Below are 57,671 nucleotides of genomic sequence, written 5' to 3'. Positions count from 1 at the left end.
TGAGAGATCTGAACGGGAATACCCGCCTCGCGCCCGATCTGAATGGCCTCCTGAATGGCGGTTTGTACATCCTGCCCCTCGTTCCGAATGTGTGATGCATAGATGCCGCCATATTTTGCCGCCATTTTGGCCAAATTAACGATTTCGGGTGTGCGGGCGTACGTACCTGGCGTGTAAATCAGCCCCGTTGACAACCCAACAGCTCCGTCTTTCATGGCCTGTTCAACCAGAGCTTCCATGTCGGTCTGCTCGCGGGCGGTAGGTTCTCGGAAAGCAGCTTTCATTACCTTCAACCGTACCGAGTTGTGCCCTACCAACGAGGCCAGATTTGGCGCAAATCCTTTTAGCCGAAGTGTATCAAACATTTGCCGCAGACTAGTGCTCGAGCCGCCACAGTTTCCGGTGACCATTGTGGTGACCCCATCGTATGTAAAGTTCTCGGCACCCGGCCGACTTTCGAGGTCACCCTCAACATGCGTATGCACATCGATAAACCCCGGTGCAATAATCTGCCGCCGGGCATCGATCACCTGCCTGCCCTCGCTGGCTGGGATGGTACCAATTTTAGCGATACGTCCGTTATGAATAGCCACGTCGGCGTAATACCAGGGGTTGCCTGTACCATCAACGACCCGTCCATGCTGGATCACCAAATCATAAGTCTGGGCAGATGCAGCGGTTGACAGTAAGGTGATTAAACCAAGCAACGGTATTTTCATATAGGTGAAGCAGTCAGAAACCTCGAGAAACTACGGAAGCGATGTAAACGGCCAGTGCAACCAGGTAAGCAGGCGGCAACAGGGTAATCAGAAAAACGTTGCGTTGAAAGAAGCCCCGTTGCTGTGAATCTGTGGCGTAATACGCCATGTAAGCTACTCCGAACAGCGCAACCAGAAGCAAAGACACAGCAAGCAGAGGCTATACAGACGGCATTCGATTTCGGACCAGGAGGGTCACTACCGTGAGTAAGACCTCTACCAGAAGGAGGAGTCCGGCGGTTCGCAGGGGGTGATTTAACAAATGAGTTTTCATCATTTGGAAGGTCCTATGCCAGCACGCCCTTCACCACTTTTCCGGCAACGTCGGTGAGGCGGAATGGGCGTCCCTGAAAATTGTAGGTCAGTTTGGTATGATCGAAGCCCATCTGGTGCAGGATCGTGGCCTGCAGGTCGTGAACATGTACTTTGTCTTTCACGGCATAATAGCCAATCGGGTCAGTTTCGCCATAGGTAAAGCCTCGTTTCACACCGCCGCCCGCCATGAAGACGGTAAAGGCGTCGAGGTGGTGATCACGACCGTGGAAAGCCTGCGTTTGTCCGTCGCGGTTCTCCTGCATGGGCGTACGGCCAAATTCGCCACCCCACACAATCAGCGTATCATCGAGCATGCCGCGCTGCTTCAGGTCATTGATCAGCGCCGTCACCGCTTTGTCAGACTCTTTACATTTATCCTGTAACCCACTATCAACCGAGGTGTCTTTACTGGTGCCGTGCGTATCCCACCCCCAGTCGAAGAGCTGGATAAAGCGAACGCCCCGTTCGGCCAGGCGGCGGGCCAGCAGGCAGTTACGGGCAAAAGAGCCCTGGTCGGGGTTGACGCCATACGCATCGAGGATGTATTGCGGTTCGCCGCTAATGGCCATGGCATCGGGCACCGACGCCTGCATCTTGAACGCCATCTCGTACTGCGAAATCCGGGTCAGAATTTCCGGGTCCTTGGCTTCCTGGTATTCCTGCTCGTTGATCTGATTAATTGCCTCGATGGTCTGCTTCCTGATATCGCGCGACATGCCGGTGGGGTCCGACACGTACAGCACGGGGTCGCCATCGGTCCGGCATTGCACGCCCTGATACACCGTCGGCAGGAAACCGCTACCCCAGATCGACTTGCCCGCGTCGGGCTGTTTGCCGCCCGATGCCAGCACGATGAAACCGGGCAGGTTATCGTTCTCTGAACCCAGTCCGTAGGTCACCCAAGAGCCCATGCTCGGCCGGCCAAGCCGCGCTGACCCGGTGTGCATGAGCAGTTGGGCCGGAGCGTGATTGAACTGGTCGGTATGCATGGATTTGATGAACGTCAGCTCGTCGGCTACAGTCTGCAAATGCGGCATGTAGTCGCTGATCCACGCGCCCGACTGCCCATGCTGCCTGAAGTTGGCCGTTGAGCCCAGCATCTTCGGCACGCCCCGAATAAACGCGAACTTCTTCCCCGTCAGCAATTCCTGCGGACAGTCTTTGCCATTGTATTTCTGCAGTTCAGGCTTGTAATCGAACAGCTCCAACTGACTCGGTGAGCCGGCCATGTGAATGTAAATGACCCGTTTCGCTTTCGGCGCAAACTGCGACAGGCGCGGATCCATGGAAGCCGCCATCGCTTCGGAGCCCGCTGGCGTAGCACCAGCGGTTTTGTCGGCTCCTCCAAACGGATTGCAGCCGCCTATGAACGAGCTAAGCGCCATAGCCCCCAGCCCCGTTGAACAGGTTTGCAGAAAATGCCGCCGCGTTTCGCGACGAAGGGCGGCTTGCTGAAGTTCTTTGGCTAGGTTTTGCATGATTACCATCGATTACCCTCACCCCCGGCCCCTCTCCCACGTTGGGAGAGGGGGGAGCGCTGCTGTTTATTTGTGGTACTTCGTAGGGCTTACGACCTACTTGCATTAGTCTTGTCAACTCCTGTCTGCCGATATAAAAGTGGCAATTTGAGATTAAGGTGTTCAGCTATTTGTTCAAGCACATACGGTAACCGTCGCTCGACATCATCGTTTCGGAATCGCATCATCGATAAGCCTAAGTCACAGATAACTGCTTCCCGCTCACGGTCATACGCCTGTGCCTCCGATGAGTCATGAACCGAGCCATCTAACTCAACCACCAAAGCAGCTTCGGCACAGTAAAAATCAACGACATAACCGCCAATACTATGCCGCCGCCGAGCCTTCATTCCGTTCAGTTGTCGATTACGCAACTCGTTCCAAAGTAGTACTTCCGCTAGCGTTTGTCGCTGCCGCAATTCACGACGAAGCTCCTTGACACTGGTTCGGTTGAATAAGTCGTTGCTCATTTGTAATGGTTTTACCCTCACCCTCAGCCCCTCTCCCGTAGGGGGAGAGGGGAGCAATGCGCTGCTGATTAGCGAAGCTATTGTATTTTTTTTCTAACCGCCTCATATTGAGTAAGAAGAAAGAAGTAACGCTGCCAGTTAACGAAGCTACTGTAAAGTGTACTCCCCTCTCCCGTAGGGGGAGAGGGGCCGGGGGTGAGGGCTCACTCCTTCACAATCACTTCATCCAGATTCATCATCGTATTCGCCACCACCATCAACGCGGCTCGCTTTGGCAACGTACCTGCGTTCGCTACAGCATCCTGCCCCAGCAACGTACCTGCTTCGGTGGGGTGTTGGGCGTAATAGGCTTCTGTATCGTGGTACAGTTTGGTTAGAACAGCCTGTTTTTTCGGGGATAACCCGTGGAACGTCAGGCGGCGGAAACCGGCCTGGATCTGCTGACCGGGCGATGAGCCGCGCCGCAGCATGTACTCGGACAGGCGCTGGGCAGCTTCCACGTAGACCGGGTCGTTGAGCGTCACCAGCGCCTGTAAGGGCGTGTTGGTCCGTAGACGGCGAATCTGACAGAATTCGCGGCTGGGGCTGTCGAACGTAATCATCGACGGGTAAGGCGCCGTGCGTTTCCAGTACGTGTACAGAGCACGACGGTACTGCTCACCGTCTTTCCCCTCTATCCACTTCGCCCCATCGTAGGGCGACTGCCAGATACCGTCGGGTTGCGGCGGCATCACACTGGGGCCATACATTTTGCTGTTCAGTAACCCACTCACGGCCAGCGCCTGATCACGTACCTGCTCGGCCGACAAACGTACCCGGGGCCCATGCGCCAGATAGCGGTTGTAGGGATCGGCAGCCAGCATGGTGGGTGTGGCTGTCGACTGTTGGCGGTAGGTGCTCGACAGAACCATGCGTTTTAGCAGCTTCTTCATGCTCCACTGATCGTCGGTGGCAAAGGTGACGGCCAGCCAGTCGAGTAGTTCGCGGTGGGTGGGCTGAATACCCTGTGTGCCCATGTCTTCGATGGTTTCCACGATGCCTGTGCCGAAAAGCTGCTCCCAGAACCGGTTTACGGCCACGCGGGCGGTTAGCGGATGGTCGGGTCGGGTCATCCACTGCGCCAGGCCGAAGCGGTTGCGGGGCAGTGTTTGCTCATCGGTATCCATCGGCGGCAACGTACCCGGCACGTCGGGGCGCACTTCAGCGCCGGGCGACAGCCAGCTTCCACGCACGAACACGTGGGTTTTGCGAGCCAGTTCACCCGTACCGTCGAGCATGATCGGCGTTTGGTCGGGGTTTTTATTGAGCAGGCTCAGCAGAGTCGTTTCGGCCTGTGGGGCAAGTGGCGGCTGAAATGACACCCATTTCAGCATCACCCATTCCGTTGGCTTGGTCGGGCTGGTCAGCGAGAAATAAACGGCGTGCTTGCCCGATACAGCGGGTAACGTGATAGCCTGAACGGAATCGCTCCAGGCACCGCCTGTATTCGGAACGGGTACGGTGGTCAGCACGCGACCCGCGGGCCTGTCGAGCCGAAAGGTCATCTGCGCATCGGGAGCCGACGTACCCCAGGCCACGTAAAGGCGGGTACGTCCCGTCAAGGTCATCGGCTTGATGCGGGCCGACCCGTTGTGCTGCACGCCGAAAAATTTGGCATCGAGCAGCGACGCATTCACGTATTGGTCAAAATCGTGCGAATTGATCTTCGGCTCCACTGTCCGGGCCATCATCTCGACTCGACGTACCTCGGCATCGGCTTCGTTCGGGTTGCGCACTGCCCTACGAACGAACTGCTTTAGCTGTATCAACTGCGTTGAATCGTCGCCTTTGTAAAAACGTAGTGTGGGCGTTTCGGTGGTCACATCCTCGTCGCGGGCGTTGTTGAAGAACGCCATGTACTTGTAGTAATCCTCGTGCCGAAAGGGGTCATACGGGTGGCTGTGGCACTGCACACAGGCAAAGGTGGTGCCCTGAAACACATCCCAGGTGGTGTTGACCCGATCAATGACCGCCGCTACCCGAAACTCTTCATCCTGCGTACCGCCCTCGTCGTTGTTCATCGTGTTGCGGTGAAAACCCGTTGCAATCAGTTGCTCGTCGGTAGCCTGGGGCAGCAGATCGCCGGCCAATTGCTCGGTCAGAAACTGGTTGTAGGGTTTATCGGCATTGAAGGCTTTAATGAGATAATCGCGGTAACGCCAGATCGTACGGGCAGGGTCGCGTTCGTAGCCTTTCGTATCGGCATACCGCGCCAGATCAAGCCACATACCGGCCCATTTTTCACCAAAAGCAGGCGAGGCTAGCAGCCGGTCTACCTGTCGGACATAGGCTTCAGGCGACGAGTCAGCCATAAACGTGGCCACATCTGCTTCGGTGGGGGGCAGGCCCGTTAGGTCGAGGCTCAGGCGGCTCAGCAGCGTGGCTTTGTCGGCAATGGGCGACGGAGTCAATCCCTTTTCGCGCAGTGTCGAAAGCACGAAATGATCTACTTCGTTTGTGGCCCAATTTGTTTCGGCATGTGAACTCAGCCCCATCCGGCTCCAGATGGTGCCAATGCTGGGTACGTCGGGTTTTTCGGGTGTCTGGAATGCCCAGTGATCGCCCCATTCGGCCCCCTGATCGATCCACTTTTTGAGTAGCTCAATCTCGTCGGGTTTGAGGGGAGGGGCATCCAGCGGCATGCGCTCGTCGGGGTCGGTCAGGCTCAGGCGCCGAATCAGTTCACTGCCGTCGGCATCGCCGGGAATGATAGCGGGATGGCCTGATTTGGCGGGAGCAAACGCTTCCTGCTTGAACAACAGCGAGAAGTCAGATGCCTTTTTAACGCCCCCGTGGCAGGCGATGCAGTTCTTGTTGAGAATGGGCTTAATCTGCGTATTGAAGTCGACCGAGTCCTCAAATGGCTGCCAAAACGCAAACGACACGATGACCGCCATTGCTCCTACCGCGCCAACTAGTAATCCGTTCGTTCTCATAGTAGTAGAAAGACACGGGAGGCTTCTACATACCATTCCGCACCGTCGGTATTACTTCGCGAGCTATATGGCAGCGCAAACCGCCTGCCTGACATTTCGGCCATAAAATTTACAAAAAATACCTTACCTCACTTCAGATACCATCCACAGCCGCTCAATCGTTTATCTTTGGAATTGCAATACACGCGTTCATCACCTTACGTATACTTTATGCATTCACTTCGCGCTGGTCGGCTGACCGGCCTTCTTATGCTGACCGGCCAGTTTGTGCTGGCTCAGGCCCCAACGGCATCTGGCCCCACATCGGCGGCGGCTGTCACTTACGCCCAGACCGTTACGGCGGCTGACCTCGAAAAGAACCTGCGTATTCTGGCCGCCGACGATATGGAAGGCCGCGAAACCGGCACGCGGGGCCAGAAAAAAGCCGCTGCCTTTATTGCCAGCCAATTCGCTTCCTATGGGCTAAAACCCGTAGCGAAACAGGCCGACGGCACCATGGGCTTTTTGCAGCCGTTTACTCTCTACAAAAAGAACTGGGGCGACCTGTATGTCAAAGCGGGTGGTAAGCAGTTTACGTACCTGACCGATTTTCTGCTTAACGGTCTGTTCTCGGTGCCCACCGAAACCAACTACGAAACGGTTTTCGTGAACTATGGCATCGTCGACGATAAGTTTGACGACTATGTGAACCTCGACGTGAAAGGCAAAGCCGTGGTGATGCTCGACGGCGAACCAAAGGCCGCTGACGGAACATCGGCAGTCAACAATAGCAAAGAAGGCTCGAAGTGGGGCAAGCCCGAAAGTATGCGGGCCAAAGTGACGATCGCTAAAGACAAAGGTGCCGCTCAGATCTTTGTGATCTCAACAGCCGACGCCGCCGGATTCAAGCAACTACTCCGTGAGCGTGGTGCCCTGCAACAGCGTTTCAACCGCCTGTCGCTAAAGGCAGGTACCGAAAACACGGGGAGCGTAGGTACGTTCATGGTATCGACCGATATGGGTGCCGCTCTGCTGGGGCAAACGCCCGACAAATTCCGGAAAGCGCTGGATCAGATGGCCAAAATGGGCACAAGCACGATCGGCAAGCTGGCGGGTAAAATAGCGCTGAAAGGTGAGCGCAAAGACGAAAACGTACAAACCGAAAACGTAGCGGGTTATCTGGAAGGCACCGACAAGAAAGACGAAGTACTCGTTGTGTCGGGCCACTACGATCACATCGGCATCAGCCCCGACGGACAGATTAACAACGGAGCCAACGACGATGGCTCGGGTACGGTATCGGTAATGGAACTGGCTCAGGGTTTCGCTAAAGCCAAAGCTGAAGGAAAAGGTCCACGTCGCTCAATCCTATTCCTGACCGTGGTAGGCGAAGAGAAAGGCCTGCTGGGTTCTGAATACTACGCCGATTACGGCCCGATCTTCCCACTCGAAAACACTGTCGCCGATCTCAACATCGACATGGTAGGCCGGGTTGATGACCTGCACAAAGACAAATCGCCTAAGGATAACTACATCTACGTGATTGGTTCAGACAAGCTGTCGAGCGATCTGCACAAGATCAGCGAAGAGCAGAACAACGCCAACACGAAGATGGATCTGGATTACAAATACAACGATCCGAACGATCCTGAGCGCATCTATTACCGCTCGGATCACTACAACTTCGCCAAGCACAAAATACCCATCATCTTCTACTTCAACGGCCTCCACGCCGACTACCACCGGCCAACCGACGATGTAGAGAAGATCGACTTCAAGCTGGCTGAAAAAACGGCTCGTCTGGTATTCTTCACCGCCTGGGAAATCGCTAACCGCGAAGACCGGCTGAAAGTAGACAGCAATAAAAAGTAAACCGAAGCGGTTTCTGATAGACGGGGAATTGGTGGCAGCATCAGTTCCCCGTTTTGTTTTAACGGCCCGGATGCAAACGCTGCCTTTCGCAGGGCCTTACAGGTTTCACAAAAGCGTACCTTTGCCCGTTCATTTAGTCGCAATCAATCATTCACAAGTATATCATGTCGCTGAAACAACAAATCGACGCTGACGTTAAAGAGGCTATGAAGGCCAGAGATCAGGACCGCCTCCGGGCACTACGGGCCGTGAAGTCAATGATCTTACTGGAAGAAACTAAAGAAGGAGCCACTGGTGGTGACCTGAAGCCAGAAGAAGAAATCAAGCTGTTATCAAAAGCAGTAAAACAGCGAAAAGACTCGGCAGACATTTACCGACAGCAGGGCCGGGCCGACTTGCTGGCTACTGAAGAAGCTGAAATCGCGATCATTGAAAAGTACTTGCCCAAGCAACTGTCGGAAGAGGAACTGCGGGCACAGGTGCAGGCCGTCATTGCTCAGGTGGGCGCCACCGGCCCCGGCGATCTGGGCAAAGTAATGGGTGCAGCCAACAAAGCCCTGGCAGGTCAGGCCGATGGCAAATCGATCGCCGCCATGGTGAAAAGCCTATTGTAAATTAAAGGGTGAACGAGTGGCTCCGCTACAAACGAATCTTGACGAAGCAGGGCGACTTATTCACTCTTCCACTCTCTACACTATGGCTACCCTAGATATTCTTATTCTGATTCCGCTGCTTTGGGGAGCGTATAACGGGTACCGGAAAGGGTTGCTGGTCGAGATTGTAGCGATCATCGCGTTTGTAGTAGCCCTCATTGTGGGGTTCAAGTTTTTGCAGTTCGGCATCGATCTGCTGGCTCCGTACATCAGCCGCGAACTGGCCCGAAAATTTCTGCCGTGGCTGGGCTTCTCCGTCATTTTCTTCCCTGTTGTATTCATGATCAACCGCATGGGTTTCGCCCTGCGCCGGTCACTCCGATACACGTTGCTGGGTACGTTCGACAGCCTGGCCGGAGCAGCGGTTGGTATATTCACCTGGATTTTTGGAATTAGTGTGATTCTCTGGCTGTTCAGCTTTATGAACGTCCGAATGCCACCCAATCAGACCCGCGACAGTTTCATGTATCCGTTGCTGCGCCCCGTTGCGCCAAAGGTGATGAACGTGGCTACGGTCTGGATGCCCAAAGGTCTGGAAGCAGGGAGACGTTTTAAGAGCGAACGATTAAAAGAGTGAAACAGGATATTCGAAAATATAGCCCGGCTCAACTAACCGACTGGTTCAAGGCTAACGGTGAGCAGGCATTCAGGGCCAAACAGGTGCATGAGTGGCTGTGGAAGAAATCGGCGCGGTCGTTTACCGAGATGAGTAACCTCGGCTTGGCCCTGCGCGAAAAGCTCGACACCCATTTTGCCATCAACTCGCTATCGGTCGCTACCGAGCAGCGCAGCAACGACGGCACCATCAAGTCGTCGTTCAAGCTGTATGATGGCAATCTGGTTGAAGGCGTGCTCATTCCTGCCCTGCGTACCGATGACCAGGACCGAATGACGGCCTGCGTATCGAGTCAGGTGGGGTGCTCGCTGACTTGCAAGTTTTGCGCTACGGGCTATATGGAACGGAAACGGAACCTAGACGCTGCCGAAATCTACGATCAGGTAGTAGCGATTGACCGGCAGGCGAAAACCACGTTCAACGCCCCCCTGACTAATATTGTGTATATGGGCATGGGTGAGCCGCTGCTGAACTACAAAAACGTGATCGAGTCGGTTGACCGGATTACCTCGCCAGACGGGCTGGGCATGTCGCCCAAACGCCTGACGATCTCAACGGCGGGTATTGCCAAAATGATCAAGCAACTGGGCGACGATCAGGTGAAGACGAATCTGGCGCTGTCGCTGCATGCGGCTAACGATTTGAAACGCGATCAGATTATGCCGATCAATGAAAGTAATTCGCTGAACAACCTGGCCGACGCGCTTCAGTATTTCTATCGGAAAACCGGTACGCGGGTCACGTTTGAATACATTGTCTTCTATAATTTCAACGACACGCTGCAAGACGCCAAAGAACTCTATGAGTTCACAAAGCGCGTTCCGGCCAAGATTAATATCATCGAATACAACCCTATTGCCGAGGCAAACTTCAAGAATACCGATTCGCAAACGCTCGACAAGTTTGCCGGTTTTCTCGACAGCCGGGGTATCACGGTCAATATCCGGCGTAGCCGGGGTAAAGACATCGACGCCGCCTGCGGTCAACTGGCAGGTAAAGAAAAGGCAAAAGATGAAGCTACGTTATAGGCCCCTTACCGGCTACCGGTGCATATGGCCCTAAGCCTCTTCTAAACTGTTCATAAAGATAGCTCCTAGTTAGACTACGGGGCTTTTTTTAGGCCTCACCCATATTATCTACTATTTCTGTAGATTTTATATAACAATGATAGTGTATACCGGTTAGGCAGGTAGTAGTACCAACAAACCCCTATACGTTATGATCCTGAAAATGGACCGGCTGCCGATTGAGCTGCCAACACCAACCAATCCCTCGGCTAATGATGCGGCCGCCGTACAGGAATTACTGGGCGGTAAGTTCGGCGAAATGTCGACGCTGATGAACTACACCTATCAGTCGTTCAACTTTAGAGGTCGGAAAAAGCTACGACCTTTCTACGATCTTATTTGCAGCATTGCCGGTGAAGAGTATGGGCATATCGAAGTGGTTTCGTACACGATTAATCTGTTGCTGACAGGCGTATCCAAGCGCGGCATCGACCCAACCATTGCGCCACTCGCCGATGGTGTCAACGCCCGGAACACGTATCACTTCAATAGCAGTGGTCAAACAGCTCTGCCTATGGATTCGATGGGCAAATTCTGGTCGGGCGATAACGTGTTCAGTAGTGGTAACCTGAAGCTCGACTTGCTTCACAACTTCTTTCTGGAATGTGGGGCCCGCGCTGGCAAGATGCGTACCTACGAAATGGTCTCTGACCCAACCGCCCGCGAAATGGTGGGTTATTTGTTGGTTCGTGGCGGTCTGCACGTAGTTGCTTACGCCAAGGCGCTGGAGTTACTAACTGGTGTAGAGGTCACCAAGCTGCTGCCGATTCCAGACCTGAGCAACGATAAGTTTCCGGAGGCGAAGAAGCATATGGAGAATAAGTTGCACCTAAAACTGTATACGTTTAGCCAGGAAGATTATACGCAAGTAGGGCAAATCTGGCACGGGAATCACCCGGAAGATGGGCAGCCACTCGAAGTAATTCAAGGTGCAATTCCAGGCCACCCAGTACCAGACCTCGACGAAGAGCCGCAGCTCAACGCGCCCGGTTCCGACGAGTACGCCTATGATCCACAAATGTTTGCGGACATGGCCAAGAAAATGGGCATTAAACCATAAAATGGTGATCTCCGTAGCGTGGCAATGCGCTACAGGACAATTCAACAAAAAAGCGGCCTGTTGATGAAACAGGCCGCTTTTTTGCGTGTCAGCAGCTGTAAATACAGCGCACTATTTATTTATTTGATCGAATCCTTACGAGCTTCCTGAGCAGCATCGCGGTATTCTTTGTTAGCCGAATCAAGTTCCATTTTCTCGTCACGCATCTCGCTGGTATCACCTTCAGCGCGAGCTTCGTTCAGATCTTCACGGGCATCTTGCACCTCTTCAGCTTTGTTTTCCTTTTTTGAGTCACAAGCAACAAACATGGTTGCTGCCATAAAAGCCATGGCTAAGCCGAGTACATACTGTTTGGTTTTCATAAATTGGTTTTTTGTAAAACGAACTACCCTAACCAACCAATAGGTATAGTACGCAGTTGAAAAACCTGAGCCAACGGCCCTTGCTCAGTACGTAACAGGCAGGCGCTTTTCGTAACACAAAAATCGGAGCGATGGCCGAAAATCAAGGCCAATCTCACCGGCATATACGTACCCAAGCACGGGGAAAAGCTGCTGTGTTACCTTATTCTGTGTGTTTGTGTCAATCCGCAGTACGGAAATACCGCGCTCCCTGGCCACCTCATCAGCCTGCGCTAACAGCGCTTTGGCTACTCCCTTTCCCCGAAAAGCCGGGTCAACCGCCAGGCGGTGGGTTACGATGGCTGGCTCGGTAATATCCCAGCCAACATCGGCATAGGTTGGCTCCTGATCAGTCGTAATGGCTGATACGCCCGCCAGCTGACCGTCAATTTCGGCCACCCAAAGTTGCTGTTTCGTAATATCATCACTAAAGACAGCGGCATTTGGGTACGTATCGTCCCACTGAAAATTGCCTGCCTCCTGCATCAGCGGAATAATACGTCGCAGCAGTGCGAGCAAGGCTGGCAGGTCATGTAGAGTAGCTAATCGAATAGACATTGACTTACAATTGACGAATTACACAGTATTGCGGCTAAAAGTAACGGATGCAGCGATGATACCGTGTAATTCGTCAACTGTGTAGTTCAGTCAGTCCAGCCCTGGCCGTTGAAAGCGGCGGGCATTAGGGAATAAAGCTTCCATCTGCCGGGTAAGTTGGCTCAGTAGCGACAGCACCTCCAGCAGGTTATCGGTTGTGTCGGGGAAATAGCTCATGACCGTTTGCCAGGCTGCCAGCGACCGATCAATGCTAACAAGAACAAGTTTGGCTTTCCCGTTGTAGTAAGACAGCAGGTATTCGTCGTTGGTCTGCTCGTCTATTGCCCGGAGTGCGGCTTTTGTTTTTACCGGAATCAGCGTGCGGTACCAGCGAATCTGTTCATACGCATCTCGCAAGTCAGTCAGTTTGTCCATGGCCTCGTCTTCAGTCCGAATGCCCAGTTGCACTTCTTTCAACTCCTGTTTACCGGCCTGCTCAAGCAGCCCTTTTTCGGTTAGCAGCCATGAGCCCGTCTGCTTCAGATAGGCAGTAGCCAGCGTAGCAGCGTGATGGTCTTTCGTCTGCTGGCGACGACTCAGGGCGGCTTCCTCCAGGGTCAACTGCTCGTCTGGCGAGAGTGTAGCAACCTGAAGTGTAGATGTGCTCTTATTCAACTTGTCAATGTACTGCTTCGTAAGGTTAAGCGCTTCGGTTAACTGTTCAACTAAAGAGGCGTTGGGGTCGGGGTCGGTCAGACCACTTTCCTGTTGAAGCTGGTAACTACGGCAGCGGTTTGTGAGAGTGCAGCGCTCGCACCAGGAGTCGCAGTAATTGTAGATGCCGGGAATCAATTCCGGGCGTGTTGTAGGCTCAGAGTTGGCAATCATCTCGAAAATAGGTTTGTGTTACGGTAGTGTTAATCTACCGTAAATATAGACAGTTGTTCAGCGTAGAGGTTTATCTTATACCAATATAATTTAGTCTTAATTTTAGCAGGAAAAGTACCTGCTTATAAATCCAGTACATAAAACGTACCAACATGTCATCATTTGAAAAACAAGTTGTTCTTATAACTGGCGCAGGCTCAGGTATTGGTCGGGCTACTGCATTAGCATTTGCCCAGGCAGGTGGCCAGCTGGTGGTTTCTGATGTTAATGAGGCGGGCGGTCAGCAAACGGTCGATATGATTCGGCAGGCAGGAGGCGAAGCCGCTTATATAACCTGCAACGTGGCTGATCCAGAACAGCAGAGTGCAGCCGTAAGCTTTGCCGTAGGTACGTTCGGAAAGCTCGATGTAGCCGTTAATAATGCAGGAATTGGAGGTCGGTTTGCCCGGCTGATCGATCAGTCAATAGCCGATTGGGAGCATATGATGGCCGTAAATTTAGGCGGTGTTTTTTACGGAATGCAGGCCCAGATTCGCCAAATGCTCCACCAGCCATCGGGGGGGCGGATCGTCAATGTATCGAGCATTGCGGGGGTGAAGGGAATGCCCATGGGAGCTCCCTATAGCGCTGCCAAACACGGCGTTATTGGGCTCACGAAAACAGCCGCGCTGGAATACGTAAAAAAGAGTATTCGGGTTAATGCCATTTGCCCGGTATATACTCATTCGGCAATGGTACAGGAGTTGATGGATACCAGCCCGGAAATGGAAGAGCGGATGCGCCGCGTCATTCCGATAGGGCGTTTTGGTCAGCCCGAAGAGATTGCCCAGGCTATACTATGGCTCTGCTCCCCTGAAAACGATTTCTGTACCGGTCAGGCCATTCAACTGGACGGCGGCATGACGGCGGGATAAAAGCAGTTCGGGGTTTATAATTTATCGGTTGATAAGCAAAGCAACATCAACCGATAAACTACAAACCCCAACCTATTTTTTAATAGCGTTTCTTCCGATCGCCGTTGTTGCCAGACTCGCGCGGCTTATCAAAGCGGTCGGGCGACGTAGACAATGATGCTGTCCACGGTTTCCAGCGGGCGTCTTCGGCGCTGTTTGAGTTGCTTTGTGTATTCCGGTTATCGCGGCGTGGGTTCCGATTACCACCAGCAGGGCGATTTTCTGGCCGTGGACTGTTGGTTCGGTTCGGCGTAGCCGGTTGACCAGCCGGACGGGCAGGTTGCTCAGCGCGAGGTGCATCCGAACGGGGCTGACCCTGTGCCGGACGCGCTCCGTCTCTGCGGCCATCGTTGCCACGTCCCTGTGATTGTCCGTTACGACCGCCACCATTCTGGCCACCTTCACGTGGGCCACGTCCACCGCGCCCTTGCTTAGGCTCTGGTTTTGGTGGTTTCGCCCATTCAATCGGGTCGAGGTTATCTGACTTGTACGGATTATCCTGTGCCACCGGAACGGTTTTTCCGATCAACTTCTGAATATCTTTCAGGTACGCCCGCTCATCGGTTTCGCAGAACGAAATAGCAATGCCACTAGCGCCGGCACGACCTGTACGACCAATCCGGTGTACATAGCTCTCCGGAATATTTGGCAGTTCGTAGTTGAATACGTGCGACAGGCTATCAATATCGATGCCACGTGCTGCAATATCAGTAGCTACCAATACGCGGGTGGTGTGGTCTTTAAAGTTGCTCAACGCACGCTGACGGGCATTTTGCGCTTTGTTGCCGTGAATTGCTTCGGTTTTTACACCATGCTTGTTCAGGAACTCGGCCACCTTATCGGCTCCGTGTTTGGTACGGCTGAATACCAGCGCCGAAGCAATAGTTTTATCCTCCAGCAGGTGAAGCAACAGGCTACGCTTGTCGTCTTTCTCCACCATGTAAACCACCTGCGCTACCGTATCGGCCGTCGACGAAGCGGGCGTAACCTCCACCTTGGCGGGATTCGTCAGGATCGTGTCAGCCAGCTTTACAATTTCGGGGGGCATAGTAGCCGAGAAAAACAGCGATTGCCGTTGGGCCGGCAACTGCGCCAGTACCTTCCGAACGTCATGGATGAAACCCATGTCGAGCATGCGGTCTGCTTCATCTAGCACGAAAAACTCGATACTTTTCAGGTTCACAAATCCCTGGTTCATCAGGTCGAGCAGGCGGCCCGGCGTGGCGGTCAGGATGTCGATACCGTTGCGAAGGGCGTCTGTCTGCGATTTCTGACCAACACCACCGAAAATAACGGCGTGGCGAAGGTCCAGGTGGCGACCATACGCAGCAAGGCTCTCATCGATCTGGATGGCGAGTTCGCGCGTTGGCGTAAGAATCAGGGCTTTGATCTTGTTCGACCACTGACCTGACTGCTTTTTTGTATAAAGCCGTTGAAGGGTCGGAATCGAAAAGGCGGCGGTTTTTCCGGTGCCTGTCTGGGCGCATCCGAGCAGGTCGCGGCCTGCATTTACTAACGGGATGGCTTGTTCCTGAATCGGGGTTGGGGTAGTGTATCCTTCTTCGGCGAGGGCCTCAAGGATAGGCGAAATAATCGCTAATTCGTTGAAATTCATTAAGTTGGGGTGATGCTGAAAAGGAGGCCGCAAAAGCCATGCCTAAACCCCACCACAGAGTGTATAACCCCTTTACTACGAAGGGAGTAAGCCGTTTAGTTCCATTGGCCGCTTTACGCCCTGAATCAACCCCAGCCACACCAACTGGTGTTTCATCGCGTGATGACCTATCAACGCTCTTTCGTGCACAGGTACGTTCCTGACAAACCAACTAACGTACCTGTGCACGAAAAAGCCTATCCCAAGCTAACCAGCTCTTTCAAATCCTCGTCACTGAGGTCGCCGAGCCAGGTTTCGCCTGTTTTTACGCTGAGGTCGGCCAGTTCTTTCTTCGAGCGGATCATGGCGTCGATCTTTTCTTCCAGCGTACCCTGATTCATGAGGCGGTACACCAGTACGTTTTTGGTCTGGCCAATCCGGAAGGCCCGGTCGGTGGCCTGATTCTCAACGGCGGGGTTCCACCACAAATCGAAGTGCACTACATGGTTGGCCTGAGTGAGGTTAAGGCCCGTTCCGCCCGCTTTCAGCGAAAGAATGAACGTATGGTCTGACCGGTTTTTCTGAAACTGCTCCACCATCTCGTCGCGGTCGGCGCGCGACGTACCCCCGTGCAGGAAGAGCGGCTCCTGACCGAATGCCTGCTGAATGAACTGCTGTAGCAACTCGCCCATTTCGCGGTACTGTGTGAAAATCAGCACCTTTTCGTGGCTGGCGTAGATCGTCTCCAGCAGGTTGAGCAACAACGTCACCTTGCCCGACAGCGCCGGGTTCTGGTTCCCTTTTTTCAGGTACTGATGCGGGTGATTACCAATCTGTTTCAGGGCGGTCATCAGCTTTAGAACCAATCCGCGACGGGCCATACCGTCTTTTTCTTCAATAGCCCGCATACTCTCGGCCACCACACTTTGGTAAAGCGCCGCCTGTTCGGGCGTGAGGGCGCAAAACTGGTTATTCTCGATCTTGTCGGGCAGGTCGCTGATAATGCTCTTGTCGGTCTTGACACGGCGGAGCAAAAACGGACTAGTCACGCGGCGGAACAGATCAAGTTTATGCTGGTCGCGCTCTTGCTGAATAGGCTTGCCAAACTCTTCGTTGAACTTGCTGGCCCCGCCCAGGTAGCCTTTGTTCACAAAGTCCATGATGCTCCAGAATTCCGACAGCCGGTTCTCTACCGGCGTACCACTCAACGCAATACGTACCTGACTCTTCAGCGTTTTCACCGCCTTTGTCTGCTCGGTATCGTTGTTTTTGATGTTCTGTGCCTCATCAATGATCAGCACCGACCAGGTCGTTTTCCGGAGCGTCTCCAGGTCAGAGCGCACTACGCCATAGGTTGTCAGAATCAAATCATTCGCGGCAGCGGCTTTCCCCTCGGGCATCTTACGGTTGGGACCGTGGTACACGTGCGCTTTCAGATCAGGAGCGAATTTAGCAATCTCTTTCTGCCAGTTGGTTAGTAGCGTAGTGGGCAGCACAACCAGCCCTTTCTGTTTTGCGAAACGCCCCTCCTGTTTGAATTTCAGTAGGACCGAAATAACCTGAAGCGTTTTACCAAGGCCCATGTCGTCGGCCAGCAGGCTACCCATACCCAGGGTTGTGTTCTTCAGCAGCCAGTCGTAGCCACGCTGCTGATACGGGCGTAACTGTGCGTGCAGACGGTCGGGCAAGGGCTGGGTTTCGGCGTCGGTAAACTGGCGTAGAATAGCCTGTACGTCGGCGCTGATACCAATGCGATTGCCTTGGTACTCTTCAGCCATAGCGGCACGTAGCAAATCGGTACCAGTCAGTTCGGCCGGGCGGGTCAGTTGCTTTTGCAGGCGGCCCAGATCAGTAGGGTCAATCAGCACGTACTGATCTTTGATCTTCACCAGGCCCGTCCGGTTATTCACCAGCGATTCAAACTCCTTGTAATCCACCATCTGATCGCCAATCGCTACCTGCCAGTCGAACGTCAGCATCTCGTCGAGCTTCATGAACGCGTTACCAGCCGTGGCTTTTTTGGCCTTCAACCGGCCACCCACCTGCGGACGTACCCAGTGTTGCAGTGACTTCGGCAGCAGCAGCGAAATGCCCAACAGTTGCATGCGGGGAAGCTTTTCGAGCAAAATTTTCACAAAATCGTCGGGCGCATAACTCAGGTACGACGGGCTGTTCTTCTTCGTCAGCTTGGCCAAATCGGGAAAATGCCGCGACAGCACCAGCAAATCCTGCAAAACCGCCATCCGGATATTCTGGTGCGGCTTCTCGTCCAGAATTTCGGTCAACGGAATCGGCGTCGACAATCCTTCGCCGGCTTCACGGTCACGAATGAGTAAACTAAGCTTGAACACCTCACCAAATTCGGCTTCTTCAATAGCCAGAATCGGCACAAAGCGTTTTTGGGTCAGGAAAAAGTCATTGAGCCAGAGTTGCATGGCCAGCGGTTTTTCGCGCTTGCCGAAGCCTTCCAGCTTCAGGATTTCTTGTCCGAAAAACAGCCGATCGGCGTCTTCGAGCGGCCAGCGCTCCCAAAGCTCAACCGTAGGCTGCTTCACGGGCTGGCGCAGCAGCAGCGAACAGAGCATCAACACGTGTTCGGCTGGCGAGGCCGGCGACATGATATCTTTCTGCCAGCGAATAGTGAGCAGTTCGGGAGGTAGTTGGGTAGCCAGCGCATCGGTAAGGCGGCGAATGGTTTCGTTGAGCGTAGCCGGTAGCCAACGTACCCGGTACTGATTGCCGTCTGTTCCGACGCGCAGAATCTGGGGCACTACGGCTCCCCTCCGCAGCAAAGCCGCCGTAAACTGGCGCGTCAGGTAGAGCGCCCGTACCGAGTCGCTCATGTCGGGCCAATCAGTTTCGGTAAGGTCACCGAGCCAGCCCATCAGATCAGCAATGGCAAAATGGGGCAGTGGCCGCGCTTCGCCATGCTCACTAAAAATATTAATCTTTCTAAGGTCGAGCAGCTCATCGAGCTGTAGTTCAATGCTATCGCTGGGTTCCGGGTGGTTCACCACCACCTTGTCTGTAGCCCCCTTACTGAATAGCTTATACGCTTTGCCGAGGTCTTTGTGGAAATTACTCTTCGTGAATGTCACTTCCGGCTCCAGCAAGCCCAACAACGACTCACTTAACATAGGGATGGTGGCGAAGTCCAGCCCAGTGCGCGCTTCCTCATTGGGTGTCCAGTCTTCGTCGTCTGGCAGGTCGTCGGTGCATAGATCAGGAACGGCCAATACCGTTTCCATACCGCCAGCCCCAAAATTCTCTGTCGAAAGGTCAGCTAACAGGTCAAGGCCCTTGAGCAGAAAGACCAGGAATGGGTTCTGATCAATCTCATTGGCAATGAGGTAGATAACAGCCGCCAAATGCTTGCAGGGCATAGCATAGTCGGGGCATGAGCAACCAGCCTGCAATTCGGTAAACGAACGCGGGAACAACCGGATACCCCGGCTGTCGGCAAATTGAATAAGGTCAGGGGGTAATTGCCGGTTCAGCAGTTGCGCCAGCAAACTGGGGTTCTGCCGAATCTCGGCCAGCAGCGCGTCTTTTTCAGCTTTTTCAAAAAGCCGAACCGTCAGTTTTGTTTTATAGGGTCGGGGTTTGCTGCCCTGCACCTGCGCACTGATCTGGTTCGTTTCAATCTTCAGGGCCCTGACGGCCCCTTTATTGGCGTATGTTTTACCCCGTGGCAACCGGTTTCCTTCGTCAATACTGGTTAATGCCTGAAGCCATTGCTGACCCCACCAGGTTTTACCATACGTTATTCGTTCGGCCATGTGTTACCATTCTTGGTGTTTTGCGGCTGCAAAAGTAATCACTTCTCAACCAGCGGTCCGCTTTGTATAACGCTGGCAGCACGTAGTCTGTTGACTCTACTGGTGCCTAAACGGCCAATTTATCTCGTATAAGGGGGCAGCAACGTACCTAGTCGTTACACATTCCAGCTATAGAAATTATGATTGCTGTCGAGTGTGAAGCCAGCCCGGGGATATAAGCAATTACCAATCAGGTTCGTTTTATCGGTTTCAAGCATAAGCCCGCAGGCACCAGTTTCGTAACAAAGCGTTTTCGCGGCGTCGATCAAAGCAAGTGAATGGCCCTGCCCACGGCGATCGGCCTGTACAAACAAGTCGTTGAGGAGCCACAGGCGTTTCATGCGGGTTGAAGAAAACAGCGGATACACTTGTACAAAACCGACCAACGTACCAGAATCTGGCTCCTCGGCCACAAAAATTCTTGATTCGTTACCAGCCATTCGGTCGGCCAGAAACTGTCGTCCTTCAGTCAGTGCCGACGGCTTTTTATAAAATACACGATATGCATCAAACAGCAGAGCCAACGAGTCAAGGTCGGCTAACGTGGCGGGACGGATCATCAGAAATGAACTTATTACTATTGGAAATGGAACTGGCTAACAGGCTAGCTATTGAACACCATTGCAAATTGGGTCCCTTTCGGCAAATAGTCTACAACCGATAGGTGCCAGCCAAACGAAACGGTATTTGTTTTATATGCCTGTCTGCCTACATTTGGGTTGGTTTAAGGTGGAATAATTACTTAGGCCTCCTGCCCTGTCGGACCCGCCAGTCCGCAGGGCTTTTTTGCTGGTAGCTACCTCTGCTCTAGTGCCACAGAAGCTATCGATGTATAAACAGTGTACCGCAGGGTAACAATCGACCTACTATTTATTCTTTTAAAAGTTATATAAACAATTGTATTCACTTTAGGGAAAAGTGTCTAAAGAGCAGCAGAATGATTGGTAGATTTACTTAATCCGTCCCCATTCTGAACGGCAATTAGTGCTACATTGCTACCGTATAAAAATAGGCTTATTCTCAATAATGCCAAAATTTATATGCTTAATTTAGCTTTACACTGTCAAGTCATTGGCCTAATAGTGTAATTTCAGTTATTTTATCAGGGTGCTCACTTTTCATTACCGGTTGAGTTATCCTGTCACGTTTTAATGCAATTTCCACTTGTTATGACTACCGCCGAATCAATTGACGTGTTACCAGGAGAAACACCCCTGGGGCGGGCTATAAAACTGATCGGGATTGGTAAATATGGCAGTAAGCCCATGCCGCCTGAGATGATTGCCGAGTGCCGGGATAGCCTCTTGTCGGGTACGGCCCATCCCTTGCAGGTAGGTGCTTTTATTGGCGCGCTACTAACCAAAGGACCAACCGATGAAGAGCGAACTCTCGAAACCTGTTTCGGTCGCGACGCCTTTTCACACCCTACATTTCTGGTCAACAAGTTATGCCCTGAATTACCGGTCAACTTGTTGCCTATCGCTACTAAACTGTTGCGCGGACAGCACTTACAGATAAGCGAAGCCCGGCAACTGGGTGATTACCTGTTCGGTGATTTTGAGGACGACCAGGACTGCGAGACCTTTCGGGGTATGGCAGCTAGCATTATGCGGGTACGTCACGAAACAAACGATGAGTATCAGGGGCTCTACCAGGCCGTTATGCAAACGCTGGCCCCCCGTTTTCACGACGATGAGCTTATGGGCCCAACCCGGCCGATTGTGCAGTTGGCCGAACCTTTCGATGGAGTCGAACATTCCTATCTGATTACACCGATCCTCGCCCATTTTTTTCAGCAGCGCGGGTATGGCGCCTTGTCAATGGTAGGTCGCACACCGGGGCCTAAATACGCACTCAATGCGCATGACCTGTACATACACCTGAACTGTGAGTTTGTGCTAAGCCAACCCGAATTTCTGAAAGAACCACCTGGCGTTTACGGCTGGGTGCTCGATCAAAAAGCTCTCTCACCAGCGCTTAACCGGTGGGTAGATCGGCGTAGGGTACTCTTGAAACGTCCTTTTCTATCAACCCTCGAAAAGGTACTGAATCCCGCTCGTGCCCGTATTCTGGTCACGTCAGTGTTCCATATCACCTACCAGATGAAAATGGCCGAGTTGGCCCTAATGGCCGGTTTCGATGCTGCAATCGTGCTAAAGCGCGGTCTGGAAGGCTCGCTTGCTCCGTCTACGGCCCGGGCTACCGGCGTGCTATGTGCGGTACGTACACCAGAGAATCACCTGTTCTATCAGCATTTTGACGCTGATCGACCTGCCTTTTCATCGTTTAAAACAGAAGCAGATAGCGAAGTGTCGGATCCGCAGGCTGCCGAGAATGCCCGATTGGTGAAGACGTACCTAGCGCAACAGGAAACCGACAATGATGAATTTGACAACCAAGTTCGATTTGCCCTGGCCCTGTATGGCCGCGGTCTCGACTGGATCGAAGGGCAGTTGAAATAATAATTCTGTTTATTTCCTGATCAGTATTCGCTGCCCTATCTCAATGGTGTAATTGGTCAGGTTATTCCAGCGCATCACGTTCTGAACGCTCACTTTGTTGATCAGCGCCACCCGATACACCGTTTGACCGCGCTGGACAACGTGGTAATACGACCGCCCGTTTGTCTTGGGCGTTTCTACGCGTATGCTGTTAACCAGCCGCTCGGGCCGGGGCGGAATCGGAGCCTTGACGGGTGCCTTTACTGGATAGTCAATATCGACAGGTGACTCAGAATTTTCGCGAACACCGCCAGCTGGCACCGTTCCCACTGGTGGTCGGGTCGCCACTGACGTCGATGATGTACCCGAAGCTCCCGTCACAGTGGGTTTTGTAGTCGTTATGGCCTGATTCACAGCAGGATCGGCATCGAGCAGTGTGGGTTGATTAGGAACGGGGCGGGCTGTTTCAATAGGTACTGGCGGCGCAGGTTTGCGTACCACTAATCGCTGACCAGCCACCAGTGGCTTACGATACGACAGGTTATTCCACGTCATCAGATCGGCAAGCGACAAATTGAACTGCTGGGCGACACCTGAATGCGTATCTCCATCTTTAACCGTATACATGCTCACCTGCGTAGCGGCAGTGGGACGGGATACACCAGGCGTGGTCTGCTCTGGACCATTGGTAGGCAAACTGGTTTCAGACTCACGACGAAGAGATGCCGCATTAGCCGAATCCACGGGCTGAACGCGCCAGTTTGGTGGACTAGGGCTATCGATGAGTGATTCTTCGTTTTCGCGGGTTAGGTTACGCTGCGCAACAGTCGGTTCAGACTGAAGCACCGGATTAGGGAGCACCTGGTATTCGGCCGGTACTTTCTTGGGGCGTTTCTCGCGCAGCCAAAGTATACGGCCGGGCTGCAGGCGTTGGTTCGCTTCAATGTGGTTGTATTTCAACAGCGAGTTCATCCTGACGCCGTATATCGTTGACACCTCACGCAATGTTTGGCCGGCCTGCATCACATGAAACGGAATCATGGCTTTTTTGGCTTTCGGCTCCAGGTAATAAATTTCGCCGGGTCGAACCAGGTCACGATCACTCATGTCATTGATCTCCATGAACTTCGCCACCGACAAGCGACCATAATAAGCCAGCGTAATCAGATTATCGCATGTTTGTGCCTGAATACCCTTTCGGTCATTGATCTCGTAAAATTGAGCCGCCGCCCGGGTAAGTGGGTCGTTTGAGGTCGTTGCGGTAAGTTTACGAAGCACCGGAAAACCCATATCGCGACGAACGACTGGCTGACCTTGCTGCGCCGGCTGACTGAACTGAATGGTGGAATTTACCTGCCCCCTAACTGCCAGGAATTCGCTGGGAGTAAGACGAATTAATACCGGGTATGGCTTGTCGGATGGAATGACGCGCACACGCAACCATTCATTAAACGGCATAAAGCGGGGTTGCTCAATCTGTAATTCACGGGCAATAGCTGCCAACGTTTTGCCTTGACTCTGACGGTAATCATAGAGTAAGTATGGGCTGGCGTTGGGACGTATCAAAGGAGCTTCGCGTTCAAAAACGATCTTTCGAGCCAGCAATAACCATATGAGGGCTGGGGCATCGCCATCCAATGACACCTGATCATTAGGCAATGAACCTACACCCGATTGCGCCGAGCCGGCCAGGTCATCGGGGCGTTGGCCCGCAGCAAAACTTAACAGTACCCGCATCCAGTTTGGACTTTTCGTGTGCAGGGCCGCCAGTTCATTTAGCACCGCCTCCGTTGATGAAACGACATTGAGGCGTTCATCAACACTATTGTCGATACGCAGATTAAGGCGCGTGGCCTTGCGGGCATCGAGTCCCCAATAAGCGCCGTTCGAGAGCGTGCTTGGCAGACAAACGTACCTGAAATCGGCAGGAATGGCATGTTCTTCCAGCAACGGCCCAAGCACCGATTCAATGTACTGCATTTGCTCGATGGTATTGCGGAGGACCGACCGATCAGCGTACAGACCGTTTATTTCATCCTGTAAACGTTGCTGGCTTTGCGCATTCAGGTACACAGTCGCCCCACCAACGTTTAACTCTGTTGGCACAGTTGGTAAACGTTGAGAAGATGCCAGCGTTGACAGCAGGCAGAGAAAAACCAAGAGTATATGGCGGGCAATAATTAACAACACGAATTTTTTTGTTGAAACGGAATTGGACCCTGGCCTGTAATAAATCGATAAGCCCGTATAAAATTAGGCAATTTACACAAGCTTATCCACGCAGCTGATTAAGGGGTCTTCATCCGGGCGGGAGACAAACAGCTCCTGCGCCCTTAAAACGAACATTACTTATACTAGATAGATAAACTGGGGGAAATGTTTTTTCCTCATTAAATTAAACATCTGGGCTAAATCGTAAACCGTACATAATCAACTTGCTCAAGTTGAACCGGTTTATAGCCAAACATGAATATCAGCGAATAAACAGGTTAATGATTGGTAGGCCGTTAACCGGTCTGTATTCTTGTAGCACGAACAATACCGCACATATGCATTTAGATCAATATAATCCGGAAGGGTTACAATCTTATCTCGCCCGAAAAGGATGGATTTGTGACGACGAAGCATTGCTCAGCCTGAGTAAGCCGGGCGAAGGCAACATGAATTATACCCTGCGGGTGAGTACAGTCACCCGATCATTGATTGTAAAACAGGCACGTGGGTACGTAGAAAAATACCCATCTATTGCCGCTCCAACCGAGCGGGCGCTGATGGAGGGCCTATTTTATCGAGAGGTTGCCCAGAACCCCGAACTGCGTAGCTATATGCCCGAATTGTTGGGTATCGATAAAGACGAAAACCTGCTTGTGCTCGAAGATCTTGGCGAGGCGACTGATTTTCTAAACTGCTATCAACCCGGCGAGGTGCTCGATCAGGGCCATATTGAGGCGTTAAGCACGTACCTGTCAGTGCTGCATAATCAGTTTAGCACCGCCCAGCCCAACCCGGCTTTTGCCAATCACGGGATGCGCGCGCTCAATCATGAGCACATCTTCGTCTACCCGTTTCTGGTCGACAATAGCTTCGACCTCGACAGCGTACAGCCGGGTCTACAGGCGCTGGCCATGCCGTTTAAACAACATACGACCCTTGTTGAAGCCGCCCGACAGGTAGGGCAACGCTACCTGTCAGATCGGGAAGGAGCACCAGTCACACTGTTGCATGGCGATTACTACCCAGGTAGCTGGCTCCAGACCAGTTCAGGGGTGAAGGTGATTGATCCCGAATTTTGTTTCTACGGCCCCGCCGAGTTCGATCTGGGTGTTATGCTGGCGCATTTGCACATGGCGCGTCAGCCCGAAGCCATTCATGAGCAGGTACAGGGCGGGTACGTCCGACCCGCAGGTTTCGACGATCACTTACTGCGACAGTTCACTGGCATCGAACTACTACGGCGTTTAATTGGCCTGGCCCAGTTGCCGCTGAGCCTCTCGCTCGACGAGAAGGCGCAGCTAATGAAACTGGCCGAAGCCCTTGTACTGAGCTGATCGAATGAGAATTACTGCACAACACCTGGCCCTGCTGACAGCCGCCATCGCGGGTACGTTGCTGGCCCTCCCCTTGCAGAGCCTGGCACAAAGCACTCTGGGCACCAGCCAGAAACCGACCCAGCCAATAAGCCAAACCCTGGCCCAGCCCCGGCGCATCTGGCTCGACACCGATATTATGGTTGGTATGCCCGACAAACGGGGTGCCCGCGAAGTCGACGATGCTATTACGATCATGATGGCCTTGCGCCATGCCGATAAGGTGCAGCTGGTGGGCATCAGCACGGTTACCTACGCTGATTACGGCTACAACGTGACGCAGAAACTGTTGGGCTGGTACAACAAAACCGGCCGGAAAATCCCCGTGTACCGCGGTTCTGACACGCTCCACGACATCGGCCGCGAGACAGATGCCAGCCGGGCCATGGCGGCCGCACTTCGCCGGGAACGGATGCCGATACTAGCCATCGGGCCGATGACCAACGTGGCAACCGTACTGAAAAACCATCCCGAACTGGCCAAGCAGATCGAAGAAGTAGTTGTTTGCGCGGGCCGGACGCCCGGTTTACCTTTCCGGCCTGGTCTGGAACTGGTGACGGTAGGCGATTACAATTTCGAGATGGACCCGGAAGCCTTTCGGGTGTTGTTCAATTCGGGCGTGAAGGTGGTGCTTTCGGGCTACGAGTGCAGCGTGTACACGTTCCTGGGCCGTACTGATCTGGATTTTCTGGCCCGTGGTTCCGAAGGCGACAAGTGGCTTAGCAAAACGCTGCGTCCGTGGCAGCTCTTGAATAAGAATGTGTTTGGCGTCGATGGCTTCGTTCCCTGGGACACTACTCCGCTAGGCTACCTCACCCACCCTACCTATTTCAAGTACCACGAGGCTATTCCGGTACGAATCAACACACGCGGCGATGATACAGGCGGCACCGGCCAAAAGCCCTTTCTGGAAGTGTCATTCGACTACAAAGACACGCCCTGGCGGGCTACATACGCCTACAAAACATTACCCGGCTTCGAAGAAATCGTGATTGAAAGCTTAAAGAAAAAAGAGCTTTAACATGGATGACCACTGAGTTACCCAGAGACGTTACCGTGCTGACGAGCCTGTGGTAACTCCGTGGTACCTCCGGGCAATTCCGTGTCAAAACTCCTTTTTACTCTGTTTGCTTAATTCACCACCTCACTCCACGTAGTTTGCCGATACGACCGGAATAGCAGGAAGGCGACGCCGATCATAACTGGCAGCGCAACCCATTGGCCGTAGTCTATGTATGTCAGTCCCCAGTGAGCCGCTCCTATCAGGCCCATGACAAACAGGCTCAGGAAGCTGCGGGTGGTGGCACTGCTTCGAACGACATCCTGCGCAACCGAGAAAGGCAGGTGGCGCTTGCTGATCAGGGCCGTTACCAGCAGCATCACCAGCGAGTTGACAAATGCCAGTAGCACGTCGGGCAATACAGCTGGTCCTTTCAGGTACAGCACGTACCCAGCCAGCAGGCAGTAATAAGGCAACATTAGTTTCGTAATCAGCGCCTTTACCCCGCCAGCCAACAACGGCCCCGGCTGGGTCATAGGCGACGACTCATAAATCCAGGCGGCCTTGTAGTTGTCTGAGATGGCAATCTGCATAAGGGCGGTCATGATATAAATACCGCCGAAATACAGAATAAACAGATAGAACGTCTCTCCCTGCGCCATACTCGACTGGTGGTTCAGACTCATCATGATGGCGTAGGCCAGGCCAAAACCCAAACCCGGATAGGTACGTAGCTTGAACTTACGGTCGCGACCCGTGATGTACCAGACAAACGTAAAGCCAGCATGTTCGAGCGGGCTGCTCGTCAACCAGTTGGCCATTCGTTCTGCCAATGACAAGCTCGGTTTACCGGCTCCGGAAAAGCCTGTGGTCTGAGCAGTCGGTTCCGTTTTTTCTTCCTGATCAAGGCTCGCTAGTTTAGCGCTAAAAGTTGACGCCAGCACGTTGGTCATGATGTAGATACCAACGAAAGGTGCCGTCAGGGCCAGCCCGAATAAAAGCAGGTGTTGGGCATCAATCTGGCGGTTGACAACCATATCAATGCTGCCGGCACTCCATAAAGGCGGGATTGCGTAATGCCAGCTTTTCCAGACAAACGGCGCGGTCCCCATCATGGTATCGGTACCAACCAGCCTCGGCAGCAGTTGGTAACCGCCATAAAACACGATACCCATACCAATCTGCACGTAATTGATCACTTCGCGTAGTCGCTCACTGCTTACTAACTGCATCAGAATCAGGTAGAGCACGTTGGTCAGGAAAACCGCCAGTATGGCCATCAGGAGGCACAGCAGAATGCTTAGCAAACCCGCTACCGCGCCAAATCGGTAACCGATCACCAGGATGCCGGTAACGCCAACCGCCAGCGCAATCGTGAATAGGTAGCTGATGATGTGCACCACACGGGCAGTCAGCATGGTCCGGTTATCGATCGGTCGGAACAGCATGATCTGATTATCGGACGAATCGAGCACCACCGACGAAAAATCGCTGATGAGCGACATGACACAGACCGCCAGCACGTACCCAAACAGCACGGTGGCAGGCTTTACAATCCCGGCGGCTGGAACGATACTTAAAAAAACGGCCGCTGCACCTCCAAAAAGGGTGTACAGTCCCAGCGAGAGCCAGTAGGAGTTGGTGGTTTCGCTGGCTTTTTTCCACTGGTTAAAGCCGACTGGCCGTCGGTTATCCAGTTGGAGTTTAACCGCCAGAATAGCCCGCAACTGGCCGTAGTTCACGCCTAGCCACTGCCATAAAAACGGCAGCCTGTCGGTGATAAGAAGCGTTGGAGGAGTCATGAGAATAGGGCGTATGGCTCCGCTTATTGAGTTAAGGTATACACAAACGCTTCAGCCGCGCTGTTCTGCCCGTCAGACCCCGTCAACTGACTAAACATCTGCTCCAGCGAATTGCCCGACTCGCGTTGCTCCTGTAGCTCCGTGAACGACCCATCGGCAATGATTTCGCCGGCATTGATGATGATGATCCGATCCGAAATTTTCTCTACCACATCCATGATGTGTGAACTGTAAAACACCGTTTTTCCCGAGTCGGCCAGTTGACGGATGATCTGCTTCACCAGCACCACAGCATTGGCGTCGAGGCCCGACAGCGGCTCGTCGAGGAAAATCAAGTCAGGGTTGTGCAGCAGGCCCGAAATAAGCAGCACTTTCTGCCGCATTCCCTTCGAGAAGGTCGTCATACGGTCATGAGCGCTTTTGTCAAGCCCAAACAACCGCAGTAATTCGAGTGCCTTTTTTTCGACTACTACCTGCTCCAGTTCATAGAGTTGCCCTACAAAATTGAGGTACTCCACAGGGGTTAGCAGGTCGTACAGCGCGGCGTTTTCAGGTACGTACCCAATGCGCCGTTTCACATCCATAGCGTGGGTGCGCAGGTCTAGTCCCAATACCGACACCTCGCCCTGAAAACCGGGGAGCAGACCGATCAGCGCTTTGATGGTGGTAGATTTTCCGGCGCCATTCGGCCCAATGTAACCCACCACCTGACCGGGCGCCACGCTGAGGTTTATTCCTTTTAAGATCTGCGTGCGGCCGTAGTAATGAACCAAGTTCTGGGTGTCAATAACAGACGTCATAGCGATAAAGTCGATTGATACGTATGGAAAGATACATCACCAACGACAGATACGTACCAGTTGCCGGGATTATTGGTTACCAGTCTCGATGAGAGGTTGATTTACCATTATTTCGGGCAGTTTCGGGCGGATGGTACGGCAGAAAAAGACTATTCTTGCTGCCTGAACAACGAACCACCCCCTGTTGTCGTTAGTGAAAACATGACACCACGCCACCTCTGCGCCAGCCTGTTTGCGCTGGCTACGCTTGCGTTTGCCGCCTGTACGTCATCCGACGAACCCAACTACGTGCCCAAGCCCAAAGGTTACCCGCGCATCGACTTGCCAACGGCTACCTACGTAACCAGTCCGGCGGGGCATCCGTATCAGTTTGAGGTCAACCGTATTGCCCGCGTTCTGCCCGACACCTTCGCCCGGGCCGAGCCACACTGGATTTTCGTGTATTATCCAACCCTGAAGGCGACCGTACAGATTACCTACAAGCCTGTGCTGAACAATACGGAACGGTTGCGGGGCCTACTGGCCGACGCCTACAAACTGACCGCCAAGCACAACGTAAAGGCATCGATGATCGAACAGCAGCAAGTACGGCTGAAAAACGGGCTGGCGGCCAGCCTCATTACTCTCGAAGGTGAGGTACCCAGCCAATTTCAGTTTGTGACCACCGATAGCACCCGCCATTTTCTACGGGGTGCACTCTACTTCGACACCGCCACTGCTAACGACTCGCTGGCCCCTGTGATCAAGTACGTTCGCGCTGATATGATGCAAATGCTAAATACGCTAACGTGGAAATAGCATGCTTTGTAGGCGTTACTAACGTATTTTGCCCGGTGTAGCGAACGCAGCGGGCTACTGAATGCCTCGTTAAGCATCTTATTTCAGGTTGATCAACCCCCACCCTTCAAAAAGCGAATGAATAAGTACAAGTTTCTAACCCAGATCAAAGAGCAATATGATCAGGGAAATAACGTAATCGGGTTTCTGAAAAAGCTCGACAATAGTACCACCAATTCGCTGGAGGACATTTTGATCAGCTACGATTTTCAGGCGGGTTCATACGTAAAAAGCTATCGGTCGAATGTAGCTCTGAAAGAGGCATACTGCCAGCATATCGTGAAAGTCTTGCTTGGGCTGGGGCCCTTTAATTCCATTCTGGAAGCAGGCGTAGGTGAAGCAACAACCCTGGGCCGGGTAGTGCCACAATACCCCCACCCGATCGATCACGTGCTGGGTTTTGACCTGTCGTGGTCGCGCATCCATTACGCACGTGGCTTTGTGCGCGAGCAGGGTATTCAGAACGCAACCCTGTTCACCGGCGATCTGTTTCAGATGCCGCTGGCCGATAACTCGGTGGATATTGTCTACACCTCTCACTCTGTGGAGCCTAACGGAGGCCGCGAAACAGAAGCCCTGACCGAGTTATACCGGGTAGCCAACAAATATGTTGTTCTGCTTGAACCGAGCTACGAACTGGCTGGCGAAGAAGCCCGAAACCGGATGCTGCATCATGGGTACGTGACCAATCTGCTGGCATCGGCTCAGGCATTAGGATATAAGATCGTCGAACACCGCCTGTTTGAGGTATCCATCAATCCATTGAACACAACGGCGTTGCTGGTTATCGAAAAAAACGGCTCAACCGCAAAAGCAGCTGAGCCGTTTCTAGCCTGTCCGCATACAAAAGCGCGGCTAAAAACATTTGATGATTCCTTGTTTGCCGAAGAAAGCCTGTTGGCCTACCCTACTATACAATCAATTCCGTGCCTGTTGCCGCAGAATGCCCTGCTGGCCACGCACTTCGCGAACACCTATCAGGACCTGGCCAACAACTGATTATTGTTCGTTGAGGCTCCAGTCGTAGGTTTGGTACGAAATTTTAGTAGCGTCGGTAATTTTCGTTTTTGAGAACTGATTCACCACGTCTTTCACCGACTTGCCTTTCATTTTCTGAAAATCCCCACCATACCAGTCTAAAATTTTAGACAGGCTGGCCTGCTTGACGGTGATCGAGTTTTTGGCTGGATTATTCAGGAAATCGACACCCTGATCTTCCAGTTGGGCATCGAGCCGTTTGCCGTCGAACGCTTCATTGCGCAGGCGGGGACACGACTTAGCAGCACACACCAGCGCAAAGTGAATACGTGGCTCCGAAAATTTCTTGCGGATAATGCCATGCTCGATGTTGTTCAAGTCGTAGGTCTCGCCACCGATCTTGATGAACTTCACATCCCAGGGCGTATTGACGAACGGAATCTTGATCTTCGAGCCGATATCCTTGATGCTTTTTACGGGGTAATTATCCAGAATGAGCTGGATCGTGAACGCATTGTAAGCGTTGATCCAGTAGGCTAGTTGGTCGTCTTTGCTCCAGTTGTCCGATGGAGCATTCTTGCCCAGCATATCGGTATACGCCTTCAGGTCGGCTTTATCTTTCGCGAATCCTTTGTAATTGACCATGCCCGACGCGTTGACGTGCGCTTTGAGCAATTTATCGAAGGCGGCGTGGCTTGGCGCTGCCGCAGCAGTTAGTGCAGGTTCGTGAATGGCAGTGCGATGGGCCAGGTAGCTGCCCGACAAGCTGATGAACAGGCAAACGCATACGCTGAATGAAAATAGAAGCTTCATAGTTTTGTGTGATGGCTTTAGCTAGATATACGCTGTTCGGCTCATAAAGGTTTTTCAGGTACGTGGTTGGGTACGTTAACTTTACCCGCATGAATCTCAATCTCACTCAAAAGACCGCCCTTGTATGTGGCAGTTCGCAAGGCATTGGCCGCGCCACTGCCATTGAATTGGCCCTGCTTGGTGCCAATGTAATCCTGATGGCCCGAAATGCCGCCACATTACAGACTGTGAAAGAATCGCTCGATACCAGCCGGGGTCAGCAGCACTACATAGCCATTGCTGATTTTAGTCAGCCGGGCAGCGTTGGCAACGCACTAGCCGAGTTATTAACGACGCACCCGGTTATCCACATACTTATTAACAACACCGGTGGGCCGGCGGGTGGGCCGTTGATCGACGCTACTGCCGACGCGTTCGTTCAGACCTTCCACAACCACCTGCTCAACAACCAGACGCTGGTACAACAGCTGGCGCCAGTCATGCGCGAGGCAGGTTACGGACGCATTGTCAACATCATCAGCACCTCAGTGAAACAGCCGATCGTGGGGCTGGGCGTGTCGAACACCATTCGGGGGGCGGTGGCGCAGTGGGCCAAAACCCTGTCGCTGGAACTAGGACCCTGGGGCATTACGGTCAATAACGTACTCCCCGGCTACACCCGGACAGCTCGTCTGGACGCGGTGCTGGAGATGCGGGCGAAGTCGTCGGGCAAAACCGAAGCTACGGTCGCCGAACAAATGGAGCGTGAAATTCCAATTGGCCGCTTTGCTACGGCAGAGGAAGTAGCCGCCGCTGCCGCTTTCCTGTGCACTCCAGCCGCCGCTTCTATTTCAGGGATCAACATACCGGTTGATGGGGGAAAGACGGGTAGTCTTTAGTGCATAAGAATTTGGCTTAAATCAATATAAACCGAACATTAATATATAAAATAGTCAATATGCCGTAGATCGTTTTAAATTTGTGGGATAACTACGATTGTTAACCTATGAATTTTTTCTATAAAAGAAGTCACTTCATCAAGCTGCTTTTGTGCTTACTACTAACCATCAGCACTGTACTTGCACAGACCGTTCGCGGTAAAGTAACTGACGCCGGATCGGGAAATGGCATTCCGGGTGCCACCATCGTGGTCGCTAAAACGCAGACAGGCACCAGTACTGATGGCGATGGCGCCTATCAACTCAGATTGACACCAGGCAGCTACCAGCTTGTCATCAGCTTTGTAGGTTATGAAACGGTAACGGTACCCGTAACAGTGCCTGCCAGCGGCGACGTAACGCTATCGACTCAACTGCAGGAGAGCCGGTCGAGCCTAAACGAGCTGGTTGTTATCGGTTCACGGGCCACCACCGCCCGGACCAACATCCAGAGCGCCGTGCCGGTCGACGTCATTACGACGAAGGAAATGAAAAGCTACGCGCAGGTCGACGTGAGTCAGATTCTGAACTTTGTCGCGCCCTCGTTCAACTCGAACCGGCAAACCGTTACCGACGGCACCGACCACATCGATCCGGCTTCGTTACGGGGCCTGGGCCCCGACCAGACGCTGGTACTGGTGAACGGCAAGCGTCGGCACAATACGGCCCTAATTAACATCAACGGCTCGGTGGGCCGGGGTTCAGTGGGCACTGACATGAACGTGATTCCGGTGGCGGCGGTCGAGCGCGTCGAAGTACTGCGCGACGGGGCGGCGGCTCAGTACGGCTCCGATGCTATTGCCGGGGTAATCAACGTAGTGCTGAAAAAGAATTACGAAGGACTGAGTGCCTCGCTGATGACCGGCGGCAGCTTCACGACGATGAATTATAAGGCCCCGTTGCTCGGTGGAGGCACCATCGACAAGAGCCAAAGCCTACGCGATGGTAAAACATTCCAGTTCGATATTTCGAAAGGTTTCCGGATTGGCCAGCGCGGCTCAATGACGATTTCGGGCCAAATCGTAGATCGGGAACGCACCAACCGCTCGGCCGAAGACAACACGCCAACGATTTACTTAGGCGCTTCAGGTGGTTTTCCCGGCACGGGACTTGTACCGGTTGCCAACCGCCCGGCCTTATTAGCTGCTGACCAGACGTTAATCGACCAGCGCCGCTACAATCGCCAGAATATGGTGATCGGTAACTCATCAGCGCGGAACTACGGCGTATTCCTGAACGGATCACTACCTCTTTCAACCAATTCGGAGGTGTACTTTTCGGCGGGTGTCACGCACCGGTCAGGCACTGGCTACGGAAACAACCGGATTCCGGTGGCGAGAAACCAACAGCCATTAACCGCCGACGGCACGCTGCTCTACCCAGACGGATTTTTGCCCGCTATTCAAGCCACGCTGGATGACCAGTCGGTAACGCTGGGCTACAAAACCAAGCTGGGCAACTGGAATGCCGATCTCAGCAATGTATACGGTCGCAACAGCATCCGGTTCGATGTTCTGAACTCCGGTAATGCTACCCTGCCCAATAGCACGAATCAGCAGACCGAGTTTTATGCAGGTACGTTGAAGTTCAACCAGAATACGACTAACCTCGATGTGTCGCGGCTATACACGAACGTGAAAGGACTAACCTCGGTCAACCTGGCATTTGGGGCTGAGTATCGCCGTGATGAATACCAGATCGTGGCTGGCGAAACTACGTCGTGGTCAGGTGCATCAAAAACACTTCCGCTGGCACCGCTGACCATCGGCGGTCCGTCGTCGGGTACTACGGCCGCTGCACCAGGCGCACAGGTATTCCCCGGTTACCAGCCCGAAAACGAACTGGATAAATCGAGGCGTAACATCAGCCTGTATGCCGACGTTGAATCGGAGATAAGCCGCAAATGGCTGGTCGATCTGGCGGGTCGTTTCGAGAATTACTCTGATTTTGGGTCACGGGTCACGGGCAAACTGGCCACCCGCTATCAGTTCGCCGAGTTCTTCAGCCTGCGGGGCGCCATCAGCACCGGTTTCCGGGCACCTAGCCTGCAACAGCGGTATTTCAATAACACCAGCACACAGTTTATCAACGGTATCCCGAACAACACGCTGACGGTGAATAACGACAGCCCGATTGCCCGAAGCGTAATTGGCGTTGACGCTCTGAAACCCGAAACGTCGGTCAACTACACATTGGGGGCCACCAGCCGCATTGGCCGCAACTTCACGATTACGGTGGATGCGTACCTGATCGATATCAAGGACCGGATCTTGTACTCAGGCCAGTTTAGCCGTACGCTGCTGAATTTCTCAGCAACCGATTACCCAGGTGTGAACGGCGTTCGTTTCTTTGCCAACGCGGCCAACACGCAGACCAAAGGACTTGATATCGTAGCTACGGAGCGGATTAACCTGGGCAAAGGTCGATTGACCTTGTCGGGTGCTGTGAATTTCAACCAAACGAAGGTTACATCGATCAATCCGTCGGCTTTCATCAACAGCACCGACAATAACGAAAAGCGGGGAGGCAATCCTGACAACTGGCCCCGCACGATCTTCTTCGATCGGTCGCAGGTGGCGTTGCTGGAGACAGGTCTCCCGCGCAGCAAGTTTAACCTGAGCGCGGCCTACACGGTCGATAAGTTTGATATCTCTCTCCGGACAGTACGTTTCGGCCAGGTTCGTAACCTGACCACTGCTGACCCGTACGCGATCAATACATCTGTAACACCAAATACGCTGTGGAATCCGCAGTTTGCCCGTGATGCATCTGGCAACGCGCTGCTTGATCAGACGTTCAGCCCAATCTGGATTTCAGATATTACAATTGGCTATAAGCTGACCAAGATCCTGAATTTGCAAATCGGTGCCAACAACGTATTCGACGTGTATCCCGACCAGATTTACATCGATCCCCGCAACGCAGTTGGCTCGCTCGATTACAACTCGGGGCGTGACCTCTCAAACCGGGGCCGCTTCCTGTTTCCATCAAACCAGGGTGGATTCAACGGCCGTTTCCTCTTCGCCCGCTTATCAGCGACGTTGTAGTTCAGGATTGGAATTTGAGTATTGGTTGCTTTCTCGCTCCAGATCCTGAGCCTGTCGGCACGCCTTGTCGAAGGGCCTAGAGCGCAAAGCCAACATAGGTCAGCAACCAGTAATTACAAGTAACGTACCCAGCACAAAAAAGGCCTTCCGATTGTCGGAAGGCCTTTTTTGTGTAAACCTATAAGGTTTTTGAGTACCCTAGGCGCTTGTGCCTTCTTTCAACCGTTCGGCGTTCTCGGCGATGCGGAGTTGCTCGATGAACTGGCCGATGTCGCCTTCCATCACGGCGGGGAGGTTGTAAACCGTCAGGCCGATGCGGTGATCAGTCACGCGGCTTTGGGGATAGTTGTAGGTACGTATCTTATCGGACCGGTCGCCGCTGCCAACCATCGTTTTACGCTGCGAGGCAATGGCGTCATTGTGTTTCTGCAGCTCGATCTCGTACAAACGTGAGCGCAGTACGGTCAACGCTTTGTCAAAGTTTTTTAGCTGCGAGCGTTCGTCCTGGCACTGCACCACGAGACCCGTTGGGATGTGGGTCAGGCGTACGGCCGAATACGTCGTGTTTACCGACTGACCACCCGCGCCTGATGAACAGAACGTATCTTTCCGGATATCATTCATGTTGATTTCGACGTCGACTTCTTCGGCTTCGGGCAAAACAGCCACGCTGGCCGCCGAGGTATGAATTCGGCCCTGGGTTTCGGTGGCAGGTACCCGCTGTACCCGGTGCACCCCGGACTCGAACTTCATCTTGCCGTACACGTCTTCCCCTTCAATCTCGGTGATAATCTCTTTGTAGCCGCCCGATGAACCTTCGGTGAAATCGACCAAAGTCATTTTCCAGCCCATCTTGTCGCAAAAGCGTTGGTACATGCGGAAGATGTCGCCCGCAAAAATGGCTGCTTCGTCGCCACCGGTTCCGCCACGTACTTCCAGAATGATGTTCCGGCTGTCATTAGGGTCTTTTGGAATCAGCATTTCTTTCAGCTGTTCTTCCAGTTCGTCACGGCGGGGCATGAGTTCATCGAGTTCGGCTTTGGCCATATCTCGGAATTCCTCATCTTTTTCCGTGGCAATAACCTCACGGGCATTCACAATTTCGGCAAGTATCTGTTGATAAGCCCGGTACTGCTGCACGATCTTATCAAGCTCTTTATATTCCTTGCTCAGCTTCATAAAGCGCTTGGGGTCCGCAGACACCTCAGGCTGCACAATCTGTTGTGCCACTTCGTTAAAGCGTTCGCTAATTGATTCAAGTTGTTCAAGCATACCGCAAAGGTACAAAAAACAGGGCGAAGGGAGGAAGGGTTGAACGGCGTGACAGTAAACGGAATAAGGTTTGTTATTTTGTACACGAACCAGAATCAATCATGAGCCAATCATCACGCAGAACATTCATTAAAGGCGGTGTCGCCGCCGGTGTCACCGCGAGCCTACCCATGAGTGCATCAAAAGAAACCTTTGTCCACCACGTTCTTTTTTACCTGAAGAATCCCGGTAACGCTGCCGACAAGGCCAAGCTGCTGGAAGGTCTGACCATGTTGGCCAAAGTGCCAACCATCAAAATGGTGCATATCGGCGAACCCGCTGCTACCAACCGGGCCGTGATCGAACGAAGCTACACCTACTCGTGGCTATGCTTGTTCGACAGCGCCGCCGATGAGGAAATTTACCAGAAGCACCCCATTCACGATGATTTCCGGAACAACTACGCCACCCTCTGGGAAAAAGTCGTGATCTACGACGCGATCGGCCCAAAGCGGAAATAAGCCAGGTACGTTGCTGACGCTAAAGCAGAAAGCAACGCGTATACGTAGCCAAATCTCTACCACGTAAAAACGGCCCCTGCATCAGTGCAGGGGCCGTTTTTACGTTTAGCTATATGCCGGTTTGTCGATGTCCGGTTTCCCGCCTTCATTGCGGTTGGGATGCGTCATGGGTACGTTCTCGGCGGGTTCATCGCCGTTCATGTACGTGTCCTCCATCTCATTGGTGGGCAATTCGGGTGCATCTATCTCAGCACCTACACCACTGTTTCCTTCAATCGACTGGTCGCCTAGACCGGCGGGGCTGATGGCCTGTTTGGCCCGGATCTCGTCCTGTTTATCCTGATTTTCCATAACGCTGTTAAGTTGTCTAGCTATTTACTAGGCTAAACCCCGCTTAGGGTACTTTGTTAGCCCGCCCCCAAATTTTTACGTAAATTTGATTGTTATCTAGTGGCGTGAATGCAAAGTATTTGCGCTCATTTAACAAGTAGTATGTGAGAATTAGCTTGTCTCGGTTTTACCCCCAACCCCCTGAAGGGGGCTAACGCGCTGCCTGATAATGTCGCGAAGCTTTAGCCTTCTCAGGGGGTTTGGGGTAAAACCGAGACAAGCTATGATTTAACAGTATCCAGTGAAAGCTGATAAACCGGTTAACCGGAAGCAGCCAACATTCATCGTCTTTTCATGATTGATTATATAGCCGGTCTGAATGACCCGCAGCGCGAAGCCGTGACGCACGGCAACGGTCCGATGATGATCATCGCCGGAGCTGGTTCGGGCAAAACACGCGTACTGACTTATCGTATTGCCCATCTGATCGACAAGGGCGTTGATCCGTTTCGGATTTTGTCGTTGACCTTTACCAACAAAGCCGCCGGCGAAATGCGTCACCGGATCGAGAAAGTGATTGGCAACGAAGCGCGTAACATCTGGATGGGTACGTTCCACTCTGTGTTCGCCAAAATCCTGCGCATCGAAGCCAAAGCGCTGGGTTATACCAGCAACTTCTCGATCTACGACACCGACGACTCGAAATCACTGCTCCGGAGCATTATCCGTGAGCGCGGCCTCGACGATAAGCAGTACCGCGCCAACGCCGTATTCAACCGCATTTCGAGCGCGAAAAACCGCCTGGTGGGGGCCGACGAATACATGAACAACGCCATCATTCAGGCCGACGACGCCTCGGCGAAGATGCCGGAGGTGGGGGCGATCTACAAGGTATACAGCACCCGTTGTTTCCAGGCCAACGCCATGGATTTCGATGACCTGCTGTTCAACACCAACATCCTGTTCCGCGACCATCTCGACATTCTGCACAAGTACCAGCATAAGTTTCAGCACGTGCTGGTCGATGAGTTTCAGGATACCAACGTGTCGCAGTACCTCATCACGCGGAAGCTGGCGGCGGTGCACCAGAACATCTGCGTCGTGGGCGACGATGCGCAGAGTATCTACGCGTTCCGGGGGGCCAACATCGAAAACATCCTGAATTTTCAGAAGGATTACGGCAAAGACACGGTGAAAATCGTGAAGCTGGAGCAGAATTACCGCAGTACCAACACCATTGTGCAGGCGGCTAATTCGGTGATTGCCCGTAACCGAAATCAGCTGGAAAAGCGCGTCTTTACCGACAATGAAACCGGCCCGCTGATCGAGGTCATCAAGGCCTCATCGGATAACGAAGAAGGCCGGATGGTTGCGTCGAACATCTTCGAAGCCAAAATGCGCGACAGTCTGCACAACAACGACTTCGCCATTCTGTACCGCACCAACGCCCAGTCGCGGGCATTCGAGGAGGCCCTGCGCAAGCTGAGTATCAAGTACCGGATCATCGGTGGCCTGTCGTTCTACCAGCGGAAAGAGATCAAAGACCTGATCGCCTATCTGCGGTTTACGGTCAACCAGGCTGACGAAGAGGCATTCAAGCGGATCATCAACCTGCCCAAACGCGGCATCGGCGACACCACGCTGGCCAAAATTTCGGTGCTGGCGGCGGAGAAGAACGTACCGATCTGGGAGATCGTCAGCAACATCACCTACCACATCACCGGCCGCGCATCGATTGCGATCGAAGGCTTTGCCGAGTTGATTAAAAGCTATATGCTGCTGATCGACAAGAAAGATGCCTATGAAGTGTCGGCGCACGTGGCCAAGACGTCGGGGATTCTGAAGGAGTTGTACGAAGACAAGACCGTGGAAGGGCTGGCCCGCTACGAGAACGTCCAGGAATTGCTGAACGCCATCAAGGAGTTTGTCGATAACCCCGATAACGAGGAAAAGAACCTCAGCGCGTTCCTGCAAACGGTATCGCTACTGACTACTGCCGACGAAAAAGAGGAAGACGGCGATAACGACCGCGTGACGATGATGACGATCCACGCCGCCAAAGGGCTCGAATTCAAGAACGTACACATCGTTGGGCTGGAAGAAGACCTGTTCCCGAGCCAGATGATGCTCGAAAGTCGGGCCGATCTGGAAGAAGAACGTCGTCTGTTCTACGTAGCCATCACCCGCGCCGAAAAACGCCTGACGTTCTCCTTCGCCGAATCGCGCTACCACTACGGTCGACTGAAAATCTGCGAACCAAGCCGTTTCCTGATGGAGGTGGATCAGGGTTTCCTGACGATGAGCAAGACCGTGACGCCGCCCAAACCCCGGTTCAAGGGCGACGATACCTACGCCAGCCGTAGCAAAGACGAGATGCCCTCGGCCGGTTCGATGAACTTTGTGCGGTCATTGGCCCAGAAAACGGCGCAGCGTCAGGTTCCGCAGCCCACCGTCACCCACACGCCCTCTGCCGATTTCGCGCCCAGCAATACGACCGAACTAGCCGCAGGTATGAAAGTAGAACACTCGAAATTCGGCTTCGGCGTTGTAAAATCCCTTGATGTAAACGGCACCGAACGCAAAGCCGTCATCCAGTTCGACGTAGTCGGCGAAAAAACGCTGCTCTTAAGTTTTGCGAAGCTGCGGATTGTGTAGGTACGTTGTCACACTGACCCATCGGGGCATAACAGCGAAGCGTCGGTAGGGATCAGACCGTCTAAATCTCACGACGTGCCGTAGGTACGTAACCAGCGTCGTGTCGCGTACCTACGGCACGCTTGATAACCTAGCATGGCCTTTTGCAGCTACCGACGCTACGCTGTTGTGCCCCGATGGGGCACTGGTGAATCTGACACGGGCTTCGTGTCTAGGTACGTTGCTATAGAAGATGGCTGTAGAAGTGAGCCGACTTTTAATGATTTCAGAGGTGCCCAGATCCATCATGTTACTACTTTAGTAGTATGGATTATTATATGGGTGTGACTGACTGGAACTGGTATAATTATCTTCGGGCTCGCTCTCCGGAAGATATAAATTTCTGGCAGCCTGGCGGTCAGGGCACCTTCCGGGCACTCAATCCGGGTGGCGTATTTCTATTCAAGCTAAAAAGCCCTTATAATGCTATTGGTGGCTTGGGCTACTTCTGGGCCCACAGCCAGCTTCCTTTAAACTTAGCATGGGATACGTTTGGCCCTCGGAACGGATTTGATACAATTGATCAGTTTCGATCGGTGATTCAGCGATATCGTAATACAACTGAGCGTAATCCTGTTATCGGCTGTATTGCGCTAACAAACCCTATTTTCTTTAAGCAAGAAGATTGGATTGCGATACCTTCTAATTGGAGTAACAGCATTGTAAAAGGCAAAAAGTACAATACCAATGACACTGTCGGGCTGGCTCTCTGGCAGCAGGTTCAGGCAACGCTCACTAAATACGCCTTACCAACATCGTTTGAAAGAACCTCATACGTAGAAGAAGTTGCAGCACAGTACGGCAATTCTGTCCTAACAAAAGTGCGTATTGGCCAAGGTGCTTTTCGACTTTCTGTAATAGATGCCTATGGTAAGCGATGTGCGATAACGGGTGAAAAAACGTTGCCCGTTTTAGAGGCTGCCCATATTAAGCCCTTTTCGGAAGCAGGTTCCAATACCGTTTCGAATGGCCTGCTATTGCGCTCCGACATGCATAAGCTTTTCGATGACGGGTACATAACCGTTACGCCCGAATTGAAAATTGAGATCAGTCACCGAATAAGGGAAGAGTTTAATAATGGTAAAGAATACTATCAGTATCACGGTAAACCATTGGCTGTGTTGCCTGCCTTAGAGACGAATAAGCCTTCGCGAATATACCTCGACTACCATAACACGACAATATTTCGGTAATAGCTATGGTGCAAATCAGATCACTGTCATCTAAAAGACGGATGGTGTAAATGATAGTTTCGTTGGTTATGCATCAAAATTGCCTTCACCCGTTGTGATATCCTTTTCCGAAGAAACCGTTTAAGGCAGTGTTATCAAGGTTGCGCTTTTTCCAGTCGGGTGTTGGCGTAAGGCGCGTCGTTGATCTGGTTGATGTAGGTTTCATACAGATCGTTGGCTTAATAGATTATACATGTTAATTATCCCCTCAACCGACTATCCAACGGAATCCGAACCTGATCGATTAACTCAATTTGGGCGAAGGCGGCATGGTTTGGGTGAAGCAGCAGGTTGTAGGAGAGGTCGATTATAGCTGAGGGAACGGCTACGGCCAGGCAGAAGGGGTCGACGAGCCAATCGGATAGAATAGATTGGGTCTCGGCTAACGTACCTGATCGCCAATAGGTGGGCAAACGAGCGGGGTCGGTCCAGAAAACAGCGTCAGGTATAGCTTGCCCCGCGCTGGCGGGGTCGGGCAGGCGGAGGGTGCTTAGCCAAAGCTGCGGTAGTTCAGATAAGGTAAGCGCCGGAAGGTGAACCAGCGTTTCGAGCAGCGCCAGTTCGGGCGTTCGGCTGGTATAGAGAATACCAATGCCTTTGGGGTTCCAGCGTCCGCCATGCCGATGACTGCCCACTACTGAGAGTGGCTCTGTATGGTAGGGCTCTTTATTGATCCGGTAAACATCCATACATACCTAGCCAACGATGCCCCACTCAATACGGCCCAATACGTCTTCGGCCAGCGAAAAACCCGATACCGTATCCAGCACCGCAATGGGCGACTGCGGCACGATAGCGGGCAACGTACCTGCGTCGGCGTCAGGTTCGGTTGGTCTTACTGCTCCGGTGTTGCTGCCTTGTGCTGGGTCGGCGAAGCTGCCCATATCGCGCAATGGTGTTGGCTGGTCACTATCGTTGATCGCTCCTTCGCGGTAAGCCAGTTCATTTAGGGGCGTGTGTAGCCAGCGCGCCAGCACATCGGCCCGTCCGTCGAATACCGCCAGGCCATGTTGTACCAGCCGTTCGAGCAGTAATAGCCGTTCGCTGGCTGCCAGCGTCAATAACTCGGTGTTTGATTTGCCGTGTAAACTCCGCACCGACATGTTCAGAATGCGTGCCATATCCTTATCGGTCAGGCTAACCAGACGCGCTATTTCATCGACCCGCTGCCGTAACACGCCATGACGTGCCTGTCGGATGAGTTCCGCAACAGGGCGAGCCTGAAGCCGGCCTGTTGCGTTGGTTCGAGAAGAAGGTATTGGTTGCATGGCCTAAACGAGTATCGTATAGTGCAAATATACAAAACAGTAATGGCAAAATTGCCTTATGGGCGGGTTGCCTATTACAGTCTTTCGAATCAACATAGCTGCCTGACAGTAGTCGAACCACACGCGGCGTTTTCGTACCTTTGCCAATACTATGGCGCGAATCGTGGCGATTGATTACGGAAATAAACGGACCGGCCTGGCCGTAACCGACCCGATGCAGATCATCGCAACGGCCCTGGAAACTGTGCCTACCCATACGCTGCTCGACCGACTGAAAGCCTACGTAGCGGCTGAACCGGTTGAAGCCTTCGTCGTGGGCTGGCCAACCAATACCGACGGCACCGATACCGACACCACGGCTCCGGTGCGTGGCCTGATTAAGAAATTGAAAGCGGTGTTTCCCGATCAGACTGTCTATCAGCACGATGAACGGTTTACATCACGCATGGCCCTGCAGTCGATGATTGCGGGCGGCACCAGTAAGAAAGACCGGCGGGTGAAAGGCAACATCGACATGGTGAGCGCCACGATCATCCTCCAGTCATTTATGGAAAGCAAAAACTGAGTGGCAGTTGACAGTAGCACATAGCAGTAGCTTCGCAAAGGGACGTACCTAAGCAGCGCACTGCCTACCGCAACTGCCTACTGCTATTGAACCGATTATGATTCTCCCAATTGTAGCTTACGGCGATCCGGTATTGCGGAAGAAGGCCAAAGACATTGAAAAAGGTACGCTTGACGTGAAAAAGTTGAGCGAAGACATGTTCGAAACCATGTATGCGGCGTCGGGTGTGGGGCTTGCCGCTCCGCAGATCGGGCAAAGTGTGCGGATGTTTGTGGTGGATGGGCAACCGTTTAACGAAGGCGAGTCGGAAGAAGACATCGACCCGACGCTCGTTGGCTTTAAAAAGGTGTTTATCAATGCCGAAATCATCGAAGAAGATGGTGATGAGTGGGCCTTCGAAGAAGGCTGCCTGAGCATCCCCGGCATACGCAACGATGTTTACCGCCCCGAGTTCATTGTGATCCGCTATTTCGACGTCGATTGGAATGAGCACGAGGAAGAATATGAAGGCACCGCTGCCCGGATCATTCAACACGAATACGACCACATCGAAGGCAAACTCTTCACCGACTACATGTCGCCGCTGAAACGCCAGCTCCTCAAAAAACGCCTTGCCGACATCACGCGTGGGAATGTGGATGTGGAGTATAAAATGAAGTTTCCAAAATAAAAAGGCAAGGAGCAGGGGGCTTAGGGCGGGGGGTGTTGCTTTCGCAAGAGCAACACTCCCCGTCCCTAGTCCCCCGCCCTAAGCTTTTCCCCATGAACATCACCCTCCTTCAAACCGAACTTCACTGGCAGGACCCTGTAGCGAACCGGGCGCTGCTGGAGGAGAAACTGTTCACCCTGCCTGAGCCAACGGATTTGATCGTACTGCCCGAGATGTTTACGACGGGCTTCACGATGGATGCCCGCGCTGTAGCCGAGCCAATGAACCTGACCACGTTCAAATGGCTGAAGCAGATGGCGGCGCAGACCAACGCGGTGGTGACAGGCAGTTACGTGGTGCAGGCAAACGGCGGGTATTACAACCGCCTAATCTGGATGGAACCCGACGGGCAATTTGCCACGTACGATAAACGCCATCTATTCAGAATGGCAGGCGAAGACAAGACGTATGCCGCAGGTACGTCGCGATTGGTGCGCGAATGGCGGGGTTGGCGTATCTGTCCGCTGATCTGCTACGATTTGCGTTTTCCGGTCTGGAGCCGCAATCGGCAGATTGCCCCCGACCAACTCGATTATGATCTATTGCTCTACGTAGCCAACTGGCCTGCCCCCCGCCAACAGCCGTGGGATACGCTTTTACAGGCCCGCGCTATCGAAAACCTGAGCTACGTAGCGGGCGTCAACCGCGTTGGAAGCGACGGAAATGGACATCCATATCGGGGCGGTTCCGCCCTGATTGACTTCAAAGGCGACGTGCTCTTTCGCCAGTACGATACCGAAACGATTCATCAGCAAACGATTTCCCTCGACGATCTGCAAGCTTTTCGGTCCAGGTTTCCGGCTTATCTGGACGCAGACGTCTAGGAAGGTGGCTGGCACCTCCCCTATTTCTGACCCGAACTAACTTTAGCCGGTCTTGCCGGATTGCCCGGTTGACGAATCTCGAAGTTTTCTTTCGCCTTGGCATCGGCTACAAGCTGACGAACGTCGGCCAGCAGCTGTTTGGCGTCGTACACCACGCCATCCTTCACCGTGTAGGTAACACCGCCAATCCGTTCTACCTCGTTTTTCTCGTTGAGGTGAATCGCGCCCGTTCCATAGAGCGTTTTCAGGTTCGCCAGCGGGTTCTCTTTCATGATTGCGAAATCGGCCAGCTTTCCCACTTCAACTGAGCCAATCTGATCGGCCATGCCCAATGCTTCGGCCCCTTTGATCGTCGCCGACCGGATTACTTCGAGTGGATGAAAACCTGCTTCGCGCAGCAGCTCAAGCTCACGGATATAGGCGAACCCGTACAATTGGTAAATGAAACCCGAATCAGAGCCCGTTGTAACGCGGCCACCCCGATTTTTAAACTCATTGATAAATTGCATCCAGAGTTGGTAATTCTTTTTCCAGGCCACTTCCTGCTCGGTTCCCCAATCATGCCAATACGACCCGTGCGAAATACGGCTTGGTCCGTAGAAACGCCATAGGCTGGGCAGTGTGTAATCGTCATGCCATTCAGCGCGGCGCGCCAGCATCAGTTCACGGTTGGCTTCATAGATATTGAAAGTTGGATCGAGGGTAAAATCCATCCGAATCAGCGAATCCATTACGGCGTTCCAGCGGGGGGTGCCGGGTTTAGCAGCCTGTTGCCAGAGGTTACCCGCCTCGGTGAAGCGGTCCTGCTCATTGCTATAGTTGTAATTGGCGGGATAGTCCTGCACGGTTCGGTCGGCAAAGAGCGCTTCGGGAAGCCCGTACCAGTGCTCCATTGACGTCAGACCGGCTTTGGCAGTCGCCAGCACGTTCATGCGCGCCACTTCCAGTTGGGCGTGGTGGCAGGCCGAGCGCAAACCCAGCTTCTTATTCTCGTCCAGTGCGGCCCTGAACACAGCGGGTTCGGCCCCAAAAAACTTGATACCATCAGCCCCGCGCTGCGCATTCTGACGTACCCAGGCGCGAGCCTGTTCAGGCGTGGTAATAGTCTCTTTATTACCCTGCCCAAAAACCGTATAGGCTTTGATGCGCGGCGCTACAATCTCGTTGCGATCACTTTTGGCACGGTGTTCCAGCACCCAGTCGAGCCCATTACCCGCCGATGGGTCCCGGATGGTGGTGATCCCATGCCCCATCCACAGTTTAAATACATATTCTGATGGCGTGCCCTGGTCTTTACCACCAATGTGACCGTGCATATCGATCATACCGGGCATAAGGTACATTCCCTCACAGTTCAGCTCCCGATCGCCCGTTTTGGCCTGTGGCCGCCGGTTTGGATCGATCGGTACACCGGGGTAGCCCACCTGCTGAATCTGGGCAATGCGGTTTTTCTCTACCACAATATCGACCGGCCCAACCGGCGGTGCGCCTGTGCTGTTGATCAGCGTAACGCCCCGAATAATGAGCCGGCTGTATGGCCCACCGCCTTCACCCACCTTACGCTGTGGGGCATTTTGAACCTGAGCTGCCAGGGGCTGAACCGAGAGAAACGCGCAATGGAGAGCAATGATGTAGCGAAGAAGGCGCATGATGATGAGTGGGTTTGTAGTAGAGACGCAATATCTTGCATCCCTACTACAAATACCTGACACTATGTTCGTTCAACGTAACTTTTTATATATCGTGATGGCGCTGGCCGTGGGTTTTGCCGTTTTTATGAGAGCCACCGTATACCAGAAAGACCTTACTCCACCGCCAGCCCCGTCACCCGCTTCGACGCCCGAATTCCGAGCCTACTGGTTTGGGGGTAAAGCCGAGCTAAATACGTACCGCCTCGACCAGGCACAGTACGGAGCCGCCCGCACGGGTGAAGCCGTGCTCGTGTTTGTAACCGAGGATTTTCGGACTGACAAGCAAGTAAAATCGGAGTCAGAAGCGAGCCGAAGCCTGGCTATTCCCGTGATGAAGACTAATTACATCCGGCGTTTTGTGACAGGCGTGTACGACTACTCGCTGTTTACGTCCGTTTTTACGCCAATTGACAATCCGAAGTTTCCTAATACCTTAAAAGTGACCACGTCGGGACAGGAATGGTGCGGACAGAGTTACGTGCAGGTGAACTACAAAAACAACGGCTATGCAGTGTCGGGGCGGTCCTATTTTGAGCAGGAAGTAGCCGAAGAGTACACGGTCGATAAGGCCTTGCTGGAAGATGAACTCTGGAACCGCATTCGGCTGAACCCCGACAAACTCCCCACCGGCGACATTCACCTGATTCCCGGTACGCAGGCTGCGCGCCTTCGCCACAAACGGCTTGCTTCGCTGCCTGTCACCGCCACGCTCGATTCAGCACAGGGCGTTGTCTGGACACGTACCTACGTACCTGGTGCAGCAATTGGCCCTTGTAAGGCGTATACGCTTGAGTATAAAGAAGAGGGTGAGTCTACGCCGGACCGAAAATTAACGGTCGTTTTTGAAACAGCCTTTCCACATCGCATTGCCGGTTGGGAAGACACTTACAAAACCAAAGACAAGCTGCTGACCTCACGCGCTATTCTCCAGAAAAGCCTCAAATCCGACTATTGGAACCACAACACCCCCGCTGACAGTACCCTACGCGGCGAGTTGGGGCTATAAACGAATTTAGCCTGAGAGGGTCGGCTTGCAGCCCATAGGATAGGTAATGTAACGGTTATCTATGGAATTTGATTAGTCTAGTCATCTTGCCAGACAGTTGATGACTTTACTGCTCATGTTTCATTTTCAATCATTTAACGCTCAAACCGTATGAAAACTTTAGTTGCAGTTATCGGCCTTACCCTTTTCAGCGTGTCTCTTTGTTGGGGGCAAACGGCGGCATCCTCATTAAATACGGACCCTTCTTTCCGGCAATCCTTAACAGCTGTTCGTTACCCTATATTAGCTCAGTTGCCTGAGCGCGTGCCGAAGGTGTACATCAATTTTAGCATCACGAAGGAAGGCAAAGTAACCGATATCAAGTTGCTAAAAACGGAGTCTATCGATACCGCTTTTATCGAAGAAGTAAATCGTCTGGCAGCTCAACTACCCAATCAGAAAGCCGCTTACGCTGGCGAGTATGTGCTACCAATAGTATTTGACGCAAAGCCCAAATCTGGTGTTCGCCAACCTACGGTTGCAGATAGGGCGGCCTTTGATCGTACATTCATTCAGCTTTCCCGTACCAGGACACTGCTCAATGAATTGTACGTTGCGGCTAAATAGCAGAGCTTGCCATCTGTTTCTCATAGGCCTCATTACACCAGTCGCATTCAGGCTTTCAGCAGCCCATAATTGTGTAAATCGACCCGCAGATTATGTAAAAGAGGCCGGTTCGTCTGGCTGTACATTTGTTTAGCTGATCTACGTTTATCAGCATCACTCGTTCACGTTTAAACTAACTGAGCCATGACTACGAATGAAGCCCTTCTGCAGTGCGCCGAAACCTGTACCTGCACGCCCGACTGCTGCGCCAGCGGCCAATGCACGTGCGACTGCTGCAAGGATAACTGCTGCGGCACTAACTAAACAGTGACAGCATACCTATTACGACTCAAAGGCTGGCTCCTGACAAGGGGTCAGCCTTTTTTGCTATTTGGGACTTTCTCATAAACGCAGCTTTATTGGCAGCGTAGCTATAAATCCAAATAACCTGTGCCCCCGGACCAGTTACTAAGAAAACTCCCTGAGCTAATCTGTTTTTATTTCATTGCCGGGCCAATTAGTAGTTCCAGACTCTCTATTCTAATACATTCAGACAACTCGCTATATAACCCTTATCCTTGTCAACAATCTCGCCGATGCACAACAACAAGCTGCAGTTGCTATTTGCGCTGGTCTCAAAGGCTTATATCAGGTTGGCGAAAACAATGAGTATTATGAAATTATAGATGTCAACAACGCGTGCCGGACAAATAAGAAGTTACGGTTTAATTTACAGTCATGGCGGCAACGAGCAGTGTGTAAATAGCTGTTGCGTCAGTATATACTAATTATCAGTTAACACTATATGTATGGCCAGCGACCAGCAGCCTATTAGTCATATTAAGAGCTCCGCTCAACAACTTGACATTCATTTTGCGCTTCAAGCGGCCGGACTTGGTGTCTGGGAAATTGATCTGATAACCAATCAGGTGCTGTTCGATGACCATTGTCAGACACTGATTGGCTTAAACAAAACCAGGCAACTCTCTCTCGACGAGGCTTGCCAGTATGTACATCCAGATGATTACAGCCGATTAATAGCAGCTATTCACCGAGCTATCAACCCCACGTCAGGCGGACGCTTCAACGAGGTATGCCGTCTGATGAACACAGCTAGCGGCACATTCCGGTGGGTACGTTTCTGGGGGACCGGTTATTTCACACCGGCTCATAAACTGTATCGTTTTGCAGGTGCAGCCCAGGAGGTTGCCAACTCAGTGCCTAACCAGCAGCAACTGGAGCAGGGGGAAAAGCGCTTTCGGTCACTAATTGAGCAGGCGCCCGTAGCGACGGGACTGTTTGTAGGACCAACATTCATTATTGAAGAAGCGAATGCGCCTATTCTCCAGTTTTGGGGAAAAGGGCCTGACGTGATAGGCAAACCTCTTATTGAGGTGCTCCCTGAGTTGGCAGGTCAGCCTTTTCTAAAGATTTTGGACGAAGTTTACAAAACAGGCAAACCTTACCAGGCCACTGCAGATCGCTGTGAGTTAGTGATAGATGGCCAACTGCGTACGTTTTATTTCAACTTCACTTATCAGCCCATCTTCGACGATCAGGGACACGTCTTTGCCGTCATGGACATGGTGATTGATGTGACTGAACAAGTGCTGGTGCGCCAACAGCTGGAAGAAAGCGAGGCGCGCTTCCGTACAATGGCCGAGGGTACTAACTTACTGATTGCGGTAGGCGATGAATCCAGTAACGCCATTTATTTCAACCGGGCCTGGGCTGACTTAACGGGTAGGCCAATAGCAGATCTACTTCAGTTTGGCTGGGTTGATTTAGTTCATCCCGACGACCGGGAGGGCTATGTCAATATCTATCTGGAGGCTTTCAGGGTGCATGGGCCCTTTGCGGGCGAATTCCGAGTACTTGATGCGCAGGGAGACTACCGATGGCTGCTAGCTAACGGGGTGGCTCGCTTTCAGGCCGACGGCACCTTTGCCGGTTATATCAGTTCCTGCATCGATATTACGTCGCGCAAGAAAAGTGAAAATGAGCAGGCCGAAGCACGATTGGTTCTTGAGCGGGCTTTTGAACAAGCCCGGTTGTCGAAAGAGGCGGCCCAGCTTGGCACCTTTGATATGGATCTGCTGGCAGGAACTATGGTCTGGGATGAACGCTGCCGACTCCTGTTTGGCATTAGTCATCAGAACGCCGTTTCCTATGAATCAGACTTTGTAAGGGGGCTACACCCCGATGATCGGGAGCGCATTGTCAACATCATCAATGATGTGTTCATCAAGTCGGTCAGTAATGGCGATTATGACGTGGAATACCGAACCGTAGGGGTTGACGATCAGCAGGTAAGGTGGGTTAGGGCCAAGGGGAAAGCCTATTTCAATGAGCAGGACGAACCCGTTCGTTTTATTGGCAGCGTGCTGGATATTACCCAGCAGGTCAACGCAGTCAGGAAGATCGAAGAAATGGTTGAGCAGCGAACTGAAGAGCTTAAGATGGCCAATAAACAACTGGTAGAAGCCAATGAGTTACTGACCCGTTCTAACGAGAACCTACAGCGGTTCGCTTATGTAGCCAGTCACGATTTGCAGGAACCCCTGCGAAAGATTCAGCAATTTGGCGACCTTCTGAGTACCGAGTACGCCGCCGCGCTGGGTAGCCAGGGGGTGTATCTGGAACGAATGCAGGCCGCCGCCAGTCGAATGTCCAACCTGATTCAGGATCTGCTCAGCTACTCCCGGATTACAGCCCAGTCGGCCGTTCGGCAGCCCGTATCGCTGCATCAGGTTGTAGATCAGGTGTTGACCGACCTTGAGCTTGTTATCGAAGAAACCAATGCCCGGATCAGCGTCGGTTCACTACCAACGGTTACGGGCGATGCTACCCAGCTAGTTCAGTTGTTTCAGAATCTGCTCAGTAATGCCCTTAAGTTTCGTCAACCAGCCACTACTCCATTCATTCAGTTACGCGCTCAGCTGGTTCCACACGCAGATTTACCGGTGACTGTAAAACCGGTGCGACCGGCTGACTGGTATCATCAGTTAGATGTAGTCGATAATGGGATTGGCTTTGAGCCGCAGTATGCCCAGCGCATTTTTGAGGCTTTCCAACGGCTGCATCGTAAGCATGAGTATGCTGGCACGGGCATTGGCCTGTCTATCTGCGAACGGGTAGTCACCAGCCACGGCGGTGCTATTACGGCGAGCAGTCAGCCGGGTCATGGAGCCACCTTCACAGTATACCTCCCGGTGTGAAAAGAGGTGCACTGGCCTATTTTTCATTGATAGATAACGCGTTGCTTTCGCGAAGCCATGTTGTTTCCTTCGACTAGCAAAGCCGATAGCCATGCACTTTGCATGGCTCAATACCCTCGTAAGAACACGGTCAGCGAAGCAACGTCAAACGGCACAACTTATCCTAACACCGTCTCTACCAGCAGGTATACATTCAGGGCGATGATCAGACCAGCCACGGCCCAGGATAGGTAACGTACCCAGCCGGGATTCACGAAACGGCCCATTTTAAGGCGATCACCGGTGAACTGCACAAGCGGCACTACGGCGAAGCTAAGTTGCAGCGATAGAATGACCTGACTAAAAACGAGGAGCTCTGTTGTACCTTTTTCGCCGTAGATGATCGCGACGATCAAGGCGGGTACAATGGCGATCAGGCGGGTGATCAGGCGACGTACCCAGGGTTTCAAGCGGAGGTTCAGGAATCCCTCCATTACGATCTGCCCGGCCAGCGTACCGGTAAGCGTGCTGTTCTGACCCGATGCCAGCAGTGCCACAGCAAATATGGTACTAGCCAGTTGAACACCAAGCAACGGGTCGAGCAGGCGGTGCGCGTCGGTGATGTCGGCGACCTGCTGATTGCCCGAAAAGTGGAAAGCGGCAGCGGCCAGGATCAGAATAGCGGCGTTGATGAAGAAAGCCAATAACAGCGACACCGACGAATCGATAGTGGCGAATTTGATTGCCTGCTTCTTGCCGGTATCGGTACGGGGGTAATCGCGGGTTTGTACAATGCTCGAGTGCAGATACAGGTTGTGAGGCATAACGGTGGCCCCTAGAATACCAATGGCAATGTAAAGCATCTTCGGGTTCGTCACCACTTCGGCACGGGGAACCAGACCCCCCAGAATCGCACTTACTTCCGGGCGCGACACGATCAGCTCGTAGGCAAAGCAAGCCAGAATCATAAAGATCAGACCCGCCACAATGAGCTCGATCACGCGGAATCCCTTGTTCTGCAACCAGAGGAGCAACAGCACATCGACAGCCGTAACGGAAATACCTACGGCCAGCGGCATCCCGAAGAGCAGATTCAGCGCAATGGCCGAGCCAATAACTTCGGCCAGATCGGTGGCGGCAATGGCAATTTCGGCCAGCACCCACAGACCCAGTCCAACAGGGCGGCTGTAGTGATCGCGGCAGGCCTGCGCCAGATCACGCTCGGTAGCTATGCCCAGCTTTAGCGACAGGTGCTGCAACAGAATGGCAAACAGGTTGGAAATCATCACCACCGATAGCAGCTTATAACCAAACTGCGCCCCACCGGCAATATCAGTTGCCCAGTTGCCGGGGTCCATATAGCCAACCGCTACCATCAAACCGGGGCCGAGGTACGCTTTTAACGTCCGAAAAAAACCAGCTGACGTAGGTACGTGAACGCTGGAATGCACTTCCGGTAGTGATTGAGTAAAGATTTCCTGCCGCCAGGCCATACATAAGTGGTTTGACGTTTGTGGTTTGATATTGCTCTGCTAAGCATTAAATCGGCATGTTAGCGGAGCAACGTCAACTATCAAATGTCAAACTTATTTTTAGGTTCGTCTAAAAATTTATTATTACTAACCAAAAAACTACATTTGTACTAAATATGTTCACGTTACCTGTATAAACGGGAAAGAACGTACCTGCGATGCTATGGCGACCCCTTCGTTCACGGAAGAAAACTACTTAAAGACGATTTATGCCATTGCCAGTCGGCAGGAAGGAGAGGTAACGACCAATGCCCTGGCCGAAATGACCGCTACGCGGGCCGCTTCAGTGACCGACATGCTGAAGCGTCTGGCCGATAAGGGGCTAATCCATTACAAACGCTACCAGGGCGTTCGGCTAACGGTGGAAGGTGAGCGCCTGGCCCTGACCATCATTCGACGACACCGGCTGTGGGAGGTGTTTCTGGTCGATAAGCTCGGCTTTGGCTGGGATCAGGTGCACGAAATGGCCGAAGAACTGGAGCACGTTCGCTCCGATGAGCTGGTTACCCGGCTCGACGCGTACCTCAACCACCCCCAGTTCGATCCACATGGGGATCCGATTCCCACCCCTACCGGATTGATGCCCGACACAACGTATCGTAAATTAGCCGATCTGATCCCGTCAGACGAGGCGTGTCTGATGGGCGTGCTTGACCATTCAGCCACTTTTCTGCGGCACCTTGACGCCTGCGGGCTTACCCTGGGCAGCGTTGTTAAAGTTTCTGAAATAAGCCCCTTCGATCGATCCATGCAGGTGACTATTGGGCCCGATCAGGCGTTATTTGTTAGCTACGATGTGGCGAAGAACTTGTTAGTCTCTTGATGAAAAAGCTTGACTGGTACATTCTGAAACGATTCCTGCAGACCTACTTTTTCGTAGTGCTGTTGATCGTACTGATTGTCTGCGTGGTTGATTACACCGAAAAAGTCGATGATTTCCGGAAACGGTCGGCCCCCGGCGCGGCAATTTTCTTCGACTATTACCTGAATTTTATACCGCACTGGGCCAACATGATCAGCCCGCTGATGGTGTTCATTGCCACGGTTTTTCTGACCTCGCAACTGGCTTCGCGCTCTGAAATCATTGCCATTCTGAGTAGCGGTGTCAGCTTCATTCGCCTGCTGTATCCGTACGTGATGGGGTCGCTCATTCTGGCGGCAGTGAGCTACTACATGGTCAATTACCTGATTCCGAAGGCAAACAAAACACGAATCGGCTTCGAATTAAAGTACACCAAAGACGCCTACACCTACACCGGCCGAAATGTGCACATGAAGCTGGCGCCCAACGTTTACGCGTATCTGGAAAGCTATAACAACCTGAACAACACAGGTTATAAGTTTACGCTGGAAGAAGTACAGGGCAATCAGCTCCGCCAGAAACTCTCGGCCGACCGCATTGAGTGGGACACCAAAAAGGGGAAATGGACGATCTACGATTACCAGGTACGTAAGTTCGATGCGCAGCAGAACGAGACCCTGTCGCCGTCCGTTGCCCGCACCGACTCAACGCTGAACATGAAGCCGTCGGATTTCGACTCTGATTTCAGCCTGTTCGAAACCCTGACCAAGCCCGAGCTGGAAAGCTACATTGCGCTGATTCAGAGCCGGGGCGCCGATGGTGTGCAAACGTACCTGCTCGAAAAATACACCCGCGCTACCCGCCCGTTCGCCATCGTGATCCTGACGGTGATCGGCGTCATTATGTCGGCCCGAAAAAGTCGGCGGGGAGTAGGCTGGCAGGTGGCACTGGGCTTCATCCTGGCCTTCGTCTACATTCTGTTCTATATGCTGGCCAAAGGCGTTGCCGAATCCGGCGCTATTAGCCCGGTGCTAGCCGTTTGGCTCCCCAACATTATTTTCGCCGGCATCGGCGTCTTGCTCTACAATACCATACCAAGGTAAATTTGTGGTTTGATGTTTGTTGCCGCGCTGCTTAAGCACAGTTAATCACCTAAGCATCACAATAACAAACCTCAACCCGCAGCGGCGGACCGCACAAACCACAAACCCCTTCTATGCCCAACCCCTCCTTCCGCGATTACCTTCAATTGCATTTCCTTGTCGTAATCTGGGGGTTTACGGCAATTCTTGGCTTACTACTCGAGCCCCTGGGTGCGCCTGCACTCGTGGCCCTACGTACTGGACTGGCGGCGCTGGGGCTGATTGTGGTGCTGAAAGTCAGGCCCGATAACATGCCGGTCGGCAACGTACCCGGCCAGGATGCGCCGGGCCAGCAACTGGCGCGAGACCAGTGGGCCTTGCTGGCTACGGGGGGCATCATCGCCATTCACTGGTTTGCTTTTTTCTGGGCCGCCCGGTTGGCCAATGCGTCGGTTTGTCTGGCCGGTATGGCTACCAGTTCGCTGTGGGCCTCGGCGCTGGAGCCTATCATTCTGAAACGCCGTGTTAAGCCTATCGAGGTGGTGATGGGAATCGTCGTCATGTCGGGACTATACCTGATTTTCCGCTTTGAATTCGATAAGGTGGCTGGGTTACTTGTGGCCGTGTTCTCGGCGATGCTGGCGGCACTGTTCACGATTATTAACAGCCGGTTTGCGCAACGGCATGCCTCGCTGGTCATTGCCCGACACGAAATGATCGGCGCATTTCTGACGTCGGCGGTACTTTGTGGCGTTTACATCGTCGTGGCGCACCCGCCCATGGCTGAATTGATTCCGCAACGCCCGGCCCAATGGCTCTGGTTACTAATCCTTGCGTTTGTCTGCACCGTTTACGCCTACACAGCCGGGGTGAGCCTCTTACGCAAGTTTTCACCCTACATGGCCATTCTGACCGTAAATTTGGAGCCAGTCTACGGAATACTGCTGGCAGTCCTGATTTTCAACGACCGCGAACGCATGACCGCAGGCTTCTACATCGGCACACTGGTGATTCTACTGGCCGTGCTGGCGTATCCATTTTTAATTAAAAATGAAGCAGTAAGCAGTGAGAATAGCTCGGCCGATGAACCTGGCCATGTATGAGCATTCCTTAGTGCTTATGTCTTAATTCACTCTATGACCCACCCGCTACTGGCCCGCCTGCTACCCATTTTTGCTTACGGTTTCTTTGCCATAGCGTTTGTGCCGCTGCTTGCGCTTTCCTGGTACAACCACCCGTCTGCCGCCGACGATTACTGCTTTGCCGATACGGCGGTACGCTACGGGTTCTGGCAAGCCCAAAAATACTATTACGATGGCTGGACAGGCCGCTATTTTTCGAATTTCCTGGTCCACGGCAGCCCATTGGTTTGGGGATGGTACAATGGCTTTAAGCTCATTCCGGCGCTAATGGCAACAGCCTGGGTGTGGTCGGCCTATTTGTTTATCACCGAACTCTTGCGCGGCCTGGTTCCGGCCGACTCCCTCCGGCGCGTTGGGCTAACGATCACCGTTACGCTGTTTGCCGTGTACATGCTGGTGTTACCCAGCGTTGTTGAAGCTTTCGTCTGGATGGCCTCGGTCACGGTTTACACCGTCCCAACCGCGCTGCTATTCTATCTAGGAGCGGTGTTGCTTCGCTGGTACCGGATGCCCGCAGGTACGTTGCATAGCCTCACGGGGGTGTGGGCGGCCGTATTAATTTTCCTGATCGTTGGCTGCGGCGAAACTCATATGCTATTGATCATCAGCCTACTGCTGGCAATTATCATGTACCGACTGCTCTTTCAGCGGTTCGTTGATAAGCAGCTACTTGGACTGCTGGCTGTAGCACTCGTGTCGGCCTGGCTTGTGTTTCGAGCACCAGGCAATGCCGTTCGGATGAATGGCGGTGCTGCCGGGGGCGATCTGGTGGGTGGACTCTGGCTGTCTGTGAAATGGCTTGTCAGCAACATTCCCGGTCAATTTATAAAAACTCCGTTACTCCTGCTTTCACCCATCTGGATGATCGTGGGGCATTATTACCTGAATCAGACAGGTAGGCTAAAGGGGTTTCTGCGCGTGCCCCTCTGGTATAGTGTGCTGGTTGTAGCGGGGTTGCTACTGGCCACGGTGCTTCCCTCCTTCTACGCCACGCAGTTCATCACGTTGCGGGCGGTCAATGTCACCTACGCCGTTTTTCTGGTTGGCTGGTTTTTTCTGATCACTACCCAATTACCCAGAACCCGTTTCAGTGCTCACCCCATTCCTCCGCTCTGGTTATTGGCCCTTACGGGGGTGTGGATACTCATCAGCCTGCGGTTCAGCGAGCCCATGAAGCAGTTGTATACCGACCTCCTGCGGGGAAAAGCTGCTACCTATGATCGCGAAATGACCGCCCGGCAACAGTATCTTGCTACCTCGAAACCGGCTGACACCCTTCGGTTAGCCCCACTGACCGTTTACCCGGCCAGCCTGTTTCTTGAAGATGTACGAACCGACCCCACGCACTGGTGGAACCGCTGCCAGTCGGGCTATTACCACCATAAGACCATCATTATCGACACTACGCTCCGTGCCCCTGCTCCCCGCTTATGACCTCACCTGTTTGCATTATCATTCCCTGCTATAACGAGGCCGACCGACTTCCCGGCAGTGCGTTTCTAGCCTACCAGCAAGCGCATCCCGATGTGTCGTTCTGCTTTGTCA

47 protein-coding genes (2 of these 47 cut by a window edge) are annotated in these 57,671 nt (G+C 53.0%); 27 read left to right on the top strand and 20 right to left on the bottom strand.

Going from position 1 to position 57,671, the window contains the following annotated elements; genetic code table 11:
- The 4 genes from F7231_RS16715 to F7231_RS16700 all read right to left on the bottom strand — a co-directional run.
- Nucleotides 1–719, bottom strand: partial view of an N-acyl-D-amino-acid deacylase family protein gene (locus F7231_RS16715; protein ID WP_166692774.1) — the 5' portion only. It extends 868 nt beyond the left edge of the window; the window shows 719 of its 1,587 coding nt (coding positions 1–719); the start codon lies at nucleotides 717–719; its stop codon lies beyond the left edge, outside the window.
- A gap of 326 nt (nucleotides 720–1,045) precedes the next feature.
- Nucleotides 1,046–2,551 carry a DUF1501 domain-containing protein gene (locus tag F7231_RS16710; RefSeq protein ID WP_166692773.1) on the bottom strand — a complete coding sequence of 502 codons (1,506 nt, stop codon included), beginning with the start codon at nucleotides 2,549–2,551 and terminating at the stop codon, nucleotides 1,046–1,048.
- A gap of 89 nt (nucleotides 2,552–2,640) precedes the next feature.
- Nucleotides 2,641–3,060 carry an endonuclease domain-containing protein gene (locus tag F7231_RS16705; RefSeq protein ID WP_166692772.1) on the bottom strand — a complete coding sequence of 140 codons (420 nt, stop codon included), beginning with the start codon at nucleotides 3,058–3,060 and terminating at the stop codon, nucleotides 2,641–2,643.
- 203 nt (nucleotides 3,061–3,263) lie between these two features.
- Nucleotides 3,264–6,035, bottom strand: a complete 2,772-nt coding sequence (locus F7231_RS16700; protein ID WP_166692771.1) for a DUF1553 domain-containing protein — start codon at nucleotides 6,033–6,035, stop codon at nucleotides 3,264–3,266.
- Between the two features lie 210 nt (nucleotides 6,036–6,245).
- Here F7231_RS16700 and F7231_RS16695 point away from each other — a divergent pair, with 210 nt between their 5' ends.
- The 5 genes from F7231_RS16695 (at nucleotide 6,246) to F7231_RS16675 (ending at nucleotide 11,282) form a co-directional block, all read left to right on the top strand.
- Nucleotides 6,246–7,886, top strand: coding sequence for a M28 family peptidase (locus tag F7231_RS16695; RefSeq protein ID WP_166692770.1), 1,641 nt, complete (start codon nucleotides 6,246–6,248; stop codon nucleotides 7,884–7,886).
- Nucleotides 7,887–8,050: 164 nt separating this feature from the next.
- Complete coding sequence (locus F7231_RS16690; RefSeq protein WP_085411658.1) at nucleotides 8,051–8,500, top strand: GatB/YqeY domain-containing protein; 450 nt, start codon at nucleotides 8,051–8,053, stop codon at nucleotides 8,498–8,500.
- An 82-nt stretch (nucleotides 8,501–8,582) separates the two neighbouring features.
- Nucleotides 8,583–9,116 (top strand): CvpA family protein, encoded by a 534-nt coding sequence (locus F7231_RS16685; RefSeq protein ID WP_198172183.1) that lies wholly within the window; start codon nucleotides 8,583–8,585, stop codon nucleotides 9,114–9,116.
- Nucleotides 9,113–10,183 (top strand): dual-specificity RNA methyltransferase RlmN, encoded by a 1,071-nt coding sequence (gene rlmN / locus F7231_RS16680; RefSeq protein WP_166692769.1) that lies wholly within the window; start codon nucleotides 9,113–9,115, stop codon nucleotides 10,181–10,183. The genes F7231_RS16685 and rlmN overlap by 4 nt, the downstream gene beginning before the upstream one ends.
- A gap of 190 nt (nucleotides 10,184–10,373) precedes the next feature.
- Nucleotides 10,374–11,282: a manganese catalase family protein gene (locus F7231_RS16675; protein ID WP_085411656.1), complete on the top strand. Its 909-nt coding sequence runs from the start codon at nucleotides 10,374–10,376 to the stop codon at nucleotides 11,280–11,282.
- Nucleotides 11,283–11,401: 119 nt separating this feature from the next.
- Here the strand turns inward: F7231_RS16675 and F7231_RS16670 are convergent, their stop codons facing one another.
- The 3 genes from F7231_RS16670 to F7231_RS16660 all read right to left on the bottom strand — a co-directional run bounded on the left by F7231_RS16670 (nucleotide 11,402) and on the right by F7231_RS16660 (nucleotide 13,108).
- On the bottom strand, nucleotides 11,402–11,644 hold the full coding sequence (locus F7231_RS16670) for a hypothetical protein (protein WP_166692768.1): 243 nt from the start codon (nucleotides 11,642–11,644) through the stop codon (nucleotides 11,402–11,404).
- 84 nt (nucleotides 11,645–11,728) lie between these two features.
- Nucleotides 11,729–12,241, bottom strand: a complete 513-nt coding sequence (locus tag F7231_RS16665) for a GNAT family N-acetyltransferase (protein WP_085411654.1) — start codon at nucleotides 12,239–12,241, stop codon at nucleotides 11,729–11,731.
- 90 nt (nucleotides 12,242–12,331) lie between these two features.
- Nucleotides 12,332–13,108, bottom strand: a complete 777-nt coding sequence (locus F7231_RS16660; protein WP_166692767.1) for a hypothetical protein — start codon at nucleotides 13,106–13,108, stop codon at nucleotides 12,332–12,334.
- Between the two features lie 152 nt (nucleotides 13,109–13,260).
- Between F7231_RS16660 and F7231_RS16655 the strand changes: the two genes are divergently transcribed.
- Nucleotides 13,261–14,022 carry an SDR family NAD(P)-dependent oxidoreductase gene (locus tag F7231_RS16655; RefSeq protein ID WP_166692766.1) on the top strand — a complete coding sequence of 254 codons (762 nt, stop codon included), beginning with the start codon at nucleotides 13,261–13,263 and terminating at the stop codon, nucleotides 14,020–14,022.
- Nucleotides 14,023–14,101: 79 nt separating this feature from the next.
- Here the strand turns inward: F7231_RS16655 and F7231_RS16650 are convergent, their stop codons facing one another.
- The 3 genes from F7231_RS16650 to F7231_RS16640 all read right to left on the bottom strand — a co-directional run bounded on the left by F7231_RS16650 (nucleotide 14,102) and on the right by F7231_RS16640 (nucleotide 20,033).
- Nucleotides 14,102–15,676, bottom strand: a complete 1,575-nt coding sequence (locus F7231_RS16650) for a DEAD/DEAH box helicase (protein ID WP_166692765.1) — start codon at nucleotides 15,674–15,676, stop codon at nucleotides 14,102–14,104.
- A 236-nt stretch (nucleotides 15,677–15,912) separates the two neighbouring features.
- Nucleotides 15,913–19,434: a DEAD/DEAH box helicase gene (locus F7231_RS16645; RefSeq protein ID WP_085411650.1), complete on the bottom strand. Its 3,522-nt coding sequence runs from the start codon at nucleotides 19,432–19,434 to the stop codon at nucleotides 15,913–15,915.
- Between the two features lie 155 nt (nucleotides 19,435–19,589).
- A complete protein-coding gene (locus tag F7231_RS16640; protein WP_166692764.1) occupies nucleotides 19,590–20,033 on the bottom strand; it encodes a GNAT family N-acetyltransferase in 444 nt (147 codons plus the stop codon).
- A 609-nt stretch (nucleotides 20,034–20,642) separates the two neighbouring features.
- Between F7231_RS16640 and F7231_RS16635 the strand changes: the two genes are divergently transcribed.
- Nucleotides 20,643–21,935, top strand: a complete 1,293-nt coding sequence (locus F7231_RS16635) for an anthranilate phosphoribosyltransferase (RefSeq protein ID WP_085411648.1) — start codon at nucleotides 20,643–20,645, stop codon at nucleotides 21,933–21,935.
- 9 nt (nucleotides 21,936–21,944) lie between these two features.
- Here F7231_RS16635 and F7231_RS27745 read toward each other — a convergent pair whose 3' ends face one another.
- Entirely contained in the window at nucleotides 21,945–24,020 is a 2,076-nt protein-coding gene (locus F7231_RS27745; protein WP_166692763.1) for a LysM peptidoglycan-binding domain-containing protein, read from the bottom strand.
- 443 nt (nucleotides 24,021–24,463) lie between these two features.
- Between F7231_RS27745 and F7231_RS16625 the strand changes: the two genes are divergently transcribed.
- Together F7231_RS16625 and F7231_RS16620 are read left to right on the top strand one after the other, a co-directional pair.
- Entirely contained in the window at nucleotides 24,464–25,462 is a 999-nt protein-coding gene (locus F7231_RS16625) for a phosphotransferase (RefSeq protein WP_166692762.1), read from the top strand.
- A 4-nt stretch (nucleotides 25,463–25,466) separates the two neighbouring features.
- Nucleotides 25,467–26,522: a nucleoside hydrolase gene (locus tag F7231_RS16620; RefSeq protein ID WP_166692761.1), complete on the top strand. Its 1,056-nt coding sequence runs from the start codon at nucleotides 25,467–25,469 to the stop codon at nucleotides 26,520–26,522.
- Between the two features lie 110 nt (nucleotides 26,523–26,632).
- Here F7231_RS16620 and F7231_RS16615 read toward each other — a convergent pair whose 3' ends face one another.
- Nucleotides 26,633–28,303: a hypothetical protein gene (locus F7231_RS16615; RefSeq protein ID WP_166692760.1), complete on the bottom strand. Its 1,671-nt coding sequence runs from the start codon at nucleotides 28,301–28,303 to the stop codon at nucleotides 26,633–26,635.
- A 23-nt stretch (nucleotides 28,304–28,326) separates the two neighbouring features.
- The gene (locus F7231_RS16610; protein WP_085411643.1) at nucleotides 28,327–29,103 is read right to left on the bottom strand and encodes an ABC transporter ATP-binding protein; all 777 of its coding nucleotides are present in this window, start codon (nucleotides 29,101–29,103) and stop codon (nucleotides 28,327–28,329) included.
- 201 nt (nucleotides 29,104–29,304) lie between these two features.
- Between F7231_RS16610 and gldD the strand changes: the two genes are divergently transcribed.
- Both gldD and F7231_RS16600 read left to right on the top strand, forming a co-directional pair.
- Complete coding sequence (gldD, locus tag F7231_RS16605) at nucleotides 29,305–29,901, top strand: gliding motility lipoprotein GldD (protein WP_085415034.1); 597 nt, start codon at nucleotides 29,305–29,307, stop codon at nucleotides 29,899–29,901.
- A gap of 117 nt (nucleotides 29,902–30,018) precedes the next feature.
- Nucleotides 30,019–30,939 (top strand): methyltransferase domain-containing protein, encoded by a 921-nt coding sequence (locus F7231_RS16600; protein WP_085411642.1) that lies wholly within the window; start codon nucleotides 30,019–30,021, stop codon nucleotides 30,937–30,939.
- On the opposite strand, the gene F7231_RS16595 is transcribed toward F7231_RS16600, so the two are convergent.
- Nucleotides 30,940–31,731, bottom strand: coding sequence for a DUF547 domain-containing protein (locus F7231_RS16595; protein ID WP_085411641.1), 792 nt, complete (start codon nucleotides 31,729–31,731; stop codon nucleotides 30,940–30,942). It abuts the gene before it with no gap.
- An 89-nt stretch (nucleotides 31,732–31,820) separates the two neighbouring features.
- On the opposite strand from F7231_RS16595, the gene F7231_RS16590 reads away from it, so the two are divergent.
- Together F7231_RS16590 and F7231_RS16585 are read left to right on the top strand one after the other, a co-directional pair.
- Nucleotides 31,821–32,609, top strand: a complete 789-nt coding sequence (locus tag F7231_RS16590) for an SDR family oxidoreductase (RefSeq protein WP_166692759.1) — start codon at nucleotides 31,821–31,823, stop codon at nucleotides 32,607–32,609.
- Nucleotides 32,610–32,716: 107 nt separating this feature from the next.
- Nucleotides 32,717–35,695: a TonB-dependent receptor gene (locus tag F7231_RS16585; RefSeq protein WP_166692758.1), complete on the top strand. Its 2,979-nt coding sequence runs from the start codon at nucleotides 32,717–32,719 to the stop codon at nucleotides 35,693–35,695.
- A gap of 198 nt (nucleotides 35,696–35,893) precedes the next feature.
- Here the strand turns inward: F7231_RS16585 and prfA are convergent, their stop codons facing one another.
- Nucleotides 35,894–36,967, bottom strand: a complete 1,074-nt coding sequence (gene prfA / locus F7231_RS16580) for a peptide chain release factor 1 (RefSeq protein ID WP_085411638.1) — start codon at nucleotides 36,965–36,967, stop codon at nucleotides 35,894–35,896.
- A gap of 101 nt (nucleotides 36,968–37,068) precedes the next feature.
- On the opposite strand from prfA, the gene F7231_RS16575 reads away from it, so the two are divergent.
- Nucleotides 37,069–37,467 (top strand): Dabb family protein, encoded by a 399-nt coding sequence (locus F7231_RS16575; RefSeq protein WP_085411637.1) that lies wholly within the window; start codon nucleotides 37,069–37,071, stop codon nucleotides 37,465–37,467.
- Between the two features lie 105 nt (nucleotides 37,468–37,572).
- Here the strand turns inward: F7231_RS16575 and F7231_RS16570 are convergent, their stop codons facing one another.
- Nucleotides 37,573–37,818 (bottom strand): hypothetical protein, encoded by a 246-nt coding sequence (locus tag F7231_RS16570; RefSeq protein ID WP_085411636.1) that lies wholly within the window; start codon nucleotides 37,816–37,818, stop codon nucleotides 37,573–37,575.
- 333 nt (nucleotides 37,819–38,151) lie between these two features.
- Between F7231_RS16570 and F7231_RS16565 the strand changes: the two genes are divergently transcribed.
- Nucleotides 38,152–40,452 carry an ATP-dependent helicase gene (locus tag F7231_RS16565; RefSeq protein ID WP_166692757.1) on the top strand — a complete coding sequence of 767 codons (2,301 nt, stop codon included), beginning with the start codon at nucleotides 38,152–38,154 and terminating at the stop codon, nucleotides 40,450–40,452.
- Nucleotides 40,453–40,757: 305 nt separating this feature from the next.
- The gene (locus tag F7231_RS16560) at nucleotides 40,758–41,684 is read left to right on the top strand and encodes an HNH endonuclease (RefSeq protein ID WP_085411634.1); all 927 of its coding nucleotides are present in this window, start codon (nucleotides 40,758–40,760) and stop codon (nucleotides 41,682–41,684) included.
- Between the two features lie 239 nt (nucleotides 41,685–41,923).
- Here the strand turns inward: F7231_RS16560 and F7231_RS16555 are convergent, their stop codons facing one another.
- Complete coding sequence (locus F7231_RS16555) at nucleotides 41,924–42,412, bottom strand: RES family NAD+ phosphorylase (protein ID WP_085411633.1); 489 nt, start codon at nucleotides 42,410–42,412, stop codon at nucleotides 41,924–41,926.
- A gap of 6 nt (nucleotides 42,413–42,418) precedes the next feature.
- Nucleotides 42,419–42,991, bottom strand: coding sequence for an antitoxin Xre-like helix-turn-helix domain-containing protein (locus tag F7231_RS16550; protein WP_166692756.1), 573 nt, complete (start codon nucleotides 42,989–42,991; stop codon nucleotides 42,419–42,421).
- Nucleotides 42,992–43,142: 151 nt separating this feature from the next.
- Here F7231_RS16550 and ruvX point away from each other — a divergent pair, with 151 nt between their 5' ends.
- From ruvX to F7231_RS16535, 3 genes are all read left to right on the top strand, one after another.
- Nucleotides 43,143–43,556, top strand: a complete 414-nt coding sequence (gene ruvX / locus F7231_RS16545; RefSeq protein ID WP_166692755.1) for a Holliday junction resolvase RuvX — start codon at nucleotides 43,143–43,145, stop codon at nucleotides 43,554–43,556.
- Nucleotides 43,557–43,653: 97 nt separating this feature from the next.
- Nucleotides 43,654–44,226 (top strand): peptide deformylase, encoded by a 573-nt coding sequence (gene def / locus F7231_RS16540; RefSeq protein ID WP_085411630.1) that lies wholly within the window; start codon nucleotides 43,654–43,656, stop codon nucleotides 44,224–44,226.
- 92 nt (nucleotides 44,227–44,318) lie between these two features.
- Nucleotides 44,319–45,089: an amidohydrolase gene (locus F7231_RS16535; protein ID WP_085411629.1), complete on the top strand. Its 771-nt coding sequence runs from the start codon at nucleotides 44,319–44,321 to the stop codon at nucleotides 45,087–45,089.
- 20 nt (nucleotides 45,090–45,109) lie between these two features.
- Here F7231_RS16535 and F7231_RS16530 read toward each other — a convergent pair whose 3' ends face one another.
- Nucleotides 45,110–46,738 carry an amidohydrolase family protein gene (locus F7231_RS16530; RefSeq protein WP_085411628.1) on the bottom strand — a complete coding sequence of 543 codons (1,629 nt, stop codon included), beginning with the start codon at nucleotides 46,736–46,738 and terminating at the stop codon, nucleotides 45,110–45,112.
- A 64-nt stretch (nucleotides 46,739–46,802) separates the two neighbouring features.
- On the opposite strand from F7231_RS16530, the gene F7231_RS16525 reads away from it, so the two are divergent.
- The 3 genes from F7231_RS16525 (at nucleotide 46,803) to F7231_RS16515 (ending at nucleotide 51,589) form a co-directional block, all read left to right on the top strand.
- Entirely contained in the window at nucleotides 46,803–47,786 is a 984-nt protein-coding gene (locus tag F7231_RS16525; RefSeq protein ID WP_166692754.1) for a hypothetical protein, read from the top strand.
- 150 nt (nucleotides 47,787–47,936) lie between these two features.
- The gene (locus F7231_RS16520) at nucleotides 47,937–48,392 is read left to right on the top strand and encodes an energy transducer TonB (protein ID WP_166692753.1); all 456 of its coding nucleotides are present in this window, start codon (nucleotides 47,937–47,939) and stop codon (nucleotides 48,390–48,392) included.
- Nucleotides 48,393–49,180: 788 nt separating this feature from the next.
- Nucleotides 49,181–51,589, top strand: a complete 2,409-nt coding sequence (locus F7231_RS16515; RefSeq protein ID WP_166692752.1) for a PAS domain-containing protein — start codon at nucleotides 49,181–49,183, stop codon at nucleotides 51,587–51,589.
- Between the two features lie 158 nt (nucleotides 51,590–51,747).
- Here the strand turns inward: F7231_RS16515 and F7231_RS16510 are convergent, their stop codons facing one another.
- A complete protein-coding gene (locus tag F7231_RS16510; RefSeq protein ID WP_085411624.1) occupies nucleotides 51,748–53,061 on the bottom strand; it encodes an Nramp family divalent metal transporter in 1,314 nt (437 codons plus the stop codon).
- Nucleotides 53,062–53,263: 202 nt separating this feature from the next.
- On the opposite strand from F7231_RS16510, the gene F7231_RS16505 reads away from it, so the two are divergent.
- The 5 genes from F7231_RS16505 to F7231_RS16485 all read left to right on the top strand — a co-directional run.
- A complete protein-coding gene (locus F7231_RS16505) occupies nucleotides 53,264–53,923 on the top strand; it encodes a metal-dependent transcriptional regulator (RefSeq protein ID WP_085411623.1) in 660 nt (219 codons plus the stop codon).
- Nucleotides 53,923–55,005 (top strand): LptF/LptG family permease, encoded by a 1,083-nt coding sequence (locus F7231_RS16500; RefSeq protein ID WP_085411622.1) that lies wholly within the window; start codon nucleotides 53,923–53,925, stop codon nucleotides 55,003–55,005. The genes F7231_RS16505 and F7231_RS16500 overlap by 1 nt, the downstream gene beginning before the upstream one ends.
- Before the next feature lie 113 nt (nucleotides 55,006–55,118).
- Nucleotides 55,119–56,087, top strand: a complete 969-nt coding sequence (locus tag F7231_RS16495; protein ID WP_166692751.1) for a DMT family transporter — start codon at nucleotides 55,119–55,121, stop codon at nucleotides 56,085–56,087.
- A gap of 33 nt (nucleotides 56,088–56,120) precedes the next feature.
- On the top strand, nucleotides 56,121–57,560 hold the full coding sequence (locus tag F7231_RS16490; RefSeq protein ID WP_166692750.1) for a DUF6056 family protein: 1,440 nt from the start codon (nucleotides 56,121–56,123) through the stop codon (nucleotides 57,558–57,560).
- On the top strand, nucleotides 57,557–57,671 hold the beginning of the coding sequence (locus F7231_RS16485; protein ID WP_166692749.1) for a dolichyl-phosphate beta-glucosyltransferase. 629 nt of this gene lie beyond the right edge of the window; only the first 115 of its 744 coding nucleotides appear in the window; it begins with the start codon at nucleotides 57,557–57,559; its stop codon lies beyond the right edge, outside the window. Before F7231_RS16490 ends, F7231_RS16485 begins: the two co-directional genes overlap by 4 nt.

Origin of the sequence: Fibrivirga algicola, from assembly GCF_011742925.1 — a bacterium.
Classification (GTDB): Bacteria; Bacteroidota; Bacteroidia; order Cytophagales; family Spirosomataceae; genus Fibrella; species Fibrella algicola.
Note: the sequence above shows the minus strand (reverse complement) of the source record. Positions and strands in the feature narration are given on the sequence as shown.

What these genes read in the sequence shown, in the direction of transcription:
- F7231_RS16710 (WP_166692773.1), bottom strand. Translation starts at nt 2,551, where the DNA reads ATGCAAAACCTAGCCAAAGAACTTCAGCAAGCCGCCCTTCGTCGCGAA.
- F7231_RS16705 (WP_166692772.1), bottom strand. Translation starts at nt 3,060, where the DNA reads ATGAGCAACGACTTATTCAACCGAACCAGTGTCAAGGAGCTTCGTCGT.
- F7231_RS16700 (WP_166692771.1), bottom strand. Translation starts at nt 6,035, where the DNA reads ATGAGAACGAACGGATTACTAGTTGGCGCGGTAGGAGCAATGGCGGTC.
- F7231_RS16695 (WP_166692770.1), top strand. Translation starts at nt 6,246, where the DNA reads ATGCATTCACTTCGCGCTGGTCGGCTGACCGGCCTTCTTATGCTGACC.
- F7231_RS16690 (WP_085411658.1), top strand. Translation starts at nt 8,051, where the DNA reads ATGTCGCTGAAACAACAAATCGACGCTGACGTTAAAGAGGCTATGAAG.
- F7231_RS16685 (WP_198172183.1), top strand. Translation starts at nt 8,583, where the DNA reads ATGGCTACCCTAGATATTCTTATTCTGATTCCGCTGCTTTGGGGAGCG.
- F7231_RS16675 (WP_085411656.1), top strand. Translation starts at nt 10,374, where the DNA reads ATGATCCTGAAAATGGACCGGCTGCCGATTGAGCTGCCAACACCAACC.
- F7231_RS16670 (WP_166692768.1), bottom strand. Translation starts at nt 11,644, where the DNA reads ATGAAAACCAAACAGTATGTACTCGGCTTAGCCATGGCTTTTATGGCA.
- F7231_RS16665 (WP_085411654.1), bottom strand. Translation starts at nt 12,241, where the DNA reads ATGTCTATTCGATTAGCTACTCTACATGACCTGCCAGCCTTGCTCGCA.
- F7231_RS16660 (WP_166692767.1), bottom strand. Translation starts at nt 13,108, where the DNA reads ATGATTGCCAACTCTGAGCCTACAACACGCCCGGAATTGATTCCCGGC.
- F7231_RS16655 (WP_166692766.1), top strand. Translation starts at nt 13,261, where the DNA reads ATGTCATCATTTGAAAAACAAGTTGTTCTTATAACTGGCGCAGGCTCA.
- F7231_RS16650 (WP_166692765.1), bottom strand. Translation starts at nt 15,676, where the DNA reads ATGAATTTCAACGAATTAGCGATTATTTCGCCTATCCTTGAGGCCCTC.
- F7231_RS16645 (WP_085411650.1), bottom strand. Translation starts at nt 19,434, where the DNA reads ATGGCCGAACGAATAACGTATGGTAAAACCTGGTGGGGTCAGCAATGG.
- F7231_RS16640 (WP_166692764.1), bottom strand. Translation starts at nt 20,033, where the DNA reads ATGATCCGTCCCGCCACGTTAGCCGACCTTGACTCGTTGGCTCTGCTG.
- F7231_RS16635 (WP_085411648.1), top strand. Translation starts at nt 20,643, where the DNA reads ATGACTACCGCCGAATCAATTGACGTGTTACCAGGAGAAACACCCCTG.
- F7231_RS16625 (WP_166692762.1), top strand. Translation starts at nt 24,464, where the DNA reads ATGCATTTAGATCAATATAATCCGGAAGGGTTACAATCTTATCTCGCC.
- F7231_RS16620 (WP_166692761.1), top strand. Translation starts at nt 25,467, where the DNA reads ATGAGAATTACTGCACAACACCTGGCCCTGCTGACAGCCGCCATCGCG.
- F7231_RS16615 (WP_166692760.1), bottom strand. Translation starts at nt 28,303, where the DNA reads ATGACTCCTCCAACGCTTCTTATCACCGACAGGCTGCCGTTTTTATGG.
- F7231_RS16610 (WP_085411643.1), bottom strand. Translation starts at nt 29,103, where the DNA reads ATGACGTCTGTTATTGACACCCAGAACTTGGTTCATTACTACGGCCGC.
- gldD (WP_085415034.1), top strand. Translation starts at nt 29,305, where the DNA reads ATGACACCACGCCACCTCTGCGCCAGCCTGTTTGCGCTGGCTACGCTT.
- F7231_RS16600 (WP_085411642.1), top strand. Translation starts at nt 30,019, where the DNA reads ATGAATAAGTACAAGTTTCTAACCCAGATCAAAGAGCAATATGATCAG.
- F7231_RS16595 (WP_085411641.1), bottom strand. Translation starts at nt 31,731, where the DNA reads ATGAAGCTTCTATTTTCATTCAGCGTATGCGTTTGCCTGTTCATCAGC.
- F7231_RS16590 (WP_166692759.1), top strand. Translation starts at nt 31,821, where the DNA reads ATGAATCTCAATCTCACTCAAAAGACCGCCCTTGTATGTGGCAGTTCG.
- F7231_RS16585 (WP_166692758.1), top strand. Translation starts at nt 32,717, where the DNA reads ATGAATTTTTTCTATAAAAGAAGTCACTTCATCAAGCTGCTTTTGTGC.
- prfA (WP_085411638.1), bottom strand. Translation starts at nt 36,967, where the DNA reads ATGCTTGAACAACTTGAATCAATTAGCGAACGCTTTAACGAAGTGGCA.
- F7231_RS16575 (WP_085411637.1), top strand. Translation starts at nt 37,069, where the DNA reads ATGAGCCAATCATCACGCAGAACATTCATTAAAGGCGGTGTCGCCGCC.
- F7231_RS16570 (WP_085411636.1), bottom strand. Translation starts at nt 37,818, where the DNA reads ATGGAAAATCAGGATAAACAGGACGAGATCCGGGCCAAACAGGCCATC.
- F7231_RS16565 (WP_166692757.1), top strand. Translation starts at nt 38,152, where the DNA reads ATGATTGATTATATAGCCGGTCTGAATGACCCGCAGCGCGAAGCCGTG.
- F7231_RS16560 (WP_085411634.1), top strand. Translation starts at nt 40,758, where the DNA reads ATGGATTATTATATGGGTGTGACTGACTGGAACTGGTATAATTATCTT.
- F7231_RS16555 (WP_085411633.1), bottom strand. Translation starts at nt 42,412, where the DNA reads ATGGATGTTTACCGGATCAATAAAGAGCCCTACCATACAGAGCCACTC.
- F7231_RS16550 (WP_166692756.1), bottom strand. Translation starts at nt 42,991, where the DNA reads ATGCAACCAATACCTTCTTCTCGAACCAACGCAACAGGCCGGCTTCAG.
- ruvX (WP_166692755.1), top strand. Translation starts at nt 43,143, where the DNA reads ATGGCGCGAATCGTGGCGATTGATTACGGAAATAAACGGACCGGCCTG.
- def (WP_085411630.1), top strand. Translation starts at nt 43,654, where the DNA reads ATGATTCTCCCAATTGTAGCTTACGGCGATCCGGTATTGCGGAAGAAG.
- F7231_RS16535 (WP_085411629.1), top strand. Translation starts at nt 44,319, where the DNA reads ATGAACATCACCCTCCTTCAAACCGAACTTCACTGGCAGGACCCTGTA.
- F7231_RS16530 (WP_085411628.1), bottom strand. Translation starts at nt 46,738, where the DNA reads ATGCGCCTTCTTCGCTACATCATTGCTCTCCATTGCGCGTTTCTCTCG.
- F7231_RS16525 (WP_166692754.1), top strand. Translation starts at nt 46,803, where the DNA reads ATGTTCGTTCAACGTAACTTTTTATATATCGTGATGGCGCTGGCCGTG.
- F7231_RS16520 (WP_166692753.1), top strand. Translation starts at nt 47,937, where the DNA reads ATGAAAACTTTAGTTGCAGTTATCGGCCTTACCCTTTTCAGCGTGTCT.
- F7231_RS16515 (WP_166692752.1), top strand. Translation starts at nt 49,181, where the DNA reads ATGGCCAGCGACCAGCAGCCTATTAGTCATATTAAGAGCTCCGCTCAA.
- F7231_RS16510 (WP_085411624.1), bottom strand. Translation starts at nt 53,061, where the DNA reads ATGGCCTGGCGGCAGGAAATCTTTACTCAATCACTACCGGAAGTGCAT.
- F7231_RS16505 (WP_085411623.1), top strand. Translation starts at nt 53,264, where the DNA reads ATGGCGACCCCTTCGTTCACGGAAGAAAACTACTTAAAGACGATTTAT.
- F7231_RS16500 (WP_085411622.1), top strand. Translation starts at nt 53,923, where the DNA reads ATGAAAAAGCTTGACTGGTACATTCTGAAACGATTCCTGCAGACCTAC.
- F7231_RS16495 (WP_166692751.1), top strand. Translation starts at nt 55,119, where the DNA reads ATGCCCAACCCCTCCTTCCGCGATTACCTTCAATTGCATTTCCTTGTC.
- F7231_RS16490 (WP_166692750.1), top strand. Translation starts at nt 56,121, where the DNA reads ATGACCCACCCGCTACTGGCCCGCCTGCTACCCATTTTTGCTTACGGT.